The organism is Pseudomonas sp. R5(2019), from assembly GCF_009905435.1.
Classification (GTDB): Bacteria; Pseudomonadota; Gammaproteobacteria; order Pseudomonadales; family Pseudomonadaceae; genus Aquipseudomonas.
Map to the genome: position 1 here is coordinate 1 of NZ_JAAAMT010000030.1, position 57671 is coordinate 57671.

At 60.2% G+C, this 57671-nt stretch carries 44 protein-coding genes and 5 pseudogenes (1 of these 49 running past the window's edge); 15 read left to right on the forward strand and 34 right to left on the reverse strand.

The window, feature by feature from the left end; genetic code table 11:
* Window positions 1-136: 136 nt before the first annotated feature.
* The 3 genes from GUY40_RS18440 to GUY40_RS18450 all read right to left on the reverse strand — a co-directional run bounded on the left by GUY40_RS18440 (window position 137) and on the right by GUY40_RS18450 (window position 2470).
* On the reverse strand, window positions 137-802 hold the full coding sequence (locus GUY40_RS18440; protein WP_166570340.1) for a TetR/AcrR family transcriptional regulator: 666 nt from the start codon (window positions 800-802) through the stop codon (window positions 137-139).
* Between the two features lie 82 nt (window positions 803-884).
* On the reverse strand, window positions 885-1322 hold the full coding sequence (locus tag GUY40_RS18445) for a thioesterase family protein (protein ID WP_166570341.1): 438 nt from the start codon (window positions 1320-1322) through the stop codon (window positions 885-887).
* Entirely contained in the window at window positions 1319-2470 is a 1152-nt protein-coding gene (locus GUY40_RS18450; protein WP_166570342.1) for an iron-containing alcohol dehydrogenase, read from the reverse strand. The genes GUY40_RS18445 and GUY40_RS18450 overlap by 4 nt, the downstream gene beginning before the upstream one ends.
* Window positions 2471-2836: 366 nt before the next feature.
* On the opposite strand from GUY40_RS18450, the gene GUY40_RS18455 reads away from it, so the two are divergent.
* The 4 genes from GUY40_RS18455 (at window position 2837) to GUY40_RS18470 (ending at window position 8158) form a co-directional block, all read left to right on the forward strand.
* A complete protein-coding gene (locus tag GUY40_RS18455) occupies window positions 2837-4276 on the forward strand; it encodes a hypothetical protein (protein WP_166570343.1) in 1440 nt (479 codons plus the stop codon).
* A 4-nt stretch (window positions 4277-4280) separates the two neighbouring features.
* The gene (locus GUY40_RS18460; RefSeq protein ID WP_166570344.1) at window positions 4281-5738 is read left to right on the forward strand and encodes an acyl-CoA reductase; all 1458 of its coding nucleotides are present in this window, start codon (window positions 4281-4283) and stop codon (window positions 5736-5738) included.
* 59 nt (window positions 5739-5797) lie between these two features.
* Complete coding sequence (locus GUY40_RS18465; protein ID WP_166570345.1) at window positions 5798-6856, forward strand: NAD(P)-dependent alcohol dehydrogenase; 1059 nt, start codon at window positions 5798-5800, stop codon at window positions 6854-6856.
* A gap of 288 nt (window positions 6857-7144) precedes the next feature.
* A complete protein-coding gene (locus tag GUY40_RS18470; RefSeq protein ID WP_166570346.1) occupies window positions 7145-8158 on the forward strand; it encodes an NAD(P)-dependent alcohol dehydrogenase in 1014 nt (337 codons plus the stop codon).
* A gap of 134 nt (window positions 8159-8292) precedes the next feature.
* Here GUY40_RS18470 and GUY40_RS18475 read toward each other — a convergent pair whose 3' ends face one another.
* Genes GUY40_RS18475 through GUY40_RS18500 form a run of 6 tightly spaced genes read right to left on the reverse strand, consistent with a single transcriptional unit; the run spans window position 8293 to window position 13290 of the window.
* The gene (locus tag GUY40_RS18475; RefSeq protein WP_166570347.1) at window positions 8293-9123 is read right to left on the reverse strand and encodes an SDR family NAD(P)-dependent oxidoreductase; all 831 of its coding nucleotides are present in this window, start codon (window positions 9121-9123) and stop codon (window positions 8293-8295) included.
* Window positions 9124-9182: 59 nt separating this feature from the next.
* On the reverse strand, window positions 9183-9962 hold the full coding sequence (locus tag GUY40_RS18480) for an SDR family NAD(P)-dependent oxidoreductase (RefSeq protein ID WP_166570348.1): 780 nt from the start codon (window positions 9960-9962) through the stop codon (window positions 9183-9185).
* Window positions 9962-11134, reverse strand: a complete 1173-nt coding sequence (locus tag GUY40_RS18485) for an acyl-CoA dehydrogenase family protein (RefSeq protein WP_166570349.1) — start codon at window positions 11132-11134, stop codon at window positions 9962-9964. Before GUY40_RS18485 ends, GUY40_RS18480 begins: the two co-directional genes overlap by 1 nt.
* A gap of 22 nt (window positions 11135-11156) precedes the next feature.
* A complete protein-coding gene (locus GUY40_RS18490; protein WP_166570350.1) occupies window positions 11157-11873 on the reverse strand; it encodes a histidine phosphatase family protein in 717 nt (238 codons plus the stop codon).
* Window positions 11870-12235, reverse strand: a complete 366-nt coding sequence (locus GUY40_RS18495) for a DUF6285 domain-containing protein (protein WP_166570351.1) — start codon at window positions 12233-12235, stop codon at window positions 11870-11872. The genes GUY40_RS18490 and GUY40_RS18495 overlap by 4 nt, the downstream gene beginning before the upstream one ends.
* On the reverse strand, window positions 12232-13290 hold the full coding sequence (locus GUY40_RS18500) for a phosphotransferase family protein (protein WP_166570352.1): 1059 nt from the start codon (window positions 13288-13290) through the stop codon (window positions 12232-12234). The genes GUY40_RS18495 and GUY40_RS18500 overlap by 4 nt, the downstream gene beginning before the upstream one ends.
* Window positions 13291-13532: 242 nt before the next feature.
* Here GUY40_RS18500 and prpR point away from each other — a divergent pair, with 242 nt between their 5' ends.
* Complete coding sequence (gene prpR, locus GUY40_RS18505; RefSeq protein ID WP_166570353.1) at window positions 13533-15485, forward strand: propionate catabolism operon regulatory protein PrpR; 1953 nt, start codon at window positions 13533-13535, stop codon at window positions 15483-15485.
* Between the two features lie 98 nt (window positions 15486-15583).
* Here the strand turns inward: prpR and GUY40_RS18510 are convergent, their stop codons facing one another.
* From GUY40_RS18510 to GUY40_RS18555, 10 genes are all read right to left on the reverse strand, one after another.
* The gene (locus GUY40_RS18510; protein ID WP_166570354.1) at window positions 15584-16027 is read right to left on the reverse strand and encodes a thioesterase family protein; all 444 of its coding nucleotides are present in this window, start codon (window positions 16025-16027) and stop codon (window positions 15584-15586) included.
* A gap of 59 nt (window positions 16028-16086) precedes the next feature.
* Window positions 16087-17274 (reverse strand): acetyl-CoA C-acyltransferase, encoded by a 1188-nt coding sequence (locus GUY40_RS18515; RefSeq protein ID WP_166570355.1) that lies wholly within the window; start codon window positions 17272-17274, stop codon window positions 16087-16089.
* Between the two features lie 56 nt (window positions 17275-17330).
* Window positions 17331-19442, reverse strand: a complete 2112-nt coding sequence (locus tag GUY40_RS18520; RefSeq protein ID WP_166570356.1) for an enoyl-CoA hydratase/isomerase family protein — start codon at window positions 19440-19442, stop codon at window positions 17331-17333.
* Between the two features lie 55 nt (window positions 19443-19497).
* On the reverse strand, window positions 19498-21141 hold the full coding sequence (locus GUY40_RS18525) for a fatty acid--CoA ligase (RefSeq protein WP_166570357.1): 1644 nt from the start codon (window positions 21139-21141) through the stop codon (window positions 19498-19500).
* A gap of 16 nt (window positions 21142-21157) precedes the next feature.
* Window positions 21158-22936 carry an acyl-CoA dehydrogenase C-terminal domain-containing protein gene (locus GUY40_RS18530; RefSeq protein WP_166570358.1) on the reverse strand — a complete coding sequence of 593 codons (1779 nt, stop codon included), beginning with the start codon at window positions 22934-22936 and terminating at the stop codon, window positions 21158-21160.
* Window positions 22937-22943: 7 nt separating this feature from the next.
* Window positions 22944-25478: an RND family transporter gene (locus tag GUY40_RS18535; protein WP_166570359.1), complete on the reverse strand. Its 2535-nt coding sequence runs from the start codon at window positions 25476-25478 to the stop codon at window positions 22944-22946.
* Window positions 25479-25509: 31 nt separating this feature from the next.
* Window positions 25510-26583, reverse strand: a complete 1074-nt coding sequence (locus tag GUY40_RS18540; protein ID WP_166570360.1) for a YCF48-related protein — start codon at window positions 26581-26583, stop codon at window positions 25510-25512.
* Between the two features lie 156 nt (window positions 26584-26739).
* Window positions 26740-28095 carry a DUF1329 domain-containing protein gene (locus GUY40_RS18545; RefSeq protein WP_166570361.1) on the reverse strand — a complete coding sequence of 452 codons (1356 nt, stop codon included), beginning with the start codon at window positions 28093-28095 and terminating at the stop codon, window positions 26740-26742.
* 39 nt (window positions 28096-28134) lie between these two features.
* On the reverse strand, window positions 28135-30006 hold the full coding sequence (locus GUY40_RS18550) for a DUF1302 domain-containing protein (protein WP_166570362.1): 1872 nt from the start codon (window positions 30004-30006) through the stop codon (window positions 28135-28137).
* A gap of 103 nt (window positions 30007-30109) precedes the next feature.
* Window positions 30110-30670 (reverse strand): alpha/beta hydrolase, encoded by a 561-nt coding sequence (locus GUY40_RS18555; protein WP_166570363.1) that lies wholly within the window; start codon window positions 30668-30670, stop codon window positions 30110-30112.
* A 253-nt stretch (window positions 30671-30923) separates the two neighbouring features.
* Between GUY40_RS18555 and GUY40_RS18560 the strand changes: the two genes are divergently transcribed.
* Window positions 30924-31943 (forward strand): AraC family transcriptional regulator, encoded by a 1020-nt coding sequence (locus tag GUY40_RS18560; protein WP_166570364.1) that lies wholly within the window; start codon window positions 30924-30926, stop codon window positions 31941-31943.
* 223 nt (window positions 31944-32166) lie between these two features.
* Here the strand turns inward: GUY40_RS18560 and GUY40_RS18565 are convergent, their stop codons facing one another.
* The 8 genes and pseudogenes from GUY40_RS18565 to GUY40_RS18600 all read right to left on the reverse strand — a co-directional run.
* A complete protein-coding gene (locus GUY40_RS18565; RefSeq protein ID WP_166570365.1) occupies window positions 32167-33177 on the reverse strand; it encodes a YeiH family protein in 1011 nt (336 codons plus the stop codon).
* Window positions 33174-33500 carry a Rieske 2Fe-2S domain-containing protein gene (locus tag GUY40_RS18570; RefSeq protein WP_166570366.1) on the reverse strand — a complete coding sequence of 109 codons (327 nt, stop codon included), beginning with the start codon at window positions 33498-33500 and terminating at the stop codon, window positions 33174-33176. The genes GUY40_RS18565 and GUY40_RS18570 overlap by 4 nt, the downstream gene beginning before the upstream one ends.
* Window positions 33497-34159 (reverse strand): DsbA family oxidoreductase, encoded by a 663-nt coding sequence (locus GUY40_RS18575; RefSeq protein WP_166570367.1) that lies wholly within the window; start codon window positions 34157-34159, stop codon window positions 33497-33499. The genes GUY40_RS18570 and GUY40_RS18575 overlap by 4 nt, the downstream gene beginning before the upstream one ends.
* Window positions 34156-35487, reverse strand: a complete 1332-nt coding sequence (locus GUY40_RS18580) for an MFS transporter (RefSeq protein WP_166570368.1) — start codon at window positions 35485-35487, stop codon at window positions 34156-34158. The genes GUY40_RS18575 and GUY40_RS18580 overlap by 4 nt, the downstream gene beginning before the upstream one ends.
* Window positions 35488-35617: 130 nt before the next feature.
* Window positions 35618-36670, reverse strand: a complete 1053-nt coding sequence (locus tag GUY40_RS18585; RefSeq protein WP_166570369.1) for a 3-keto-5-aminohexanoate cleavage protein — start codon at window positions 36668-36670, stop codon at window positions 35618-35620.
* 75 nt (window positions 36671-36745) lie between these two features.
* Window positions 36746-37594 carry a TauD/TfdA family dioxygenase gene (locus GUY40_RS18590; RefSeq protein ID WP_166570370.1) on the reverse strand — a complete coding sequence of 283 codons (849 nt, stop codon included), beginning with the start codon at window positions 37592-37594 and terminating at the stop codon, window positions 36746-36748.
* A 14-nt stretch (window positions 37595-37608) separates the two neighbouring features.
* Complete coding sequence (locus GUY40_RS18595) at window positions 37609-38589, reverse strand: quinone oxidoreductase (protein ID WP_166570371.1); 981 nt, start codon at window positions 38587-38589, stop codon at window positions 37609-37611.
* Between the two features lie 304 nt (window positions 38590-38893).
* A pseudogene (locus GUY40_RS18600) lies at window positions 38894-39085 on the reverse strand (hydrolase); the annotation flags it as partial.
* A 457-nt stretch (window positions 39086-39542) separates the two neighbouring features.
* Between GUY40_RS18600 and GUY40_RS18605 the strand changes: the two are divergent.
* Window positions 39543-40430 carry a LysR substrate-binding domain-containing protein gene (locus GUY40_RS18605; protein ID WP_166570372.1) on the forward strand — a complete coding sequence of 296 codons (888 nt, stop codon included), beginning with the start codon at window positions 39543-39545 and terminating at the stop codon, window positions 40428-40430.
* Between the two features lie 108 nt (window positions 40431-40538).
* Here GUY40_RS18605 and GUY40_RS18610 read toward each other — a convergent pair whose 3' ends face one another.
* Both GUY40_RS18610 and GUY40_RS18615 read right to left on the reverse strand, forming a co-directional pair.
* Window positions 40539-41885, reverse strand: coding sequence for an MFS transporter (locus GUY40_RS18610; RefSeq protein WP_166570373.1), 1347 nt, complete (start codon window positions 41883-41885; stop codon window positions 40539-40541).
* Between the two features lie 71 nt (window positions 41886-41956).
* Window positions 41957-43153 (reverse strand): fumarylacetoacetate hydrolase family protein, encoded by a 1197-nt coding sequence (locus tag GUY40_RS18615; RefSeq protein ID WP_166570374.1) that lies wholly within the window; start codon window positions 43151-43153, stop codon window positions 41957-41959.
* Between the two features lie 120 nt (window positions 43154-43273).
* Between GUY40_RS18615 and GUY40_RS18620 the strand changes: the two genes are divergently transcribed.
* The 3 genes from GUY40_RS18620 to GUY40_RS18630 all read left to right on the forward strand — a co-directional run bounded on the left by GUY40_RS18620 (window position 43274) and on the right by GUY40_RS18630 (window position 47605).
* Window positions 43274-44233: a LysR family transcriptional regulator gene (locus GUY40_RS18620; protein WP_166570375.1), complete on the forward strand. Its 960-nt coding sequence runs from the start codon at window positions 43274-43276 to the stop codon at window positions 44231-44233.
* A 168-nt stretch (window positions 44234-44401) separates the two neighbouring features.
* Window positions 44402-45949, forward strand: coding sequence for a UxaA family hydrolase (locus GUY40_RS18625; RefSeq protein ID WP_166570376.1), 1548 nt, complete (start codon window positions 44402-44404; stop codon window positions 45947-45949).
* Between the two features lie 75 nt (window positions 45950-46024).
* On the forward strand, window positions 46025-47605 hold the full coding sequence (locus GUY40_RS18630) for an aldehyde dehydrogenase (NADP(+)) (RefSeq protein WP_166570377.1): 1581 nt from the start codon (window positions 46025-46027) through the stop codon (window positions 47603-47605).
* Window positions 47606-47801: 196 nt separating this feature from the next.
* Here the strand turns inward: GUY40_RS18630 and GUY40_RS18635 are convergent, their stop codons facing one another.
* Both GUY40_RS18635 and GUY40_RS18640 read right to left on the reverse strand, forming a co-directional pair.
* The gene (locus GUY40_RS18635; protein ID WP_166570378.1) at window positions 47802-49271 is read right to left on the reverse strand and encodes an amino acid racemase; all 1470 of its coding nucleotides are present in this window, start codon (window positions 49269-49271) and stop codon (window positions 47802-47804) included.
* Between the two features lie 11 nt (window positions 49272-49282).
* A complete protein-coding gene (locus GUY40_RS18640; protein ID WP_166570379.1) occupies window positions 49283-50584 on the reverse strand; it encodes a dicarboxylate/amino acid:cation symporter in 1302 nt (433 codons plus the stop codon).
* A gap of 229 nt (window positions 50585-50813) precedes the next feature.
* Here GUY40_RS18640 and GUY40_RS18645 point away from each other — a divergent pair, with 229 nt between their 5' ends.
* The 4 genes and pseudogenes from GUY40_RS18645 (at window position 50814) to GUY40_RS18660 (ending at window position 54754) form a co-directional block, all read left to right on the forward strand.
* On the forward strand, window positions 50814-51725 hold the full coding sequence (locus tag GUY40_RS18645) for a LysR substrate-binding domain-containing protein (RefSeq protein WP_166570380.1): 912 nt from the start codon (window positions 50814-50816) through the stop codon (window positions 51723-51725).
* Window positions 51726-51944: 219 nt separating this feature from the next.
* Window positions 51945-52181, forward strand: a pseudogene (locus tag GUY40_RS18650) (hypothetical protein); the annotation flags it as partial.
* Window positions 52178-52342, forward strand: a pseudogene (locus GUY40_RS28395) (formate dehydrogenase subunit delta); the annotation flags it as partial. The pseudogenes GUY40_RS18650 and GUY40_RS28395, both read left to right, overlap by 4 nt.
* A gap of 663 nt (window positions 52343-53005) precedes the next feature.
* The gene (locus tag GUY40_RS18660; RefSeq protein WP_166570382.1) at window positions 53006-54754 is read left to right on the forward strand and encodes a BCCT family transporter; all 1749 of its coding nucleotides are present in this window, start codon (window positions 53006-53008) and stop codon (window positions 54752-54754) included.
* A gap of 48 nt (window positions 54755-54802) precedes the next feature.
* Here the strand turns inward: GUY40_RS18660 and GUY40_RS18665 are convergent.
* A pseudogene (locus GUY40_RS18665) lies at window positions 54803-54898 on the reverse strand (N-6 DNA methylase); the annotation flags it as partial.
* Between the two features lies 1 nt (window position 54899).
* Between GUY40_RS18665 and GUY40_RS18670 the strand changes: the two are divergent.
* Window positions 54900-55288: pseudogene (locus GUY40_RS18670) on the forward strand (FCD domain-containing protein); the annotation flags it as partial.
* A 105-nt stretch (window positions 55289-55393) separates the two neighbouring features.
* Here the strand turns inward: GUY40_RS18670 and GUY40_RS18675 are convergent.
* Together GUY40_RS18675 and GUY40_RS18680 are read right to left on the reverse strand one after the other, a co-directional pair.
* Window positions 55394-56716 carry a DUF1329 domain-containing protein gene (locus tag GUY40_RS18675; protein ID WP_166570383.1) on the reverse strand — a complete coding sequence of 441 codons (1323 nt, stop codon included), beginning with the start codon at window positions 56714-56716 and terminating at the stop codon, window positions 55394-55396.
* A 359-nt stretch (window positions 56717-57075) separates the two neighbouring features.
* Window positions 57076-57671: the 3' end of a fatty acid--CoA ligase gene (locus GUY40_RS18680; protein ID WP_166570384.1), read on the reverse strand. The gene runs 1069 nt beyond the window's last position; only the last 596 of its 1665 coding nucleotides appear in the window; its start codon lies off the right edge, out of view — the gene reads right to left on this strand; it ends in the stop codon at window positions 57076-57078.

Sequence of the window (57671 nt, forward strand, 5' to 3'; positions counted from 1 at the left end):
GCGGATTTATCCGCGAATGAATGCACCGCGGTTTTTCAGGCATTGCGCGGCGCCTTCATTCGCGGATAAATCCGCTCCCACAGGGTTTGTGTCGTTCAATGCCTTAACTGACTGGCATCGCAGGCAAGCCTTGCTCCTACGTCGGGTCAGTCAGCATCGCGTGCAGCATGCGCGCGATCAACTTGGGCGTGTCCTCGTCAGTGAGGTAGCACGGTCTTTCCAGCAGCATGGCTCGAGGCAGCGCCGACCATGTCTGGTAGACCAGAAACTCGGCCTTTTCCCGGTCCTTCACCCGGATTTCGCTGGCGAAGCGCTGCATCAAGGCCGAACTCGCCGTGGCGGTCCAGAGCTGCTTGGCCTTGACCACATCCAATCGCACCAGCTCGTCATAATGAGTGGAGCGCACGCTGAACACCGGATCGAACAGGGTTTTCTTGACGTGGGCGGCCAGAACGGCCCGCAAGGCCAGTAAAATCCCGTCCAGCAGGGTGGCCTCAGGCGGCAGCGCCATGATGTCGGCGTACAGTTCGATGCGGGCTTCAGTCCGGTAATCATCAAAGATTGCAGCGATCAGCGCCTCCATCGTCGGGAAGTACTCGTAGATCGAACTGATCGCCACGCCTGAGTCTTCGGCCAGGCGCATGGCGTTCAAGGCTTCCCGCCCCTCGCTTTCGAGAATCTGCCGACCGGTTTGCTTCACGGCCGTCACCAGCGCGATCGAGCGTGCCTGCCGCGGCTCCTTGCGGGGCTGGGCAGGTATTTCGACCTGCACGCCGGTCTTGTCAGGGGTTGGTTTGACCATAGTGTCCTCTCCAGAATGCTGCCCATTGCCAGGGCGGCAGACCCGCCAAGCAGCAAACTGGAGTATGACCGAGCCGGCTCGCTTAGTCAGCGAGTCTTGCCAGTACAGTACGCACCGATTCCGGGATGGGCACCGAGGTGTTGCTGGCCCGGTCGACATACACATAGACGATATGGGCCGCTGCGGCCGCTTCGTGCTCATCGTTGCAAAACAGTGCCAGCTCGTATCGCGCGCTGCTGTTGCCCAGGTGGGATATTTTCATCCCGACACTGATCTGGTCGGGGAAAACGATGGGCGAAAAGTAGGTGCAACTGGAATTGACGATCAACCCGATCACCGGGCTGCTGGCTATGTCCAGGGTCCCCTGTTCAACCAGGAACGCAGTGATCGCCGACTCACAGTACGAGTAATAGACCACATTGTTCACATGCCCGTAGGAGTCATGGTCACCCCAGCGCGTCGGCATTTGAGTGAAGCGGCGAAACTCATCCCGGCGTGGCCGCGCGATCTTGCCGCTCATAGGATCTCCCTATAGATCGCGCGCACGTCGGCCTCGCCGACTGGCCGAGGATTGTTGCCCAAAAGACGTGTCTGCCTCATGGCATCGACGACCAGCGGCTCGATGTCGGACTCGGCAATGCCCAGATCGCGCAAGCGGGTGGGCAGACTCAGTTCACCCGCCAAGGCGCCGAGGTAGTCGGCCAAGGCACCAGCTTTATCCTTGTCGGTACCGCTGAGGCCGGGCAGGACGATGTCTGCCAACTGCGCATACAAAGGCGCCACCGTCTCGAGGTTGAAGCGCATCACCGGTCCCAGCACCAGGGCATTGGACAGCCCATGTGGCACGTGGAAACGTGCGCCGAGGGGATAAGCCAGGGCATGCACTGCTGCCACCGGGGCGTTGGCGAACGCCATGCCTGCCAGGCAAGCACCGAGCAACATGTTCTCCCGCGCTTCCAGGTTGCTGCCATCCTGGCAGGCCTGGAACAGGCTGCCGGACAACAGACGTAGCGCTTCGCGCGCCAGGCAATCGGAAATCGGGTTCTTCAGATTTTTGCTGGTATAGGCCTCGATGGCATGGACCATGGCATCGATACCGGTCGCCGCCGTGACGTGGGACGGCAGCCCAAGGGTCAGCTCCGCGTCCAGTACGGCCAGGTCGGGCAACAGCATTGGCGAGTAAACCACGTTCTTCTCACCGGCGCCCGTGGTCACGACCGAGACCGAAGTCACCTCCGAACCGGTCCCTGCCGTGGTAGGCACCAGAATCAGCGGCAGGCGCGGGCCCTTGGTCTGGTTGATGCCATAGACTTGACTCAAGGACTCGCCACTGCGCGCCAACAGCGCGGCCAGCTTGGCGGCATCCAGCGAACTGCCGCCGCCCAATCCCAGCACGCAATCGGCGCCACAGGCTTTTGCGGCATCCACCGCAGCCAGTATCACCGACTCCGGCGGGTCGGCCTGAACCTGGGAAAATACGCTAACGGCAATCTCTTCGCCTTCGAAGCCGGCGAGCACCGCATCCAGTAGGCGAGCAGCAATAACCCCCGCATCGGTCACCAACAGAACCGATGTGCAGCCCATGGCTCGAACATTAGCGGCGAGCCGGGTCGAAGCACCGCGTTCGATGATCATTGATGGGGTGGTTTGAAATACCATTTTCAGCATAAAAGCCTCACGAATAGATGTGTTGCGCTGAGTTTTTTGGCGATTGCAAAGCACAGGTGCCAACCGCAAACCCCTCACAACAGTGGCCTGACTGGAACCGCTTCCTCCCCTCCTTATTGAGTGAGGGAAACCGATTATATTCCAGCCAACTCACTGCACCAGCCTCTAATCCGGCCTCCCACCTCGAATCCGGAACGGCGTCCGCAGGCACTCCGATTCTTCTTGTTTTTTTCTTATTTTTCAGTGACTTGAACAAGAAACACGATCACCTTAATCCGGAACAAAATCCAAGACTGCCGCCCCATACTTGACCACACCCACCTCCGGCCCTAGCCGGTTTTCACTAGTCGAGTAGCGAGCCAGAAAATGCCCACTGCACAACTGTCGATAGAACAAAAAACCCAGCAGCTGCTGAACAACCCGGCAGTATTGGTCAACTATTCCCAGCAGGCCTGGAACACTCTGCCCCGCGCCGAAATCGACGCGCTACAGATCAACGCCCTGAAGCAGCGCTTCGAAGCACTTCGCGACCGTATCCCGGTACTCAAGAAGCTCGCCGACGCCCAAGGCGTGGAACACATCGAGCAACTCGACGACGTGGTGCCGCTGCTGTTCGAACACACCGTGTACAAGTCCTACCCGCCCTCGTTGCTGGAGAAACGCAGCTTCGGCCAGATCAACAAATGGCTGGGCAAACTGGTGACGCCAGAGATCGCCGAAGCCATTGCTGCGGTCAACGTCAGCGATTGCCAGGGCCTGGACGACTGGTTCGAGACCATGGACGAGGGCGTGCCGCAACTGCGCATCAGTCACACCTCGGGCACTTCCGGCACCCTGTCGTTCCTGCCCCAAGGCGTACATGAGTGGGACAAATTCGCTCAACTGCGCAAGATGATGGTGTGGAACATGGAGGGGCCGGATACCCCAGAGCCCAACTTGCACACGATTTACCCGTACTACCGCAAGGGCTACCTGAGTCATGTGCGTGTCCACGCCGCCATGATTCCAGCGCTGTTGCCGGATGAGTCGCATTTCCATGCGGCCTACCCGACCACGCTCAGCACCGACGTGCTTCACCTGGGGGCCAAGCTGCGCGCGGCACAGTCCAAGGGCACCCTCGATCGCCTGGTGATCAGCCCGGAACTGCTGGAAAAGAAAAAGGCTTTCGACCAGTTGCAGGCCGAAATGCCGCAGCACCTGGCGACCTTCTTCGATCATATGTCCACCCAGCTCAAGGGCCAGCGCGTATACATCGGCGCGACCTGGAACCTGCTGCACAGCATGGCCAAGGCCGGCCTTGCGCGCGGTCTGGAAGGTGTCTTCCACCCTGACTCGTTCATCCACACCGCCGGCGGCGGCAAGGGTGTCGTACAACCGGAGGGCTGGCGCGAAGACGTGCTGCGCTTCACCGGCGCCAAGACCCTCAACGAATCCTACGCCATGTCGGAAATCGTCGGCGGTGCCCATGCGCGCTGCGAAGAGGGCCATTTCCACTTCGCCCCCACCGTCATCCCCTACTTGCTCGATCCAGAGACCAGCAAGCCACTGCCGCGCAAAGGCCGCGTGACCGGTCGCGCAGCGTTCTTCGACCTCGGCGCGGAATTCCGTTGGGGCGGCTTTATCACCGGCGATGAAATCACCGTCGAATGGGACAAGCCCTGCGCCTGCGGCCGGCCGAGTAGCTACGTGGTCGGGCCGATCCAGCGCTACAGCGAACTCAATGGCGGCGACGACAAGATCACCTGTGCGGCGACAGAAGAGTCCCATCGCCAAGCGATGGATTTCCTGAACACATTAGAGGGCTAACCCCATGAGCAAACCTATTGCGCCAATGATCATCCGCGGCAAAGTCATCACCGACAACCTGATCGACGTAGGCGGCCGTGGCGGCGACCTGGTCTTCCAAACCCCGGATGCGCACAAATACATCGACCAACTGCCGCTGGGTAACCCGGCGAAGCTGGCCGACCTCTACACGCTCACCTTCAAAGACATCCTCGACTACGCCGAAGCCCTCGGTGAACGCCTGGAATTCGACAAAAACCCCTACTTGCAGGAAGCCTGCGAGCTGTCCTACCTGACTGCGCCGGTCACCCCGAGCATGGTCAAGGGCAGCTACATGGGACTGCGCCACATGCTCACTCGTGAATCCGTCACCGAACAGGTGGAGAACTCAGTGGGCGTCAAATACCTGGAAGGCTGGGTCAAGCAGCGCTTGATCGACGGCACCGAACTGGATGTGCGCTGCTTCGGCGCCCGCACACTGCATATCGTCGCTGGTAACGCGACCGGGCTTTCCCTGCTGACCATCCTGCGCAACATGGTGCTGCGCAGTGATGCGATCATCAAGGCGCCGTCCAACGACCCGTTCACGGCCCTGGCCATCGCCCGCACCATGGTCGAGATGGCGCCGGACCATCCTCTGACCAAACACCTCAGCGTCGCCTACTGGAAAGGCGGCGACCAGGCCTTCGAAGAACGCCTGTACCAGCCGCAGAATCTGGAGAAGATCGTGGCCTGGGGCGGCTTCAACTCGATGAAGCATGTCACCCGCTACATCCAGCCGGGTCTGGAGCTGATCTCCCTCGACCCGAAACGCAGCGCCAGCATCATCGGCAAGGGCACCTTCGACAGTGAAGAGACCATGCGCGAGGCCGCCCTGCGCTTGGCCAGCGACATCGGCGCACTGAACCAGAAGGCCTGCGTGTGCGCCCGTGTGGTCTACGTACAGAGCGGCACCGACGAGGCGGGCCTGGCGAATCTGAACACCTTCGGCGGTTATGTCTACGACGCCATGCAGACCCTGCCCAACACCCTCAGCACCGTGCCCAAACGCTACGACCAGGGCCTCAAGGCCGAAGTCGACGCGCTGCGCCTGGATGATGAATGGTACAAGGTGATGGGTGGCAAGGACGGCGAAGGCGCAGTCATCTGCTCGCAGATTCCGGAGTCGGTGTCCTTTGCCACCAGGCTCGACGACCGTACCGCCAACCTGGTGCCGGTCGATGACCTGCACGAGATGATGGATGCAGTCGATGCCTACACCCAGACCGTCGGCGTCTATCCGGAAAGCATCAAGGAAGATCTCAAGGACATCCTGCCCCTGTATGGCGCTCAGCGCATCGTCTCGCTGGGCTACGCGGCGGGGCTGAAATGGGCAGGCCCACAGGATTCCATCGAGCCGCTGCGGCGCATGGGCAAATGGATCGTCAACCAGATCGCCTCGCCGGAAATGACCCCGGCGCCTTGGTTACGCCCGTCGATCTAACCCCTCTGTACCCCCCGGTTATTGCCGGGGGTACGCGTTGATTTTTACAGGACTTGCCCATGACCACTTGCCTGGGATTTGCCGCACACGAGGCCCACTCCGCCCTCACGCCCTTTCGTTTCGAGCGCCGGGCTCTGCGCGCCGATGACGTCGCCATCGATATCGCCTATTGCGGCGTCTGCCATTCCGATGCCCATCAGGTGCACAACGACTGGAACAACACTGTCTATCCCATCGTGCCAGGCCACGAGATCGTCGGCCATGTCACTGCCGTCGGCAGCAACGTCAGCCGCTTCAAGGTCGGCGACCGGGTCGCCGTCGGTTGCCAGGTCGATAGCTGCCTGCACTGCGCGCCCTGCGAGGAGCATCAGGAACAACTGTGCAGCCATGGTCCGACGCCCACCTACAACGGCAAGGATCGCCTTACCGGCGAGATCACCTATGGTGGTTATTCCGAGCATATTGTAGTTCGTGAGCAGTTCGTTCTACGCATGCCCGAAAACCTCGATCCGCGCTACGCAGCCCCTTTGCTGTGCGCCGGCATCACCGTGTGGAACCCGATGCGCCGCTACGGCGTAGGCAAGGGTTCGAAAGTCGCGGTGGTCGGCCTCGGCGGGCTCGGGCATATGGCCGTGAAGCTGGCCGCTGCCCTTGGCGCCGAAGTCACAGTGATTACGACCTCACCAGGCAAAGCCGACGACGCCCGCACCCTCGGCGCCCATCACGTGCTGCTGTCCAACGATGCAGCGGCGATGTCGGCTGCAGCCAATGCGTTCGAATTTATTATCGACACCATTCCCCGCCGGCACGACGTCAACCCCTACTTGATGCTGCTGGGTCGCGAGGGCGTACTGGTGCTGGTCGGTGCCATCGAACCGCTGGAGCCCATTCATGGTGGCTTGCTGATCCGCAATAACCGCACCTTGGCCGGTTCGCTCATCGGTGGCATCCAGGCGATCCAGGAACTGTTGGTTTTCTGCGCCGAACACCTGGTACTGCCCAGCTGCGAAATGATTGATATCAAGGACATCAACACCGCCTTTGACCGCCTGCAAAACAACGACGTGAAGTACCGCTTCGTGATCGACATGACCAGCATGCGTGACGTGACGCTGTAATGAAGCCCCACGCTGCGGTGCCCCGTCACCGCAGCGCCCTCTTATTGATTGAATTTCTGGAGCAGAGCTTGCTCGCGATGGCGATTTCAAGGCCGCCATCGCAGGCAGGCCGCAATGCCGGTCAGCTAAGGCATAAACCCTGTGGGAGCGGATTTATCCGCGAATGAACGATGACGCGCAATGCCTAAAAACCGCGGTGTTTTCATTCGCGGATAAATCCGCTCCCACAGGGATCTCGCCTTGACTGACTGGCATTGCGGCAAGCCGTGCTCCTACAAAGGACACCCCATGAAAGCCATTCAACTCCAGCATCCCGCTGGCCTGGAGCACCTGCGCCTTATCGATATGGCCGCCCCCGGCGCGCCCAAAGCGGGCGAGGTCCAGGTGCGCATCCATGCCAGCTCGCTCAACTACCACGACCTTGGCGTAGTCACCGGTCACGCCCGTGCCGAGGATGGTCGCATCCCCATGACCGACGGCGCCGGAGTCGTCACCGCCGTGGGCGAAGGCGTGACGGAGTTCGCCGTGGGTGATTTCGTTGTGTCGTGCTTCTTCCCCCACTGGCAATCGGGTCGGGTCGGGCCCAGCACCTTCCAGACCGTCCCTGGCGACGGCGTGGATGGCTTTGCCCGTGAATGGGTCAACATGCCCGCCCAGGGGTTCACCCTGGCGCCCAAGGGCTACACCTTTGAAGAGGCCGCCACGCTGACCACGGCCGGCCTTACCGCCTGGCGTGCGCTGGTGGTAGATGCTCGCATCCAGGCGGGCGACAGCGTGCTGGTGCTGGGTACCGGCGGCGTCTCCATCTTCGCGCTGCAAATGGCCAAGTCCATGGGCGCGCGGGTCATTGCCACGACCTCGTCCGATGCCAAGAAAGAGCGTCTGCTGGCACTGGGGGCCGATCAGGTCATCAACTACAAAGACCAGCCCGAATCCGAATGGGGCGACGTGGTACTGGCCGCCACTGGCGGGCGCGGTGTAGACATCGTGGTCGAAGTGGGTGGCCCGGGCACGCTGCCCCAGTCCATCCGCGCCTGCACTCCCGGCGGCCACATTGCGCTGATCGGCGTACTCACGGGCGTTTCCGGCAGCCTGCCCACCGTGGAAATGATGCGCAAGCAGCAAACCCTGCGTGGCCTGATCGTCGGTAGCCGCGAGCAGCAGCAAGACATGGTGCGTGCCCTGGAAAACTTCAGCTGGCGCCCGGTCATCGACAGCCGCTATCCGCTGGAGCAGATTGCCGAGGCCTTTGCCTACCAGAAATCCGCCAAGCACTTTGGCAAGATATGCCTGCACTATTGAGCTGAAGCCCCAAGACGAAATACAAAGCGCCCGATGCGGTGCATCAGGCGCTTTGAATCGTCAATCCTGCTTTGAAACGTGTAAACCTATTTCAGGACTAGACAGTTTTTCTTCAGCACACAAGACGCAATGCTTCAGCGTGAGATATGGGTCGGACTGCGTTCATCGAGGATGTCCCCCATACGCATCTCAATCAGATTCTTGATCTTTTGATGCGGCAGAATGTAGAAGCGGTTTTCCCTCACTGCGTCGAGCGTGATGCGCGCGATGTCGGCCGCACTGAGCTTCCCGGCCTGCGTTGCCTTGCGCGTCTGTTCTTCGTATTTTCCCTTCAGCGGATTGGCATCAGCCAATTCGGCCGGGCGGTTTCGCCCGGCATCGGCGATGCCCGTCGGTACAAAGGCCGGGCACAGTACCGACACGCCGATCGACGCGTTTTCCTCCTGCAATTCAAGCTGCAGGCATTCAGAGATCGTCACCACCGCATGCTTGGTCGCACAGTAGATCCCGTTGCCTGGCACCGACAGCAGGCCGGCGACCGACGCGGTATTGACAATGTGGCATTCATCCTTTTGCGCCAGCATACGCGGCACAAAACTGCGGATGCCATGCGCGACGCCCATCACGTTGATGCCGACCATCCACTCCCAATCCTGCACAGTCGTGGTCCACAGCGGGCCGCCTACGAGTACGCCGGCATTGTTGAACAGCAGGTGCGCGGCGCCGAAGCGCGCGTAGGTCGCAACCGCCAGCTGCTCGATCTGTTCGGCCTGGGCGACATCACATTTCATCGTTAGCACTTGCGTGCCAGACGGCAGCCGTTCAACCGTGACCTGCAGGTTCTTCTCATCGATGTCGGTCAACGCAAGGCACATGCCTTCGTTGGCGCAGGCTATCGCCAGTTCGCGGCCGAAGCCGCTGGCAGCACCGGTAATAACGGCGACTTTGTTACGCAGTGGGTTCATGTTTGTTTTCCAGTCCTATCCGATCAGATAAAGGCTCGCGGTACTTGTTAAAAATCAAGCTATAAAGTGCTGCACAAGTGCCCTGCATCCACAACGATCTCACTGCCCGTCATGGCGCGACTGGCGTCGCAGGCGAGCAGAAGCAAGGCACCGTCCAGATCGGCCGGTGTGCAGAATCGTCGGGTAGGAATACGGGCGCGCAACTTGTCGCCCGCCTCACTGGCCAGGAAATCGCGATTGAGCTCAGTCATCACATAGCCGGGTGCGATGGCATTGACCCTGATCTGGTGACGCGCCAGTTCCAGGGCCAGGGAGCGGGTCAACTGGCTCAGGCCGGCCTTCGCCGCGACATAGGGGGTCACGGCGCCTGCAACGCGGCTGGCCAGAATGGACGTCACATTGATCAAGCTACCGCCGCGCTGCGCCTCGACCATGCGCCGCGCCACTTCTTGCGCGACGATCCAGGCGCCCTTGAGATTGGTGTCGAGGATACGATCCCAATCATCATCGGCGTATTCCAGCACGTTACGACTGTCGCTGATGCCCGCGTTGTTGACCAGAATGTCCAGTGGGCCAAGCGCCTGAGCAATCCGCGCAAGGCATGCGTTGACCGATGCCCGGTCGGTCACGTCCAGGGCGAAGGCACGGGCGCGCCCGCCCTCGCCTTCGATCTCTTCGACCAAGGTCTGCAACTGCTCGACACGTCGCGCCGCAACCGCCACCTCGGCGCCCGCCGCTGCCAGGGTTCGGGCGAAATGGCGGCCGAGCCCGCTGGAGGCGCCAGTGACCAGGGCACGGCGGCCAGAAAGATCAAAAAGCTCAATGATCGCAGGCTTCATCAGGAAAAATCCTTGTGTCCGTCGAGGATCTTTTTCGCCAGGCTCATGCGATGCACCTCGCTTGGGCCGTCGTAGATGCGGAAGGGACGGATGTCGCGGAAAATGCGCTCGACCACCGTTTCCCCCGTCACACCGCGTCCGCCCAGGATCTGTACGCAGCGATCGACCACATGCCACAAGGCTTCGGCACTCAGCACCTTGGTCATACTCGACTCGACATTTCCCCGCCCGCCTTCGTCCAGTACCCAGGCGCAATGCCAGATGGCCAAGCGGGTGCTGTGCAGCGCCATCTGGTTGTCTGCCAGCATGAAGCCGATGCCCTGGTGCTCTCCCAGTGGCTTGCCGAACGAATCCCGGGTTCGCGCGTAGTCGCAGGCGATATCGTGGGCACGGCGGGCAGCGCCCAGCCAACGCATGCAGTGGGTCAGGCGCGCGGGGGCCAGGCGCACTTGCGCGTAGCGGAAGCCCTTGCCGATCTCGCCCAGCACATCGGTGGCCGGAACCCGCAGGTTTTTGAAACGCAAGACTGAATGGCCTCCTGTAAAGCAGCTATCCAGGGTGTTGAGTTGCCGCTCGTGGATAATCCCGGGCGTGTTCATGTCCGCCAGGAACATGGTCGCGGAGCCGTCCTCCATGCGCGCCATGATGATCGCGAACCCGGCACCGTCGGCCCCGGTAATCAGCCATTTACGGCCGTTGATGACATAATGGTCGCCGTCACGCACGGCGACGGTCTTCATCATCGACGGATCGGAGCCTGCGCCAGGCGCAGGTTCGGTCATGGCAAAGCAGGAGCGGATCTGGCCATTGACCAAGGGCCGCAGCCAGCGATCTTTCTGGGCCTCAGTGGCCACCTCGTCCATCAGGTGAATGTTGCCTTCGTCCGGCGCATGGATGTTCAGCGCTATAGGGCCCAGGGGTGAATAGCCGGCCTCCTCGAAGACGATGGCTTTGGCGAAGTGGCTCAGGCCCGCGCCACCCATTTCGCGACTGGCATGCGGGCACAACAGACCGGCCCGACGGGCCTTGTCCAGCAGCTCCTGACGCAAGTCTTCGCTGGGGCCGTGGGAGGTGAGCCGCCCATCGGTTTCCATGGGTATGACCTGGTCGGCGATAAACGCGCGAGTCTTGTCGCGCAGGTCCAGCAATTCTTGGGGGATCGTGAAGTTCATGGCGGCCCTTGGTTCTGTTCGACTAGGTTGTTTGCTGGGAAAGCTGTGCGTGTATGCGTTCCATCACAGTGTGTCGCTGGCAGGTCTTGGGAAGGTCGTAAGGCGTCAGGTTCACGACACGAACGAAGCAACGCTGGATGCGACCTGCCTGCATGTCGATATCGATAATGTTCAGGCAGGCGTTGTCCTGCTCCAGGCCAGCGGCACAACCGCGCGCGCCGCCCAGCGCCCAGCCCAGCAACAGACGATTGACCGCGTCATGACTGACCAGCAGCAAGCTCTGCCAGCTCGGCTCGGCAAGAAGTTCCTCGAAGCGAGCCATGATCCGGCTGTCGAAATCACTCCAGCGCTCCCCGCCCATAAAACTGCCGTCGTGATCGGCGAAGCTGTCATAGGCGTAGCAGACCCGCTGTTCCAATTCGGCAGGCGGGATCTCGCGCAGGCGACCGGCACGGACTTCGCGTAGCTGCGCACAGGCCTGGAGCTCAACGCTGTGATCACCCAGCAACAACTCAGCGGTCTGCCGGGCGCGCGGGTAATCGGAGCACAGCGCACGGTCGAAACTGACTGACGCCAGTACCTCGGCCAGCTGGCGAACCTGATCTTCGCCCTGGACGGAAAGCGGCACATTGCGCGGATCCAGCGGCTGGCCGTCGGGCGAGAAATAATCGACGTGGCCATGTCGCACCAGGTAGCAACGGCGGCGATAGACGGGTTGCTGGGCCGGTTGCGTGCTCATTGGGCCAACACCTTCGGGTTGCTGATAGACAGCCGCGCCTGGGTGATCGCCGAGAGCGCCGAGAACAGACGCTCCTGGTCGCTCCCGGCAACATCGAAACGCCCCTGGCGAATGGCGCAGCACAGTGCCTGACGGGCATCAGGCAGTGGCGACTTTGCATCTCCCAGCAACGACTCAAGCAACTGAGCCTCGACTGCATCCGCACGCTCGCCGTCACGGCACTCGCGCCCGGCAATGGCCATGGCATTGGCGACCATCAGCGCCTGGTAGCGCAGCCTGCCCGGTAGCTGCGCCAGCAATTCGTCGAGCAGGGTCTGACGGGCGATCTCCAGCAGTTCACTCGCATCGGGACGGATGTTCATCGGCGCAGCCCTCCAGTCAAACGCAATATGTCCAGCTCCAATTCGGGGATCAGTCTTCCCGTCAGGGCCAGTTCCAGCGAAGGTTCCTCACCGGACAAGTGCCGCTGGGCTTGCTGCAGGGCGATGACCGCCCAACGCAAAGTGGCCATGACCTGCCAGAAGACCAGCTCATCGCGCTCGATACTTAAAGGGGAAACTTCTGTGTAGCCGCCCATGAAGTGTTCGAAAGTACCGACGCCGCCGGCCTCCAGGTCAGGGCGGGCGAAACGCCAGCAACGGGCGGTGAACCAGCCGATGTCTTCACGCGGATCACCCCAGCCGGTGAACTCCCAGTCCAGTACCGCCTGCAGCTGGCTGAACTCGGCCAGGTAGTTACCGGTGCGGAAATCACCATGGAGCAAACACCGGGTGGCACTTTCCGGCGCGTTTGATTCACACCAGCGCAGCCCCCACTCCAGCACTGGCTGAGCCACCCCAAGGCGGTCGATCACAGTGCGGTGGGCGTCAATCGACGCTTGCACCGATGCCTGCTGCGGGTCGCCAAGGAAATCCAGCCGAGCCTGGGCAGGCAAGATGCGATGGATTCGCGCCAGGTTGGCGCCCAGATCGGCCACCAACTGCGGATCGCCTTCAGCCCCCAGTTGGCTGGTGAGCCTGTGGCCGGCCGTGATGCCGCAAACCCACTCCATGATGAAAAACGCTCGCCCGTGAACCGAGGCGTCTTCGCACAGCCAGAGTGGCCGCGGCACCTTGACCCCGGCACGATGGACCGTGCCCAGTACCGCGAATTCCTGGGCCCGGCTCAGGCTCCCCTGCACCGCCGATTGAGCGTCGCTGCGCAGGACCCAGCGCTGATGGCCCGCATGCGGGCCGTCTTCCACGCGCACATCCAACAACCAGTTCTCCTGGATGGCACCGCCGGATAGACGCTGCTGATGTTCGATAGTGACTCGTTGCGCGCCAGCCTGGGCGCAGAGGAAGGCTTCCAGCCTGGAGTTTTTCAGCTGTTCTTCGGGCTGCGGCACTGTCACCGCTGCTACGTTCGGACCACTCATGAGTCACTGCACCTGACTTGTTGGATTTATCGTAGGAATCAAAGATGGCAGCTACGTTGAGCAATTGCCGAGCCAGTTTTTTATTGCGTGGCGATAAAGTGCTCGACACCCGGCAGCACGGGCTCTCCAGCCATTCAGCCCAGTGCTGGCAGCTCATCGTGTGAACCATTAGCGTTGCAATCTGGAAACAACTCCATTCATATATGAGACCCACTTGAAACGCCAAAAAGAGCTTGCTTGCCATGCAGCCCCGCCAACCCCAGATCATCGTTCTCATCAGCCACCTGGAGCGCCCACTGCAACCAAGCCGTCTGGCTCGGGTGGTGAACAGTGTGATGCCCGAGTACTCGGCCGAAACCAACATCCGAGTGCTGGACACCACCGTCGAGGAGGCATTGCAACTGGCCCGCGAGCTGGAGAAAAACAACGAGGTTGACGTCTTCGTCTGCGCAGGCGCTACCGCTGCCTACCTGCGTAGACACCTGACTCGCCCCGTGCTGTCGATGCGGGTGGGGGGCGCCGATCTTCTTCGAGCCCTGGAACAAGCGCGACTGCGCTCACCGCAAATCGCCGTCCTCAGCTATGCGCGGATCAACGCCGACCTCGACTCGATGGCGGCGCTGTTCACGGTGCAGATCCACCAAGCGTGTTACATCACGCTCGAAGAAGCTCGGCAGGCGGTGGAGCGCGCTCGCAACCTTGGTTGCCAGACAGTGATCGGCTCATCCACTGTGGTTGAACTGGCGGAACGGGCTGGCTTGCACGGGGTGCTTTCATTGAGTCAGGACACCGTGCGCAAAGCGCTGGAAGAGGCACTGGGGATCCTTCACAGCCAGCGCATCGAGATTGCCAAACGCCGGCATCTGAACGGTGTTTTGCAGCACATTCCGACAGGCGTTGCAGCCGTGGACAACCTGGGAATCGTGCAATCGCTGAACCCTGCGCTGGAACAGCTATTGGGCATGCCGGCAAGCCGAATGTTGGGCCGCCCCCTGCAGGAGCTCTGCCCAGAACTGGCGTTGGACGAAGTGCTGCGCAGCGGCGCCTGCGAAGAGAACAAAGTCATCCGCCTGGGCCAGAACATGGTAGTCAGCAATATCCTCCCAATCCTGGAAGACGGCCAACGCACCGGACTGGTACTGACTTGCCAGGATACATCCGCGGTACAACGCGCCGACCAGCGTATTCGTTCGATATACCGTCCTGGCGGATTCTCGGCCAAATACCGCCTTGAGCAAATCAGTGGCAATAGCCAGGCCACCCGACAGTTGCTGAAACTGGCTGAACGCTACGCGGCAACCTCCTCTACCGTGCTGATCACTGGCGAAAGTGGCACCGGCAAGGAGTTGCTGGCGCAAGGCATCCACAATGTCAGCAGCCGCCAGCACGGCCCATTCGTCGCGATCAATTGCGCGGCCTTTCCCGAATCTCTGCTGGAAAGCGAACTGTTCGGTTACCAGGAAGGCGCCTTCAGCGGCTCGCGCAAAGGCGGTAAACCCGGCTTACTCGAGGCCGCCCACCGCGGCACTCTCTTCCTCGACGAAATCGGCGACATGCCGGTTTCGCTGCAGACCCGCCTGTTACGCGTTTTGCAAGAGCGCGAAGTACTGCGCCTCGGCGCAACAGAGCCGATCAGCATCGACATCCGTATCATCGCCGCCACCCATCAGGATCTCTCTGAAGCCATCGAAGCCGGGGGATTTCGCAGCGACCTCTACTATCGCCTGAACATCCTGCGCCTGCAGACGGTGCCTTTACGTGAACGCAGTGAAGACATCGCACAAATTGCCCGCGCCATTTTGCATCGCTTGAATGGAGACAATCGTCCGCTGCAATTACAAGAACGACTGCTGGACGCACTGCTGCCCAACCTCATGACGTATCACTGGCCCGGCAATATCCGCGAACTGGAAAACATCATCGAACGCGCCGCGCTCTCGGCACAAGATCTGTTGCAAGACACAGCGATCGATGACCTGAGCCTCGCCTTGGTGATCCCTGAACTGCTGAAAAGCCAGACCTTGCCCGAAGCTTCAGACCAGGCAGCACCGGCAGTCACTGACTTGAAAAGCGTCGCCAAGGAAAAAGAAAAGCAATACGTACGCCAAATGCTCAAAGCCTGTGACGGCAATTTAGCGCAAACGGCGATCCGACTGGGCATCAGTCGATCCACGCTTTGGAGGCGACTCCAATAGAAACCACATCGCGCCCCCTGTACAGCCGTCATGAACGGTTGTACAGGGGCATACACTGATCCCCTGTTGCACCTGACCCCCCGCTGCGGGGCCTCTGATCAGTCGACGTTGACCAGCAGCGGTACAAGCGCGGCACGCAGCGCATCGCCGATCGCTACCGGGCGACGGGATTCGTGGCCCACGTAGACATGCACGAAGTGCCCCTGCGCCGCCGCCTGGGCCTCACCTTCGCGGAACAGGCCAACCTCATAACGCACACTGGAGCTACCAAGCCGGGTCACCCGCACCCCGGCTTCGATGGCGTCTGGAAAGGCGATAGGTGCGAAATAGTTGCACTGGGTTTCGACCACCAGGCCAATAGTCTCACCGCGCTCGAAATCGAGTACCCCCAGGCTCAGCAAGTAACCGTTCACCACGGTATCGAAGTAGCTGTAGTAGTTGACGTTGTTGACGTGGCCATAGACGTCGTTATCCATCCAGCGAGTCTGGATCGGCCGAAAGTGTGGGTAGGCATCGCGTGAATTGGCGCCGGATCTGGACATGGAGGGATGCACCTGTTGAGGTCAGTAAAAGAAAGGCAGGTCAGCATTGGCCCAGGTGCTCACTGGAACACCTCGAAGAGTCCGGCCGCGCCCATGCCGCCGCCCACGCACATGGTCACCACCACGTACTTCACGCCGCGCCGCCGGCCTTCCAGCAGGGCATGCCCGACCATCCGCGCGCCACTCATGCCGTAAGGGTGGCCGATGGCGATGGCACCGCCATTGACGTTCAGGCGGGCGTCGTCGATGCCCAAGGTGTCACGGCAGTAGAGCACCTGGCAGGCGAACGCCTCGTTGAGCTCCCACAGGCCGATGTCGTCGACCTTCAGGCCGTGTTGTTTGAGCAGCCTGGGGACTGCCAGCACCGGGCCGATACCCATTTCTTCCGGGGCCAGGCCGGCCACGGCGATACCGCGATACAGGCCCAACGGCTTAAGGTTGCGCTGCTCGGCGAGGCGCGCATCCATCAGTACGCAGGCGCTGGCGCCGTCGGACAGTTGGCTGGCGTTGCCGGCGGTGATGCAGCCACCTTCGATCACCGGCTTGAGGTTGCTCAGGTCTTCCAGGCGGGTCTGCGGACGGTTGCCTTCATCGACTTTGAGCGTGACCTTTTCCAGACGCGACTCGCCAGTGGCTTTGTCGATCACCTGCCGGATGGTGGTGACCGGTACGATTTCGCTATCGAACAACCCGGCCTGCTGTGCCGCTGCGGTGCGTAGCTGCGATTGCAGGGCGTAGGCGTCCTGCGCCTCGCGACTGATACCGTAACGCTTGGCCACCCATTCGGCCGTTTTCAGCATGGGCATGTAGGCGTGGATGGCGTTGCGCTCCACCTGCGGATCGCGCTCGGCGAATGCCCATTCCATGTTGCGATGCTGCACCGCGCTGATGTTTTCCTGGCCGGCACCGATGGCGGCCGGCATGCCGTCGACCATGATCTGCTTGGCGGCGGTGGCGATGGCCATCAGGCCCGAGGCGCACTGGCGATCCAGGGTCTGCCCGCTAACCGATAACGGCAGGCCCGAGGCCAGGGCGGCCATGCGCGCCAGGTTCAAACCGGCGGTGCCGCTGGTCAGTGCGGTGCCCATCACCAGGTCTTCGATTTCCCCGGCCTCGATGCCGGCGCGTTCGACCGCCGCACGCACGGCATGATTGGCCATGGTGGGCGACTTGATGGTGTTGAACGCGCCACGGAACGCCTTGGCGATAGGGGTGCGGGCTGTGGAGAGAATGACGGCTTCTTTCATGGATTAAGTCCTTGCGTGATCGGTCGGGGCGGCCACCCTGCAGTGGCCGCCAAAGGTCAGATTCGTTCGATGCGGGCCTTGCCGCAGGCCACCAGGCGCTCCAACAGCGCTGCCGGCTGGAACCACATCGCGCCGTAGTCGCCGAGTGCTTCGCGGTAATGGCCGATACGCTCCAGCACCTGCGCCAGCCCCAGTCCTTCGGCGTAGTGCAGCGGGCCGCCGCGCCAAGCCGGGAAGCCGTAGCCGTTGATCCAGACCAGGTCGATGTCGCTGCTGCGCTGGGCGATGCCTTCGTCGAGCAACTGGATGCCTTCGTTGACCAGCATCAATACGCAGCGGTCGTGGATTTCCTGATCACTGATGGCGCGGCGCGGGATGCCCAATTCGCCAGCGATCTGCTCGGCCAGCGCGACCACTTGCGGGTCATCCTTGCGCTCGCGGCCTTCGTAGAGGTAATAGCCGCGGCTGGTCTTCTGGCCATAACGGCCGAGGGCATAGAGCGCGTCGGCGAGCTTGCAGTAGCCGAGGTCGTGGGCGATGACCTCGCGGCGCGACTCGCGCACCAGGAAGCTGACATCGATGCCGGCCAGGTCGTGCATGGCGATCACCCCCATGGCCAGGCCAAGGCCGGTGAGCACCTTGTCGACCTGCGCAGGCGTAGCGCCTTCCAACAGCAGGCGGTGGGCCTCGCGGGAATAGGGTTCAAGCATGCGGTTGCCGATGAAGCCGAAGCACACCCCGGAGACCACCGGGATCTTGCCGATGCGCTTGGCGATCTTCAGGGTCGTGGCCAGGACATCGGGGGCCGTGGCCGTGCCACGCACCACCTCAAGCAGGCGCATGACGTTGGCCGGGCTGAAGAAGTGCAGGCCGACCACGTCCTGTGGCCGGCGGGTGACGGCGGCAATGGCGTCGACATCCAGGGTGGAGGTATTACTGGCGAGAATCGCCCCGGCCTTGCACACCTCATCAAGGGTGCGGAACACCTGCTGCTTGATCGGCAGGCTCTCGAACACCGCTTCGATCACCAGGTCCGCCTGGGCGATATCGGCGTAGTCGAGGGTGCCGTGGAGCAGCGCCATGCGTTCCTCCAACTGCTCGGCGGTAAGCTTGCCGCGCTGGACACTGGTTTCGTAGTTTTTGCGGATCTGCGCCAGACCGCGCTCCAGGGCCTCGGCCTTGAGCTCCAGCAGCATCACCGCAATGCCCGCATTGGCAAAGTTCATGGCAATCCCGCCGCCCATGGTACCGGCGCCGATCACCGCGACCTGGGTAATCGGACGGATCGGCGTGCCCGTGTCCAGCCCCGGCAGCTTGCCGACTTCACGCTCAGCGAAGAACACATGGCGCAGGGCCTGGGACTCGCTGGACGCTTCGGCCTCTTTGAACAGCTCGCTCTCCCTGGCCAGGCCTTCGGCCAACGGCAGGCTGCAAGCCGCCTCGATCGCCGTCACCACCCGCTGCGGCGCGCTCTGGCCTTTCCAGCGCCCCTGGTTAGCGGCACGGTAGTCGGCAAAATAATTCGCCGGCAGGGCGGCGCCTGGGTTCGCTTGAGGGCAGGCAGGACGCGCCGGCGCCTGCCGGGCAATCAGTTCTTCGGCAAGGCTGCGAGCGGTATCGAGCAGGTTGTCGGCGTCTTGCACCACACGGTCGAGCAGACCCAGCGCCAGTGCGCGAGTCGCGTTGATCGGTTGGCCCGAAGCGATCATTTCCAGTGCCGCCTGGGCACCGATAAGGCGCGGCAGCCGCTGGGTGCCACCCGCGCCGGGCAGCAAGCCAAGCTTGATTTCTGGCAGGCCCAGGCGGGCCCCGGCTTGCGCCACGCGGTAGCCACAGGCCAGGGCCAGTTCCAGCCCGCCGCCCAACGCCAGGCCGCCGATGGCGGCGATCAAGGGTTTGTCCAGTTCGGTCAGGCGAGCCAGCAGGCTCGGCAGGTCCGGCTTGGCGAACGCAGCCGCGCCGCCGAACTCGCAGATGTCCGCGCCAGCGCTGAAAACCAGGCCCTCGCCGTGGAGGACAATCACTTTCACGCTGGCGTCTGCGGCGGCGAGTTCACAGGCCGCCAGCAGTTGCTCGCGCAGTGCCTGGCCGAGGGCGTTGACGGGGGCGCAGGTGAGACCAACCAGGGCCACGGAACCTTCGCAACGGTAATGGATCAGGTTATTCATAAATGATTTCTCGGTCAGATAAAGGGGTAGAAGCCGCGGAATAGGTCTGTCCCCTTCAGCTCAACTCGCTTTCCCGGATTAACTTCTTGTTGATCTTGCCGACACTGGTTTTAGGGATCTCAGCGACGAACTTGAACTGCTTGGGGATCGCCCATTTATTAATCCGGCCAAGCTCCACGAACTGTTGCAGGTGGGCTTCGAGCATCTGTTTATCGACGTACTTTCCAGGCGCGCACACCACCAGGGCCATGGGCCGTTCGCCCCATTGCTCGTCCGCAATGCCAACCACCGCGACAGAAGTGACCGACGCGTGCTCGCTGATCAGGTTCTCCAGGTCCAGCGAGCTGATCCACTCCCCGCCCGTCTTGATCACATCCTTGATTCGATCCTTGATTTCCACCCTGCCCTGGGGGTCGATGGAAGCCAGGTCGCCTGTGTGCAGCCAACCGTTGTGCCACAGCTCGGCGCCCTTTTCAGGCTCCTTCAAATAGCCTTGCGTCAGCCAGGGGGCGCGCACAACGATCTCGCCCAAGGACTCACCATCGTGGGGAACGCTATGGCCACTGGCATCGATGATGTTCAAATCGACCATCGACACGGGCATCCCCGTCTTGATTCGATTGACCAGCTGCGCTTGCATGGGTTGTTCAAGCTCCTCCCCACGCAGGTAACTCAAGCACAGCATCGGGCAGGTCTCGGACATGCCGTACCCGCTGTGCACGCGAATACCTCTGGCACTTGCCTGGCTGGCGATACCCAAGGTCAGGGCACTGCCCCCCAGGAGCATTTTCCAGCCATCGAAGCGAGTCTTCGCCGCTTCGTCGCAACCCAGGATCATTTGCAGAATAGTGGGCACGCAATGGGAAAACGTGACCTTCTCTTCACGGAACAGCCTCACCAGGCTATTGGGCTCGTAACGACCGGGGTACACCTGCTTGATGCCCATCAAGGTCGCGATATAGGGAACGCCCCAGGCATGCACGTGGAACATCGGGGTAATCGGCATGTATACGTCGTCGGAACGTAACAGCGGCAAGCTTTGGTACGCGCCCATAGTGCCGACGCCATTCAAGGTATGCAGCACCAACTGACGATGAGTGAAATACACCCCTTTAGGGTTCCCGGTGGTTCCGGTGGTGTAAAAAATCGTCGCCACCGAGTTTTCATCAAAATCAGGGAAGTCGTAATGGGAAGCCGCCTGGGCCAGCAGGCTTTCATACTCCCCCAGCACCGGCAGTTCGGTGCCGGGCGCGGCGCCGTCAGTGAGCTGGATGTAGCCCTTGACGGTGCTCAGCCCATCATGAATCTGCTCGATCAAGGGCAGGAAATCATCATGCACCAGCACCAGGTCGTCCTCGGCGTGGTTCATGGTGTAGAGCACCTGATCCGGAGACAGTCGAATATTCACCGTATGCAGCACCGCGCCGATCATGGGCACGGCAAAGAAACACTCCAGGTAGCGGTGGCTGTCCCAATCGAGCATTGCCACCGTATCCCCGGCCTTGACGCCGGCCGCGGTCAGCGCATTGGCCAACCTGTGGATCCGCTCGTTGAGCGTGCGATAGTCATAGCGCAGCTTGTCGGCATAGACGATCTCCCGGCCGGGTTCGTAGCGCACTCCCGACAGCAGCAGGCTCTTGATCAACAGTGGGTAGCTGTATGCGCCTTGTGCTGGCGGAATTATTTTTGTCTTCAGCATGGTTGTACTTCCTTGGTCAGAACTGCGCCGCATCCAGCAAGTAGAGGCTTTCGCTGCCGGCCTTGACCGACGCGCTCAGTGAGTGGATACGCGGCAGCAGGCGGGCGAAGTAGAAACGTGCCGTGCCCAGTTTGCTGGCGTAGAAGTCATCCTCGGTCTGTTTGCCCAAGGCCGCTCTGGCCATCAGTGCCCACATGTAGGCGTAGGCGGTGTAGCCGAATACCTGCAGGTACTCGACCGAGGCGGCGCCGATTTCGTTCGGGTTGTTGCTAGCCCGATCCAGTAGCCAGGCGGTCAGTTCGTCGAGTGTCTCCACGGCCGCGTTCAAAGGCATGCAGAACTCGCTCAGGTCAGCGCTGGCGGTCGCGGTGAACTGGCGAATCTCGTCGGCGAACAGCCGGTAGAGTGCCCCGCCGCTGCCCACGATCTTGCGTCCGGCCAGGTCCAGCGCCTGGATGCCATTGGTGCCTTCGTAGATCTGGGTGATCCGCACGTCGCGCACCAGCTGCTCCTGGCCCCACTCACGGATATAGCCATGGCCGCCGAAAATCATCTGCCCGTGCAGAGTGGTTTCCAGCGCCATGTCAGTGAGAAACGCCTTGGCGATCGGGGTCAGCAGGGACACCAACTCTTGCGCGCGCTGGCGGGCCGGCGCGTCTTCGCTGTATTTCGCGGTGTCCAGTTGCAGGGCCACGTAGCTGGAAAAGGCTCGCCCGCCCTCGTTCAACGCTTTCATGGTCAACAGCATGCGGCGCACGTCCGGGTGCACGATGATCGGATCGGCGGCCTTGTCCCGGTTCTGCGCGCCGGTCGGCGCGCGGCTCTGCAGGCGATCACGGGCATACAGGGCGGCGCTCTGGTAGGAGCGTTCGCCCTGCGCCAGACCCTGGATGCCCACGCCCAGGCGCTCGTAGTTCATCATGGTGAACATCGCGGCCAGGCCCTTGCCCGGCGCATCGACGATCCAGCCGGTAGCTTGATCGAAGTTCATCACGCAGGTGGCGGATGCCTTGATGCCCATCTTGTGCTCGATGGAACCGCACGACAGCGAGTTGTGCTCGCCCAACGAGCCGTTGTCATTGACCATCACCTTGGGCACCAGAAACAGCGAAATGCCTTTTGGCCCGGCGGGTGCATCCGGCAGTCTGGCCAATACCAGATGGATGATGTTCTCGGTCAGGTCGTGCTCGCCGCCGGTGATGAAAATCTTGCTGCCGCTGATCTTGTAGCTGCCGTCGGGCTGGGGCTCGGCCTTGGTGCGGATGAGGCCCAGGTCGGTGCCTGAATGGGCCTCGGTCAGGCACATGGAACCGCTCCAGACGCCGGCATACATATTCGGCAGGTAGGCAGCCTTGAGCTCGTCACTGGCGTGGGCACTGAGCGACAGGCAGGCACCGGCGGTCAGCATCGGGTACGTGCCGAACGACAGGTTGGCCGAGGTCACCATTTCCTCGACCTGGGCGGAGATTGCCTTGGGCATGCCCATGCCACCGAACTGCGGGTCGCCACCGACACCGACCCAACCGCCTTCGGCAAAGGCCTGGTAGGCCGCGAGAAAACCATCCGGAACTTTCACCGCACCGTTGTCCCAGGTGCAGCCTTGCTCGTCGCCACTGCGGCGCAGCGGCGCGATGATGCCTGCGCTGATCTTGCCGGCCTCTTCCAGAATCGCGGCAGCCGTCTCTTCGTCGACCACGTCGGCCAGGCCCGGCAGTTGAGCCCAAAGCCTGGACACCTCGAAGACTTCATTGAGAACGAAGCGCATATCGCGCAGGGGGGCTTTGTAATCAGTCATGATGGGCTTACTCGGAGATTGTGAGGGCATGACGACTGCCCGGTTGTTTGGAGTTGACGGTCTCACTGACGTGCACCACCGGCTCATCCGGGGCAGCACCACGGACCCGCGAGGGCCCGCGCAACAGGAAGTACGACAGAGCAGGAATCAGGATCAGCGCCCCCAGCATGTTCCACAGGAACATGAAGGTCAGCAGGATGCCCATGTCCGCCTGGAACTTGATCGGCGACCAGATCCAGCACACCACACCCGCCGCCAGGGTAATGCCCACCAGGCCCACCACCCGACCGGTGAAGGACACCGCTTTGCGGTAGGCATCCGCCAGCGACAGGCCCTGGCGCTGGTGATGCAGTTGCACGCTGAGCAAGTACAGCGCGTAGTCCACGCCGATACCGACGCCCAGGGCGATCACCGGCAGGGTCGCGACCTTCACGCCGATGCCCATGGCCACCATCAACGCCTCGCAGAGGATCGAGGTCAGCACCAGCGGCAGCAAGGCCACCAGCGTGGCGCGCCAACTGCGGAAGGTGATCAGGCAGAACAGCGTCACTGCGGCATAGACGTAAAACAGCATGGTGCGGTTGGCCTCGCGCACCACGATGTTGGTCGCCGCCTCGATGCCGGCACTACCGGCTGCCAACAGGAACTGGCGATCCGCGGTGCTGTTGTCCTTGGCGAACTGGTCGGCAATGGCCACCACGGCGTCCAGGGTCTCGGCCTTGTGGTCCTTGAGGAAGGCGATCACCGGCATCAGCGAGCAGTCGTTGTTGAACAACTCCGGGGAGTTGACCGAGGCCTGCTGTGCTGCGTAGTTCAGCACGTCCTGGTTGCGCTGGATGCTGTTGAGCTTGGGATTACCCTCGTAGGTGCCCGCGGTAATCTGACGCACCGCGTTAACCAGCGAAGACGTCGCCTGAACCCCGGGGGACTGTTGCAGCTCCCAGGCCAGACGGTCAGCGAGGACCAGCGTCTGGTAGCTCAGGCAACCTTCTGGCGCGGTCTTGATCATCACCGCGAACATATCGCTGGACAGCGCGTAGTGGCTGGTGATGTAAGCGTTGTCGCGGTTATAGCGCGAGTCGGCACGCAGCTCCGGAGCCCCGCTGTCGAGGTCGCCGATTTTCAGTTGCAGGCTGACCATAAACCCGCCAATCCCCATCAGCGCCGCCACCAGTACTGCAGCCGTGGCCCACTTGCGGGCAGTGAAGCGATCGAGCAGGTCCCACAGTTTGCCGAAGCCGTTATGCCCGGCTGCCCGCGTGTCTATCTTCAGGGCCCGCTCGGCCGCCTTGCGCCCGACGCCAATGTAGGACAGCGCCACCGGCATCAGCAGCAAAGAGGTAAAGATCAACACCGCGACGCCGATGCTGGCGGTGATGGCCAGGTCCTGGATCACCGGGATATCGATCAGCATCAGCACGGCGAAGCCCACCGCGTCGGCCAGCAGCGCGGTGACGCCGGCGATGAACAGGCGGCGGAAGGTGTAGCGCGCGGCGATCAGCTTGTGGGTGCCACGGGCGATGTCCTGCATGATGCCGTTCATCTTTTGCGCCGCATGGGACACACCAATGGCGAAGATCAGGAAAGGCACCAGGACCGAATAGGGATCGATGGCGTAGCCCAGCCAGGCGACGATGCCCAGTTGCCAGATCACCGCGATCAGCGAGCAGCCAACCACCAGCAGGGTGCTGCGCACACAGCGGGTGTAGCCATAAATGATGACCAGTGAGGTGACCACGGCCAGGCCGAAGAACATCATCACCTCGATCAAACCATCGATCAGGTCGCCCATCAGTTTGGCGAAACCGATCACCCGCACCTTGTACGGGCCCTTGCCCTCTTCCCCGGCCTTGCGCGCGGCGCTGTCACCGGCGAACTCGATCTTGTCGCGCAGCTGCTCTTCGAGCAACCGCGAGAACTGGTGGTAGTTGATGCTTTGGCCTGTGGCCGTGGCCTTGTCCAGCAGTGGCACGATCAGCATGGTGGATTTGAAGTCGCTGGCCACCAGGCTGCCGACAATGCCGGCACGGCTGATGTTCTGGCGCAAACGCTCGATGTCCTCGGGCGAGCCCCGGTAGGTATCAGGCATCACCGGGCCGCCCTGGAAGCCTTCCTCGGTGATTTCAGTCCAGCGCACCCCAGGGCTCCACAGCGACTTCATCCAGGCCCGGTCGACGCCTTCGGTGAGGAACAGCTGGTCGTTGACCTGCTTGAGTACCTCCAGGTAGCCAGGGTCGAAAATATCGCCCTGGGTGTTCTCGACCACCACCCGCACCGAGTTCCCCAGGCCACGCAGCGACTGGCGATTCTCCAGGAAATTCTGGATGTACGGCTGGCTCTGGGGAATCATCTTCTCGAAGCTGGGGCGCAGTTCCAGACGGGACACCGCCATATAGCCCAGCACCAGGGTGACCAGCGTCATGAGTACCATGAACAGCGGGCGGTAGTTGAATACCAGCCGCTCCAGCCGGTTACCGGAGCACCGATCGAAGTCACGCAGGTCGCGGATCACCGGCATGCTGTCTTGCTTGATATTGCCCATGTCTGGGTACTCGCTCTAAATTTTCGAGGTCTTATTCGACGGACAGTGCCTGTGCACCGCGGCTACCCACCACCACCAGCGAACCATCGGCGGCCAGGGTGGCACCGGCCACGGGGGGCAGATCCTGGCGCGGCAGCAACTGCAGCCGCGTGCCGTCCGCCTGGCTAACCAGCGTGTGACCGGCCTGGGTGAACAGCTCGTACTGACCCTGGGCATTGACGAGGGAGGCCGTGATGCTGACCTGCACGCCGCTGGTCACTGGACTCCAGTGCTCGCCGCCATCGACGCTGCGCAACACATTGCCGCCCAAGCCGTAGGCGAGCACTTCACCGGGCTTGCCGACGACGCCGAAGTAGCTGCCCTGCCAGGGCGTCTGCAAGGCGTTGAAACGCTGCCGCCCGGCATCCCACTTGAGCAGCAGGCCCTGTTCGCCGGCGATGAACAGTGCATCACCGGTCGAGGCGATGGCGTTGAGGTGAAAGCCTTGCGGGTTGTCGGTGCGATCCTGAAATGGCGTCCAGCTCTGACCACCATCCTCGGTACGCAGGATCAGGTTGAACACGCCGACGACATAACCCAGCTTGTCGTTGGCGAACCACACATCGAGGAACGGCTTGTCGGCGCCCTGCTCGACCAGCCGCTGACCTTCAGCGACCAGCAGCGGCCATTGCTCGTTGGCGGGTTCCGCATTGGCCAGCGCCCCATAATGCTTGACCAGCAAGGCGCCGATCTGGCGACCGTCGAGCTGCTTGCGCCAGGTGGCGCCGGCATCGCTGCTGTGCAGCACCACGCCATCGTTGCCGACAGCCCAACCCTGCCTGGCAGAAGGAAAATGCACCGCAGTCAGATCGCTGCTGAGCGGGACGCTGGCCTGCAGCCAGTGCTTGCCAGCATCATCGGAATAAAGAATATGGCCACGCTGGCCAACGGTGACCAGGCGCTCACCGGCGCGCGCGATGCCGACCAAGGGGCTATGCACGGCCAAAGGACTCGGCTTGGCCGGCAGCTCCAGCACATCCACATAACTGGTCGCCTGAGCGACACCCTGCAACAGCGCCAGCATCGAGCACAGCAGCGCCAGCACGAACTTTTTCAAGGAATCCATACCGCACCTTCTAGGAAAACGACGCCGCAAAGCACACGAGGTACAGCCCGGCGTCGGAGTCGGTAACCCAAGACGAACGACGCTCAGGCCGTCCCTCTTCCAGTCACTCTGCCGGGGGACGACAAGCGCTCGCCCCGGACTTTTATCGCCTGCCGCTTAGCGGATACCGGACCCTGCCAGGGCGTCCGGCGCCCACTGCGCCTTCGACAGTGGCTCGATGTACTTGATGCCGCCGTACGCGCCCGTGATGCCGTTGATGTTGTAGGAGCCACCCATCAGGTCGTAGATCATGAAAGGTGTGGCATCGGGGATTTTTTTGTCGTAACTCTGGCTGAGGAAAGCGAAGGAGCCACGGTAGAGCTTGCCGCTCGAGTCATACTGGTCAGAGGCCAAGGCGATCCAGCTGTCTTCATCCAGGTAGATGCGGCGCTTCTGGTAGATGTGCCGCGCACCGGATTTCAGAGTGCCCTCCACCACCCAGACACGGTGCTTCTCCCAGCGCACATAGTCGGAAGCGATGTGGTTGGGGGTCGTCAGCTGCCTGGCGTCCACAGCGTAGGTCAGCTTGTAGGTGTTGTAGGGCACTACCATGTCCTGCTTGCCCACCAGTTTCCAGTCGAAGCGGTCCAGCGCGCCATTGAAGACGAATACATCGTCGTAGGTACCGGCACCGCCCGTACCGGGGTTAGGCGTGTCATAGGCCAGGTCCGGCGCCAGTTTCACTCGACGCTGGCCAGGCAGGTACTGCCAGCTGCGGCGTGGCTGCTCCAATGGGTTGGCAGTGTCCTTGAGCATGATCGCCTCTCCCGCACGGCGTGCGGGACCGGTGTAATACAGCTTCATCTGAAAGAACACGTCAGTGCTCTTGAACGGCTTTGACATGTCGTCGTAGATCGGATAGTTCGAGAACGACAGAGCCGTGGTGGACAGTGTCGGCACACCCGCCGCATCGACGTTCCAGGAGTCATACTTGGCGTTGCGATTGCCCCCTACGCGCAGCAGGTGGTTCCACATGGCCTCAGCGCCCGAGGTCGGGATCGGGAACGGTACGCCGGGCAGCAAGTTATCAATGGCCAGGCCGCCATTGAGGGACTGGGTACCGCTGGCATTTTTCACGCTGTTATCCAGCACCGCCTGAGGCAGGGCTACTGTGCGGTGGGTCGGATACACATTGATCTGGTAACTGGGGTAGCGCTTGGCCAGCTCTGCCGTGGTGGCCGTCAACAGGCCCTTGTACTTGTCGACGTTCTTGCCATCGATGACCAACAGCGGCTTCTCGTCGGCAAAGGGGTCCGGACGCATGCTGTCGCCCACCTTGAAGCTGGCTGGCGGGGTGGTCAGCCCGCCTGTGTAGGCTGGAATCGAACCATCGGCGTTAGCCGCCATCTCGGCGCCCACATGGGTAAGATTGACGCCCAACTTGGCTGCTTCCTGAGCCGATACGGCCGCCTGGGCCTGACCGGCAATGACGGCCGTCAGGGAGGCTGCGAGCACGCTATTTAGGAATCTCATCTGAATTCTCTCCACTTGTTGTTGTAATCCGAGCGTCAATCAGAAGGTGGTTTTGAACGAGGCCGTGACCATCCCGCGATCCTTCAGCAGAGCCGACAGGCCTGCCTGCGAACTGATCTGGCCGGGGATGCAGCGGTACTGCCCACTACTGCCGGGGGTGTTGTTATCAAACCCGGTTTCACAGGTATCGAATGGACCAAAGCTATCTACGTACTTCAGGTCGATTTTGTATTTCGAATAGATGTCCGCGGCGACGCCTACGGAGTAGCTACCGGCGTTCTCGCTGCCACCCAACTGGACAGCCGAGTTGCCTTTGAGGCCGACGTTGTAGGACATCGGCATGGACATATCGACACCCGGGAATACCTGGAACCAGGTCGGGGTGAAGTTGGTCGCGAGGGTGTAGGCATTGGTGTCGACCTTGTCGACCCCCCGGTAGCTGGAGTCGCCCTTGAAGGACTGCTGGCTCTTGTCGACGCTGACCAGATGGGTCATGGCAGCTTCCACGGCCAGGGAGGAGGAATCCCACAACGGGGTGTTGCCAAAGTTCACCAGACCATTGAGCACCACGTGGAAAGTCTTGCCACGGGCCGTTCCGGTTTCACCTTTGCCCGGCACGTCACTGATCAGGTTGGCGCCGTCGATCAACCCCTGGTCAGCCCGCGCCCGCAATATCGGGTTGATGGTGGTGAAATTGCTCAGCAGCGGCATGTTCTCGCGATAGTTCACATCGAGACCAACGCTGACCGGCCCCACACTCTTGGACAGACTGATGCCATAGATGTCGATGTCATCGGCGTAAGCGGCGAAGTATTCAGTGCCCGGCAGGCCCGCCAGACCTGGCTGGTGCAAGTTGGGCGCATTGATCAGCACGGTAGGCATGGGATCGGAGGTGTTGCGGTAGTAGAAGCCCAGGGTGCCGTCCAGCCATTGCGGGCTCCACTTGACCATCAGCCCGAAGTCGCCGGAGTTGTGCGGTTTGACATCATGCCCGCGCGGCGCGCCGTAAAAAGCCCCGGCCCCGCCCAGCGCCGTCGGCACCGGCAGCCAGAATATGTCCCCACCCTCGCCGAACATGTCATAGCCGCCCATATAGGTCCCACCCTCGGGCAGACGGGAATTACGGAACTCCAGGAAGTACTGCGCGCCCAGGGTCAGTTGCGGGTTGACCGTGTACGACAGGGAAAGCTGGTTGCGCGGCAGGAACAGCTCTTTGGTTTCGGTGCCCGGCACGTTGTACAGCTTGGCCAGGTCCAGGGCCGACTGGCCGTAGTTGATGCCGTTGGCTGCGTTGAACAGGGTCTCGCCCCAGAACATGTTGTGCCTGCCGAGCTTGGCGCTGAACATCGACTCCTCTCCGACCTCGGTGCTGTAGAACACAAAGGCATCAAGGAGCTCACCGGAGGGGCCATTGTAATAACGATCGCTGTAACGGCTCAGCCCGTGCTTGTGTGCAACCTGGCCGTTCAGCGAGTCACCAGGCTGAATCAAACCGGACTGACGAGCCGCCACCAGGTTACCCGCATTGCCCGCCTGCCCTGGAAAAGGGTTGGAGTTGGAACCGACATCGTCATAGGCATGGTCGTACCAACTCGCGGCACTGACTCGAAAGCCCATTTTCCGTTGGTAGACCACATCAAACTCGGTCAGCAGATCGATCCGCTGGGTCACTGCACTGCCGACACTGAAGTTTTTGTCGCCGTCGTTGAAGTTGGAGGTGTTGGCGATCTTCGAGTTCTGACCTTCCACCCGTTGGCCATAACTGGCCTTGAGGGTGTTATCGAAGCGCACGGCCCAGTCTTCACTGCCAGTGCGCAGTTCAAAGGCATGGGCAGCCGGCATGGAGGCGAGCACAATCGCGGTGGCCAGCAGACTGCGACGCAGGGGGCTGTGTCCTGTCGTGGGATGCATTACGTTGTCTCCGTTTTTTGTTGTTTTTGTTTTAGGTACAAACAACGACTCACATCCGGTCCTGGCGATGATGCGAGTTTTTTCAGGCCGTTTTATTCAGGTGTTACGCCTGGCGATCCAGGGTGCGGATAAAAGCTTGGGCCTGCGGCCATTCGCCGTAACCGGCGGCCGGGTTGAGATGGCCTACAGCACCGAGATTGACCAATGCACTGCCCCAGTCGCTGGCCATTTGGCTCACGGCCTCCAGGCTCGCAAGGTGGTCGTTGGTACTGGCCGCGACGATCGCCGGGAACGGCAGAGCCCCTTTGGGCAGCGGATCCCAGCCATTGGCCCGCAGGCTCTCCGGGGTCGGGTAACCTGCTGGCCAACTGGCCTCAAGGTCCGGCGGTGCGGCCAGCAAGGCGCCCTTGATCGGGCGGTCATAACGGGCGGCCCAATGCACCACCATCAGCACACCGGCACTGTGCGCCACCAGGATCACCGGACCGGAAATCTTCCCCAGCTCGCGCTGGATCGCTTCCACACGTGCCGCCAGGCTGAGCTTGTTCTCTTCCAGTGGGGGCACTGAGCGGACATTGTCCAACTTGGCCTCCAGCAGCGTTTGCCAATGCTCTGGCACGTGATCACGCAAGCCTGGAACAATCAGAATCGTGGTTTCACTCATCGCCCTATTCACCCTTGAACAGCCCATCGAGCGGTCCGCCAACACGTCGAACCCCGTGAACAGCACAGTAGAATTCGCCTTGTCGAAGCGCTTTACATTTAGCGTCAGTTACTTCTCTTTTGATGACAGCGCTTCGGGATCGTCCTGTGGATTTACCGCCAGGCGCTTTTCATTTCACGACCAAGCCTCTATAAATGGCAGGCAGCTGCGACAGCGAGACCTCATTTGTCACCGAATGGAAGAGATGCACGCCATGACCGCTCAAGCCCGATCCGCCGTACTGACCAATTACCTGGTAGTGGCTCGCCATCTGCGGCTGAACGCGAACACTCTGTTGGCCGAGGCGGGTTTGAGCCCTGCGATCCTGAGCGATCCCAATCACCGCATCCCGGCCAGCGCCGGCATCAACCTGCTGGAGAAGTCAGCGCTGCTCAGTGGTTGTGAAACCTTCGGCCTGCGCATGGCCGAACTGCGGCACATATCAGATTTTGGTGAAGTGAGTCTGCTGCTCAGCCACCAGAACAATCTGCGCGACGCCCTGCAAGTGATCGTGCAGTACCGTCACCTGATCAACGATTCACTGGCGATTTTCATTGAGGAAACCGGCAATACGGTGATCATTCGCGAGGAGCTGGTCACCGAGATGGCCACGAACAATCGCCAATCCATCGAACTGGCCATCGCCGTGATGCACCGCTTTTGCGCAGCCCTGCTCGGCGCGCACTGGCACCCGATCAATGTCTGTTTCACCCATGAAGCGCCGGCGGACCTCTCCGTGCATCGACGGATCTTCGGCTGCAAGGTGGAATTCGGCTGCGAGTTCAACGGCATCGTTTGTCCCGCCGCCAACCTCGACACCGCCAACCCTCTGGCCAATGCGGCCATGGCCCGACACGCGCGGCGCTACATGGATTCACTGCTGGGCAAAAACAACCGCTCCCTGGCGCTCGACGTGCGCAAATCCATTTACCTGCTGCTGCCCATGGGCCGTGCCACCATTGAGCAGATTGCCCAGAGCCAGGGCGTGAACGTGCGCACCCTGCAACGCCGCCTGGGAGAGGACGGGGCCAGTTTCAGTGACCTGATCAATAGCGTGCGCCGCGACCTGGCGATTCGCTACCTGGAGAACCCCGGTTACTCGCTGGGACGGATCACCGACATGCTCGGCTACTCCATGCCCAGCTCATTCACCCGCTGGTTCATTTCCCAGTTCGGCATGCCGCCCGCCGCCTGGCGCAGTGAACACAACATCGTGCCGCGCAAGGACAGCTAAAGGCCCCGCAGCCACCTTGGCGTGGCTCGACAACCTCCTCTGTTTCGCCAGAAGACAACTGAGCACTGCAGGTTGGAATGCTGCGTGTTCAGGACGCTCCTTTGCGCAAAAAAACGGCCGCCTGCTGTAACAGACGACCGCAAAAGGAGCACGTTCGAGGTACGACGCGTGACTCAGGATCGAGCTGCCCGCAACGTCGTGCAGCCCTCAATCAATCGCCGGCTTACAACCCCCAGTGCATCAGCAATAGCACCAGAACGACGAGGAAGACCGTCTCCCCCACCATCAGCAGGATGGGCTTGATGCCCACCGCGGCAAGCTCCTTGAGCTGGGTCTTCATGCCCAGGGCGCTGATGGCGACCACCAGACACCAGCGCGACAGTTCGTTGGTGAACCCCTGCACGGCCGGGACGACCCAGCCGGTACTGTTGACGCACGCGAGAATCAGGAAGCCCACGGCAAACCAGGGCAGCAACGGCGGTCGTTTACCCGTCGGGTCGGCGCCCTGCATGCGGGTAATCATCGCCGCGCAAACGATCACCGGCAGGAGCATGGCCACACGCATTAATTTGACCACGGTGGCGGTATCGCCAGTCTCGGTAGACATGCTGTAGCCAGCCCCCACCACCTGGGCGACGTCATGGATGGTGGCGCCAAGGAACACCCCGGCTTGCTGGGGATTGAGCTCGAGCCAGTTGGCGATCATCGGGTAGACGATCATGGCCATGGTCGACAGTGCCGAGACGCCAATCACCGTGAACAAAGTGGCCCGTTCCTTCTGCGGATGGCTGGGCAAAGCCGCCGCCAGCGCCAAGGCTGCCGAGGCACCGCAGATCGCCGTAGCGCCACCGGTGAGCATGCCGAACACACGCTGGAACCCCATGGCCCTGGCCGCTACCATCGAGACGATGACAGTCACCACGACCAGGCTCACCACCAGCGCTACCGGTTTCCAGCCCAGCGCGGCGATCTGCTCCAGGGTGATGCGCATCCCCAGCAGCGCCACACCGATGCGCAACACAGTGCGCGCGGTGAACTCGATACCGACCTTGCACTTGCTGTCGCCAGCAAGAAAATTCAGCGCCATGCCGAGCAGCAGCGCGAACAGCATCACCGGCGCACCATAGTGCTCGGAAAGGAAACTCGCCGCCGCCGCGACAATCAGGCTGACGATAAAACCGGGGGCCAAATCACGCGCACGGCTGTGAACATAGGCCAGAGCAATGGCACTCATACTGCGGATTCCTTGGCAGCGATGACAATGAACACCTGGCCGTTGACCACCTCGACCGGGTAGTTGGCAACCTTCACACTGTTCGAATTGAGCAGGTAGCCGCTGGCCAGGTCGAAGCGCAGGCCGTGGGCACAGCACTGAATCACCTTGCCCTCAAGGCGGCCACCACAGAGTGAGGCCCCCTGATGCGGACAGCTGTCGTCAATGGCGTAGAGCTGCCCGGCGACATTGAACAGCGCCAGGCTGCTGCCCGCCGGCTCGAACAGCGTGCGCTTGCCGAGTGCCGGAACTTTCTCGGCCGGCACCGCAATGCGCCGGCTCATGCCGATTGACTCCCGGCCGCATCCTGCGCAAGGGCTTGGTGCATGGCCTGCAACAGCACCTCTGCCGGCTGCGCACCGGACACCGCCTGGCGACGGTTGATGATGAAACAGGGCACGCCTCTGGCCCCCATCCCGCCATCGTCGTAGGGGCTGCGGGCTCCCTCCAGGCAGTCGGCCAAGGCCTCGCGCGAGTAGCCACAGGACTCGGCAATCGCCAACAGAATGGCACTGTCTCCCAGGTCCTTGCCCTCATGAAAATAGGCGGCGAACAGCCGTTCCAGCAAAGCGTCGCGCTGCGCCACGCTCCCCAGCGCAGTGGCGTTCTCCAACAGGCGATGGGCATCGGCGGTATTGGGCATCGTGCTGATGCCTCTGAAGTCGATGCTCAGGCCGACGCTGGCCGCGGCCTGCCGGACTTGCGCCTGGCGCAGGCGCACCGCCTCGGCACTGCCCAGGCGCTTTTGGTAGAACTCGGTAAAAGGCACGCCCTGCGCCGGCAGGTGCGGCAACAACTGCACTCCATGCCAGCCCAACTCCAACTCCACCTCCGGGTGGCTGGCGCGCAACTCGGCGAGCGCGCGCTCCAGCTGACGCTTGCCAATCAGGCACCAGGGGCAAATGAAATCGAAGAACACATCAATCCGCAACGGCCCCATCACGGCGACACCTCCATCGCGGCTTTAGGGTGCGTTTGATCGACCTCCCTGCCCTTCGGACGGGCGAGATCGTTGAGATAGTGCCGCCTGATGTAGAAGTACACCGCCGCCGCCGCGATGCTCATCAGCGGCACCAGCTGCAAGGCCCCGTGCAGGCCGACAAGATCAGACACCTTGCCTGTGACAAAGGGCCCCGGGGCCAGGCCGAGCAGGTTATTGACCAGGGTCAGGGTGGCGAAAGCGGTGCCATGCACCTTGTAGTGGCTCAGGTTCGCCACCATGGCAACGGTAGTACCGTTGACGCCAGTCGTCATCAGCATGGCCAGGCCGAACAGCACCAACTGGACAGGGCCGACCGGCTGAACCAAGGCCAGCGACATCAGCAGGCAACTGCCCAGGCAGAAACCAATGGAAGCGTCAATCTTGCGCACCAGAGACTGACGGCACAGGCGATCGCTGAGCATACCGCAGAGAACCGCCCCGACGCCGCAGCACAGCACCATGACGCCCGCCATAACGCCCGCCTTGCCCTCGCCCACCCCGTAATAGCGATTGAAATAGCTCGGCATCCACACGATCATGCTACCGACAACGAATGTCTGCAGGCCGCTGCCAATATAAGCGCCGATGATCGAACGAGTGCTGTACAAGGTGCGCAGCGGACGCGTGACCGCCTCTTCAGCCTTGCTCCTGACCGTGGCGAGGCGCTGCGGGGCAATACGGGCTTCCCTGACGATGATCGGGTAAAGCGCCGCCAGCAGCAGACCAAACAGCGCCATACTGGCGAACGACCAACGCCAGCCCAGCTTGATGGCAATCGCCCCGCCCAGGGAGATGCCCAACACCGAGCCAAGCATGGCGCCCGCCATGAAGGCACTGGCGAGGGTCGCACGCATGCTCCTGGGAAACACCGACACCACCACGGCGACGCCGACGCTACCGTAGGCAGCCTCGCCGACGCCCACCATGAAGCGCGCAATCAACATTTCCTGGTAGTTATTTGCCAGGGCGCAGGCCAAGGTGGCCAGGCTCCACAGCAAGGCCATCAGCGCCAGACTCTTGACCCGGCCAAAGCGGTCGGCCAGCATCGACAGAGGGATCGTCAGGAGGCCAACCATCATGGCGACGATGCCGCTAAGCAGGCCAAGCTGGCCGTCGCTCAGTACCCACTCGCTCTTGAGAATCGGGAACACGGCATTGAGTACCTGCCGTGACATGTAATCGGAAATCAATAAGCCAAAGGTCAGCGCAAACACAATCCACGCGTACCGACGCGGAATTCCAACCGAAGTATCCTCTTCATCAGCCACTGTACTGTGGTGATAGGCCATGCTGCCTCCTCGGTGTCTTGCACCCGTTTTGTTATTGTTTTTGGTCTTGCTCAACGCGTTTCAGGTTGACCGGGGCAGGACACCATTGGCTTCCAGCCCCGCTAACCGGGTGGCCTGTCAGGCCACTGGATCACCCACGCTGTGGTACGCCCTTCTGACCCGGCTTGCGGTTCGGGGCCATGCCGTTGGCCAACAGGGTTTCTTCAATCGTTTCGTACTGCACACCGATGCGGTAGATTTCCCGCGCCTCTTTGCCGGTAGCGATTTCGCGCCCCAGTTCGTGGGCAATGCGCACGGTCTGCTTGATCTGTTCCACGGAAGAGAAGCGCTTGCCGTGTTGATCGATAATGGTGTCTTCATTACCCAGGCGTGGGTGCAAGCCCATGGCCAGGGCGATGGTGTTCAGTGGCAGCACGTTCTTGAGCAACGACTCGGAGGTCAAGGTGCAACGATCCGGTACGCGATTGATGAAGTTCATCAAGTTCATCGGGTTCGGGCCGTCGAAACCGCCACCAATGCCGATCCAGGTCAGGTTCAACGGACCCTTGTAGACGCCCTTGCGCACCAGCCGCTCGAGGGTTTCGTAGGCATGGATGCCGGTCAGCTGGAAGTGCGGCTGGATATTGCTGGCCTGCAGGCGCTTGAGGTGCTCGGCAACCCAGGCTGGACCTGCCGGTACGGTCATTTCGCTATAGGCGGCATGGGTGACCGGGTCAAGCAGGGAGGTGCCTTCAATGCCTTCCGGAAACAGGAGTTCGGTGATGCTCATTTGAATGGTGTTGATGGCGATGGTGACCTGATCCGGCTTGGGCGACAACTCCGCGAGCATGTGCCGGGTATCATCGGAGAGCCACAGGGCTTCCGCGCCATCGCCTTCAGGAGCAAACGAAATCGAGCCGCCGACCTGGATGATCATGTCCGGTACGGCTTCACGCACACCGGCGATCAGCTCGTTGAACTTGGACAGACGCTTGGACCCTTTACCGTCCAGTTCACGCACATGCAAGTGCAGCACGGTGGCGCCTGCTTCATAGCAGTCGACAGCCGCCTGCACGTGCTCGTCCATGGTCAGCGGAATGTCTTGCGGGAAGTCATCCGGCATCCACTGTGGCGCGTAAGGGGCGACGGTAATCACCACCTTTTCCATGGTATCCGGGTGCAGGGAATCGTCGAAAAACTGCATGTTCATCTCCTATTTTTGTTGTTGCCCGCCCGACGAGCTCGCAGCGGACGCTTGCACGGGTGCAGGTGAGGTTGCTCAGTAGGTCTTGTCGCCAATGATCCCGGCACGTTCCATCTTGCGATGGCAGGCTGGGTAATCCATCACGGCGTAGTGCTGTGTGCTGCGGTTGTCCCAGATGGCGATGCTGTTGGGCTTCCAGCGCCAGCGCACCTGATACTCCGGAATGCTGGCCTGGCTGATCAGGTAGCGCAGCAACTCGGACGAGCCGACCGTGAAATCCTGGCCGACACGCACCCGCTCGGCGGTGTGGTAGTTGGTGAAGTGCGTCGTGAAAGAGTTGACGAACAGCACCTTCTCGCCAGTCTCTGGGTGGGTGCGCACCACCGGGTGCTCAGGGTCCGGATACTGAGCCTTGAGCGCCAGGCGCTTTTCGATCGGCATTGCCGCACCGAAGGTCGCCTCGATGCTATGGCGGGCCCGAAGGCCTTCGATGTTGGCTTTCACGTCATCCGGCAAGCGCTCGTAGGCCACCACCATATTGGCCCACATGGTGTCGCCACCCACTGGCGGGCACTCCACGCAACGCAGCACTCCCCCCAGCGGCGGCGCCTCGCGCCAGGTAGCATCGGTGTGCCAGGCATTCTCGTAATAGTCGACCGGGCTGTCCGGGTTCTTATAGACCTGCACCAGGCCGGGGTAATCCGGGTGACTGCCGACGACCGGGTGGTCCTCCAGCTCGCCGAAGCGTCGGGCAAAGGCCACGTGATCCTCGCGGCTGATCTGCTGGTCACGCAGGAACAGCACGCGATGCTTGAGCAATTGGGCGCGGATCTCGGCGAACAGGCCGGCGTCATGGACGGCATCGGCAAGCTTGACGCCAATCAGCTCTGCGCCAATGTTGCAGGTAAGTTGTTCGACTTGCATGACGGCAGACCTCCTTAGATGACGAAGATCGACGAGCCGGTGGTCTTGCGCGACTCCAGGTCACGGTGAGCCTGCACGGCGTCCTGCAAGCTGTAATGCTGGTTGATCTCGATCTTGATCCGGCCGCTCCCGACCAGGTCGAACAGCTCACCGGCCAGGTCGGCCTTCTCTGCCGGGTCGGCGATGTAATCGGCCAGTGCCGGGCGGGTCACGAACAGCGAGCCTTTCATCGCCAGTTGCGCCGGGTTGAAATCCGGGATCGGGCCGGAGGCGGTACCGACGCAGACCAACAGGCCACGACGCTTGAGTGAGTCCAGCGAGCCCGCGAAGGTGCTCTTGCCAACACTGTCGAACACCACGTTGACGCCGACGCCGTCGGTCAACTCACGCACGCGCTTGGGAAAGTCTTCGTGGCTGTAATTGATCACATGGTCGCAACCATGAGCGCGGGCAACCTCGGCCTTGGCATCGCTGGACACGGTGCCGATCACGTTCAGGCCCAACAGTTTGGCCCACTGCGAGACAATCAGGCCGACACCACCGGCGGCAGCGTGCAGCAGGATGGTGTCACCGGCCTTGAAGTCATAGATTCGCCGCATCAGGTACGAAGAAGTCAGCCCGCGCATGGTCATGGCCGCCGCGGTCTCGAAGGACATGCTTTCCGGCAACTTGATCAAGGGCGCCGCCTGGATCAGACGTTCGGTGCTGTAGGCACCCAAGGTATTGAGAAAGCCGGTGTAGGTGACACGATCCCCGACCGCCACATGAGTCACGCCCTCGCCCACCGCCTCCACTACACCGGCGGCTTCCACGCCCATGCCATTGGGCATCGGGACTGGGTAAGTGCCGTTGCGAAAATAGGTGTCGGCATAGTTCAGGCCGACAGCCACATGACGCAGCCGAACCTCGCCCGGGCCGGGATCGCCGACTTCTACCTCTTCATAGCGAAGAACCTCGGGACCACCGGTTTCATAAAAACGTACGACTTGGGCCATGCTTTTTCTCCAATCAGCGTTCTGGGCGCACTACGGCGATTACGTTGAGTGGAATGTAAGCTGCAGGCTGCCTGAGCGCTTCTCATCAGACGACAAGGCCTTTTCATTTCATGACAAGCGGCTGCTGATCTCGATAGGCCCCAAACCTTATGAATTGGACAGGCGTTCGCCACTTCCAGTAGGCGTAGCCACTGGGCTTGCTCCAGAGCACCTCGCCACTCGGACAGAAACAGGCCCCGACAGATCAGGGCCTGTTCACACACGTATAAAAGGCCACTGATGCTGACGTGGCCCCAGGTCGGCCTTACTTGTCGGCAGTGAGTTTGGTGTAGCTGGTGATCAGGTTGCGATAGTCCGGAATGTGGTTGGAGAACAGCGTTCCCAGCCCTTCGATGTCGTTGCGCCAGTCGCGGTGCAGCTCGCAGGCCAGGCCGAACCAGGTCATCAATTGTGCGCCGGCAGACGACATGCGGTTCCATGCTGACAGGTCTCTGGTTGTTAAAGTTCGCAGGGGTACTCATGACGTGCTCCTATAAGAAAGACGGCTTTGCCGCCGCAGATTGATGACAACCCCCTGTAGGAGCAAGGCTTGCCTGCGATGAAGACACCGCGTTGTATCAGGAACACAGCGGCGCCTTCATCGCGGGCAAGCCCGGCTCCTACAGTCAAATCCAGCAGGTAGACTTGGGTTTGTCAGCAGTCTGAGACGGCTTTGCCGCCGACAGGTTTCGCAATGTCAGCCAATGACACTTCGAAAATGATCACGGAGTAATCTGTCCAAAGTGGCCGCTGTTGAAGTCTGTGATGGCCGGATCTTGGGGTTCGGTAGTCATTGGAATGGACTTCACTGTCTCGAATTTGGAACGACAACAGATAATCCCGCGGGATCTGAATGGAGTGCCGCCCGCTGGATTAGACTTCAACGTATTGATATTGGAACAGCGAAGCAGAGCGTGATTAATCTCAATGAACTCTTTCTGTTCGCCAAAGTGGTCGAACACGGTGGCTTCGCACCGGCTGGCCGCGCTTTGGACATGCCCAAGTCGACGTTGAGTCGTCGGGTGAATCAATTGGAAACCCGGCTGGGTGTCCGACTGATCCAGCGCTCGACGCGCCAGTTTCAGGTCACGGAGATTGGCTACGCCTATTACCGGCATTGCGTCGCAATGATGGTGCAAGCAGAGTCGGCGCAAGACGTGATAGACCAAAATCGCTCGGAGCCACGAGGTGTGGTCCGCTTGAGCTGCACTACCCCTTTGCTGAATTACTGGGTTGCACCGCTACTGGGTAGCTTCCTGGCGCAGTGCCCAGCGGTCGAACTTTATGTGAAAAGCCACAACCGCCGGGTCGACGTCATCAGTGAGGGGTACGACCTGGCCCTGAGCCTATGTTTTCCACCGCTGGACGACAGCGAGCTGGTGATGAAAGTCTTGGCGAAAAGCCCGCAGGTATTGGTGGGCAGTGTTGCCTTTATGAATCGTTTCCCAGTCCTGGAACTGCCCGCAGATCTCAGCGATCTTCCGAGCGTTGCCTGGGACACGGCTTACTCACACTACAGTTGGCAATTGAACGGTCCAAATGGTGAAAACGCGCAAGTCAATCACGTTCCCCGACTGATCAGCGATGATATGGGGGTCCTTAAAAGCGCAGTACTCGCAGGCGTAGGCATAGCCGTTCTCCCAGAAGCAACAGTCAAGCAAGAACTGGCTGATGGTCGCTTGCTCAAGCTACTTGAACAATGGCAGCCCGTTGAAGGGGTGATCACGGCAGTATTCCCTTCCCGCCGAGGACTCCTACCCTCGGTACGGGCGTTGATTGACTTTCTGGTGAAGTCATTTTAGGAAATATCCGCTCCCATCCCCAGTAAAAAAACAGCCGAACCCCCTGAAGGCTTCGGCCATTTTCAAACGCCTGGTTTCGCGAGGCTCCTATCAAGGATTTGAGAGCACCTAGGTGTTACTCGCAACTTCAGCTGTCTGCCCCTGAGGCACCCGTTGTTGATCCTTCGATGCGCGCAACGTCCAGAGCAGGTAGACCCCCACCAGCCCCGCAGCGGACAGCGACAACATTCCGGCGCGTGGGTCGACGAACCATACCTCCATATTGGCCTTGAGCATGGGTGCAACGAAGCCACCGATATTGCCGAGGGAGCCAATGAGTGCAATACCGCCCGCTGCGGCGACACCTCCCAGATAACTGGTCGGCAGTGTCCAGAACAACGGTTGTACCGTCACGAAACCAATGGCAGCAAAACAGAAAGCCAACAACACCGGGGCAAAACTGTCGAGTAATGCCGAGGCGGCAATGCCCAGCGCCGCCATGCCCAGCATGCACATCGCCACCTTCAGGTGTGCCCCACGCCGGTCCGCATAGCGCGTCACAAAATACATGGCGACAGCAGCGCACAACCATGGCAACGAAATGAACATACCCACCTTGAAGCCGACGGTGGTACCCAGCAGCTCGGCGATTCGCGTCGGCAGGTAAAAAATGACCCCGTACACACTGACCTGGACACTGAAGTAGACCAGGATGAACTTCAGCACTCGCTTGTTGCGAACCAGACCCAGCAGGCTGCTCGGCCCATGGGCCAGCTTGAGTTTATCTTCAGCCTTGAGCTCCTGGCTCAGGGCCTCCTTCTCTTCACGGGTAAGCCAGGCGGCGTCCTCTGGCTTACTCTTGAGGTAGAACACCGCAATGATCCCCACGATGACAGCGGCCAGACCTTCAACCAGGAACATCCATTGCCAGTTGGTCAGGTTGAACATGCCATGCATTTCCAACAACCAACCCGACAACGGACTGCCTACCATCAAGGCCAATGGCAGGCCGAAATAGTAGATCCCGATGGCCTGACCGCGACGTTGAGCCGGGAACCAGTAGGTCAGATACAGGATGACGCCTGGAGAAAAACCCGCTTCGGCCACGCCGAGCAGAAAACGCAGCAGGTAAAACGTTGTTTCATCCCGCGTGAACATCATGGCTGCAGACACCAACCCCCAGGTGATCATGATCCGACTCAGCCAGACTCTTGCGCCGACCCGGTGCAACATGAGGTTGCTGGGAACTTCGAAAATCGCATAACCAATGAAGAAAATGCCTGCTCCCAGAGCGAAAGCTGCATTGCTCAAGCCAACATCGGTTTGCAGCGCCGCCTTGGCGAAGCCGACGTTGGAGCGATCGATCATTGCCAGGGCGAACATTAATGCGAGGAACGGCAACAGCTTCCATCGGCACTTGGCGATGGCGCTCTCGATTGCTGCCGCGTGATCCGGTCTTGTTGTGTTTTTGGTCATCGTGTGTGCCTTGTTATTAGATGTCCAGCGACCACTGTTTTCTATCTGCCAAGAAGCTCTGGCAGGACAAATCAGTGGGAAGATTTGCCTGCCACCAAACCGCGAGCGGCCAGGTTGCCAATCAATGCACGCAGGCCGAACGTCCATGGCGTAGCTTCATTGCTATAGGTGACGCGGTTGTGCAAAGTACCCAGCAGCGGGCTGCCGATGCTGACGCTATCGCCCTGCTTGTGGGTGAAGCCACTGCCCGGCTCTTCACGATCTTGCGTCGGGGCGAACAGCGTACCAAGGAACAGCATGAAGCCGTCCGGGTACTGGTGATCGCGGCTCACTGTCTGGGCCACCAACTCCAGCGGGTCGCGACTGATCTGCTCCATCGAACTACTGCCGTGCATGATGAAACCATCATCACCTTCGACATCCAGATCGACCACGCAGTGGCGTACATCATCCAGAGAGAAGCCTTCGTCGAACAGACGGATAAACGGGCCGATCGCGCAAGATGCATTGTTGTCCTTGGCCTTGCTCAGCAGTAATGCGCTACGACCTTCGAAGTCACGCAGATTGACGTCGTTGCCCAAGGTTGCACCCTGTATCTGGCCACGGCTGTTCACCGCCAGGACGATTTCTGGCTCAGGGTTGTTCCATTTGGATTGAGGATGAACACCCACCTCGCTGCCACTGCCGACTGAAGCGAGGACCGGAGCCTTGGTGAATATCTCGGCATCGGGACCGATGCCCACTTCCAGATATTGCGACCACAGGCCCTGCTCGATTAACACGGCCTTCAGGCGGGCCGCATCGGTCGAACCAGGTTTGATCGAACGCAGGTTATCGCCGATAGCCGCCTTGACGATGTTGCGTACGCTTTCTGCCTTGGCCGCATCCCCACCGGCCTGCTCTTCAATCACCCGCTCGATCATGCTGGCGGCGAATGTCACACCAGCGGCCTTGATAACCTGCAAGTCAACCGGTGGTAGCAGAAACGCTTTGGCCGGATCGGCGCCCGACCCCGTATTAGCCAACAGCGCTTCAATACTACCCATGTATCGACCGCGGGTACTGCGAACGGACTCAAGCGGTGAGGCGCTCTCCAGCAAATCGCTTAAAGTCGGGTAGTCCTGCGACAAATCAAACACGCCATCGGCTCGCAATACGACCGGCGACGGGCCTGAAACGTCACCAGGCACCCAGGCACGACCGATCAGGGTGCCTTGCAGTCCGTCGAGCGGGAGCGTGTTTTCACGGGTTAATTGCAGATTGGGCATAACGGGATCCAAGTCAATTCGCTGGCGATTGGGCAAAACTAGTGGACTTGGCTGATAAATCCCAATGACATATTTTCAGCATTTGATATCGTTTCGTTATCGAGCAGAATGAGCACCTTCATGGAAAACGACGAGATTTCATACGCCAGCATCAGCAAATGGCTCAAGATCAAGCACCTCATGCTGGTCGATACGCTGGCCAAGACCCGTAACATGCACACCACCGCCGAGCTGATGAATCTGACCCAGCCAGCCATCAGCAAGATGCTGCGCGACATCGAGCTGTTACTCGGTTTTGCTTTGTTTGAACGGCAAACCCGCAGCATGGCGCTGACCGAACTTGGCGAGGTGGTCGTCCGCTATGCCCGGATGACGCTGGATGACACACAATCCTTCGTTGATCAGCTCAATAAGCTGCGTAAAGGTGGACATGGTCATTTGAAAGTCGGCGCGATTTTCGCGGCGACCTCCGTCGTGCTGCCCGAGGCTATCACCAGGATCAAGCTGGATCGCCCCATGCTGTCCATCGAAGTGATAGAGCAAACCAGCAATCAACTGCTGGAAATGCTCGAGCATAAAAAACTCGACTTGATCATTGCCCGATTCACGGATGAACGTTATCAACAACCGTTCGAGTTTCGTGCGCTAGGGCCTGAACCCTTTTGCCTGGTGGTCAATAACCACCATCCCCTCGCGCAGTTCGACGAAGTGGCGACCGAGCAACTCAGCGATTGGCCTTGGGTCATGTATCCCTCCAATGCCCCCATACGTCGCCGAATGGAAAGTGCCTTCAGCGAGTTCAATATGCGCACCCCCACCAACACCGTCGAGACCATCTCGATGCCCACCTTCCTACAACTGCTGCAATCGGGACCGATGCTCGCCCTGTTGCCCGAGTCCATGGTCCAGTCGCAGGTTCAGAGCGGCTTGCTCAAAGTACTCAACACACCGTTCAAGGTAGAACCTCAGGACTACGGCATCATCACGCGCAAGGACGAACCGCTGACCGAGGCCACCCGCGAATTTGCCGATATCTTGCTGGAATTTGCCAGGCTGCGACGCGAAGCTGGCGACCGTTGAAGATAGCGTTTTCATAAAGCAGCGGCCAAACCAATGAGAAAAAGTTATCAACCAATCCAAAGGTCTCATTAGGCAGCAAGGTCCGGGAGCTCTTATAGTGCGGCGACAAAGGTATGGCGCGGCCCATTCGCCAGCGACCTCCCACGCTTTATAGCCAGAGAGTTTCCGATGGAATTGATCTTGAAAACCGGTGCAGCCGCCGTCCTGCGCCTCAATCCTCTGGACGATGTAGTGATCGCCCGTCGGCCGTTGATGCTGGGTGAAATCCTCGAACAGGAAGGCCTGACCGTGCGCCAACCTGTACCCGCTGGCCACAAAATCGCCGCGCGCCGTGTCGAAGCAGGTCAACCGTTACGTCGCTATGGGCAAATCATCGGTTTTTCGACCGAGGTTATCGAGGCGGGTGATCACGTGCATGTGCACAACCTGGCCATGGGCGACTTCGCCCGCGACTACGCCTTCAGCCTCGATCTGAAACCCGCCGCCCCCCTGAATCACGAGCCTGTATTCATGGGCCTCGTGCGCCCGGATGGTCGTGTCGCGACGCGCAACTACATCGGCATCCTGACCTCTGTGAATTGCTCGGCCACCGTGGCCCGTGCCATTGCCGACCACTTCCGACGCGACATTAACCCAGGCGCATTGCTGGCGTACCCGGCAGTCGATGGCGTGGTCGCCCTGACGCATTCCGCTGGTTGCGCCGTAGACCCCGCCGGCGAAGGCCTGGCCCTGTTGCGCCGAACCTTGGCAGGCTACGCGACCCATGCCAACTTCGCCGCCGTGTTGGTGATCGGACTGGGCTGTGAAACCAACCAGATCGAAGGCTTGCTCGACACCCAAGGGCTGAACAGGAGCCATGCACTGCGCACCTTCAGCATTCAGGACAGCGGGGGTACCGCCAAAGCGGTCGCCAGCGGCATCGCCCAGATCAAGGAGTTGCTTGAGGAGGCCAACCGGGTCAAGCGCGTACCCGTCAGTGCCAGGCACCTGATCGTGGGGTTGCAATGTGGTGGCTCGGACGGTTATTCCGGGATCACGGCCAACCCTGCGCTGGGCAATGCGGTGGACCGTCTGGTCGCCTGTGGCGGTACGGCAATCCTTTCCGAAACCCCGGAAATCTATGGTGCCGAACACCTGCTGACCCGCCGGGCAGTGAACCGCGCAGTGGGCGATAAACTCATCGCACGGATCCATTGGTGGGAGACGTATTGCGAACGCATGGGCGCAGAACTGAACAACAACCCTTCGGCCGGCAATAAAGTCGGCGGCTTGACCACTATCCTGGAAAAGTCTCTGGGCGCTGTGGCCAAGGCAGGCTCCAGCAACCTGGTCGATGTTTATGAGTATGCTCAGCCAGTCAGCGCCAAAGGTCTGGTATTCATGGACACCCCGGGCTATGACCCGGTGTCGGCCACCGGCCAGGTGGCCGGTGGCGCCAACCTGATTGCCTTCACCACTGGACGTGGCTCCGCCTATGGCTGCGCGCCCTCCCCGTCGATCAAACTGGCGACCAATACCGCGCTGTGGCGCCGCCAACGTGAAGACATGGACCTCAACTGCGGCGAAATCGCTGAAGACACGATGACCATCGAAGCGTGCGGAGAGGCCATCTTCAAACTCATGCTGCGCATCGCTTCAGGTGAACGCAGCATGAGCGAGCAGCACGGTTATGGTCAGAACGAGTTCGTGCCATGGCAGATCGGCGCGGTCACCTGAATCAACGGTCCCGCCCCTTTTACAGCCTTTGAATCCCCGCAACGGGGATTCCCTCTTCCTTTTCTGGAGCCTGAAATGTCCACGATTATCGGCCACAACTACATTGGCGGTCAGCGCAGCGCTGCCGGTAAAGTCATCGTCAGAAGCATTGATGCCAATACCGGCGAAAATCTGCCCTACAGCTTCTATCAGGCCACCCTTGAAGAAGTCGACAGCGCCGCCCTGGCGGCCGCTTCTGCCTTCCCGACCTACCGCAACCTGAGCGCTGCCAGGCGTGCTGAGTTCCTCGACGCCATCGCCGATGAACTGGACACCCTTGGCGATGACTTCGTCGCGCTGGTCTGCCGCGAAACCGCATTGCCGGCTGTCCGCATCCAGGGTGAACGCGGCCGTACCAGTGGCCAGATGCGCTTGTTCGCCAAGGTGCTGCGCCGGGGCGATTTCTACGGGGCCCGCATCGATCTGGCACTGCCTGAGCGCAAGCCATTGCCACGACCAGATTTGCGCCAGTACCGCATCGGTCTTGGCCCTGTCGCGGTGTTCGGGGCCAGTAACTTTCCGTTGGCCTTCTCCACCGCAGGTGGCGATAGCGCAGCGGCACTGGCCGCGGGGTGTCCGGTGGTGTTCAAGGCCCATAGCGGGCACATGGCAACGGCTGAGTACGTCGCTAATGCAATCATCACGGCCGCTGAACGCACCGGCATGCCAGCCGGTGTCTTCAACATGATCTACGGCGCAGGCGTAGGTGAGGCCCTGGTCAAACACCCGGCCATCCAAGCGGTCGGTTTCACCGGATCGCTCAAGGGCGGACGTGCGCTGTGCGATATGGCGGCAGCCCGGCCTCAACCGATTCCGGTATTCGCCGAGATGTCGAGCGTCAATCCGGTCGTTGTCCTGCCCCAGGCGTTGAATGTTCGTGCTGACAGCATCGCCAATGAGCTGTGCGCTTCGGTGGTCCAGGGTTGTGGTCAATTCTGTACCAATCCAGGTCTGGTGCTGGGTATTCGTTCGACGAACTTCAGCGCCTTTCAGCAGCGCCTGGCCGCGCTAATCAACGATCAACCGGCACAGACCATGCTCAACCCTGGCACTCTGGGCAGCTACGGCAAAGGCCTGCAAAAACTCCACAGCCACCCGGCTATTGAACATCTGGCTGGCGGCACCCAACAAGGTAGTCAGGCGCAACCGCAACTGTTCAAGGCCGACGTCAACCTATTGCTCAAGGGCGATGAGGTATTGCAGGAGGAAGTGTTCGGCCCGACCACAGTGATCGTCGAGGTGGCCGACCAGACGCAACTCCATGCAGCACTCAATGGCCTGCAGGGACAATTGACCGCGACCTTGATCGGTGAGCCAGGTGACTTTGCTCAATTCAGTGAACTGACTGCACTGCTGGAGCAAAAGGTTGGGCGGATCCTGCTCAACGGCTACCCGACCGGCGTGGAAGTCTGTGACTCAATGGTCCACGGCGGGCCATACCCGGCAACTTCCGATGCCCGCGGCACCTCAGTGGGGACCCTGGCGATTGACCGGTTCCTGCGCCCTGTATGCTTCCAGAACTTCCCGGACTCATTGCTACCCGATGCACTAAAAGATGCCAACCCGCTGGGTATCTCTCGCCTGGTTGACGGGCAAGCCGTTCGCGACAGTCTGTAAGGATTTCGGTTTCACACGCGAAGAGCCAGTCATGGGCTCTTCGCTCACCTGCGACGCTGGACTAAGGCTCATGGGAGCTAGCCCGATACTTCGCTTATTGAAGTGAGCCCCCACCACTCGCAACGAAAAAGCGGTTCATGAAGGCGGAGCTCAGTAAGTCCTCTGATCTCAGCTCAACGGCCGTGAGGCGCGGAACCTAGTTTTCTCGCGACAACTCGATGCATTTCAGTGCAAGGATGGTCGTGGGATCTACCAGTGGCACAACGTGGTCATTGATTTGGAACACTTCGCAATGATCCAGCACCAATGGCAACTCCGTACATCCCAGGATCAGAACCCCTGCCCCTAGCTCGCACAAGTGCTCCGCAGCCAGCAGCAATTGCTCTTTACAGATGCCATCTGTAAACCCCGCTTTGATACCGCGCTCACCGTAGATAGCCTCCATGACCATCTCTTGGTAATCGATACCCGGCGTGATTATTTGCAGCCCAGCCCACCGTGCCGCTTCGTGGTAGACCTGACTCTGGATCGTCCCTGATGTAGCCAACAGTCCGATTGCTTTGCCCGAGCCGTATTTCTGCACAATTGACTCCACCGTCTCAGTCAGCATGTTGACGATGGGAATTCGAAGATGGGTTTGAATACGCTCAACAAAGGCATGCGCGGTATTGCATGGAATTGCAATGGCATTAGCGCCTGCGCTCTCAAGGCGCTTGCAGGTAGCGTACATGGCCATGGTCGGATCAGTTTCGTCTCGGAGCAAATTGGCCGTACGATCCGGAATCTGGGGGTTTTGCTCAACCACCATTTTGATGTGTTCCTGGTCCTTGCCCGCAGGCGTGTTCGCGACCACTTTACCCATAAAGTCTACGGTCGCTGCAGGCCCCACACCGCCCACAATGCCGAGCTTGAAAGGTGGACGGCCAGGCTGGCCTTTCTCCAGCGTCGCAAAGTTCGCATAGACCTCATTGATGTCCAAAGCGGTTATGCCACGTCGCTGGAGGTCGGAACAGACCAGAGAAAGTTCCGTCATACCTGGGACGATGATCGCAGCTCCCTGCGCCTGCAACGATAGGCATGCCTGATAAACAGACTCAAGCGGTACACCTTCAAGGTGGCCGTCCTTGATGCCGTTGACACCGTACATTGCTTCCATCAACGCAGCTTGTGCTTGAGTATCCGGATACACAATTTTGAAGTCGCTTCCCAGATAGCGCTCAAACAAACCCGAGTGTCGAACAAAGTCCGAGGCAATGACCCCTAACGTCGTCCCCCCTTCCACCACATGACCGATGTGCTGTTTCAAAGCATCCATCATGTCCAGAACGGGGATACCGAACTCTTCCTGAATTTCAGCGCGAAACGTATGACTGGCGAAACACGGAAGCATGACGGCATCGACGCCACTTTCTTCAAAGGATTTGCACACCTGGAAAACGTAAAACTTCCTGGAGGTCATGTTCGCCTGCTTGTCCAAGGGCAGCAATAAGTCCTTGAACGGGTGTTGTTCGAACAGGAAGTGATAACGGCCTTGATCCTCTAGTACCGCCCTGGACTTGACCAGCTTGTAGAAGAGATCGCCACCCGCCAGGGAGCCAAGCCCTCCTACGATTCCAAGCTTGCGAACAACGTGAGTCTCACTGGAAGGCTTTGATTTACTCTTCATGACCTTAACCCTCAAGCAACTGATACCGGACGTTGGGACTGAGCACCTTGGGGATGCTGTGCGCTATCAGCTTCCTCCGCTGACTCTTCGTGGGGTTCGGACTTCGCAACAACGGCTGTGGCGATACTATTGCCCACGACGTTGGTGGCTGTGCGGGCCATATCCAGAAACTGATCGATGCCGATGATCAACAGCAGGCCAGCTTCGGGAAGGTTGAACATCGGCAACGTGGCGGCGACGACGACCACCGAGGCACGCGCCACACCGGCCATGCCTTTGCTCGTGATCATCAACGTCAGCAGGATTAACAGCTGCTGGGTGAAACTCAGGTCGATGTTGTACGCCTGAGCAATGAACATGATGGCGAATGCCTGGTACATCATCGAACCATCGAGGTTGAACGAATACCCCAGCGGCAAGACGAAACTTGACACCCGCTTGGGCGTGCCGAATTTCTCGAGTGCCTCCATGGTTTTTGGGTACGCGGACTCGCTGCTGGCAGTGGAAAATGCAAGAAGGATGGGTTCGCGGATGAGCTTGCCCAAGGTGAAGACGGAGCGTCCAAGAAAAACGTACCCGGCCCCAAACAGCACCGCCCAGAGGATCAGAATCCCGATGTAGAACTCTGCAATCAACTTGCCGTAATCGGCCAACAGGCCAACGCCCTGGGTAGTGATAGCCGACGCAATAGCGGCAAAAACCCCAATGGGTGCAAAGGCCATGACGTAATCGGTGATCTTGAACATCACCTTGGCCAGCTCTTCAATGCTATCGGTGATCTTCGTGTAACCGGCGCGCTTGACGCCTGCCAGCGCAAAGCCGAAAAACAAGGAGAACACCACGATTTGCAGGATCTCGTTATTGGCCATCGCCTCGGCAATGCTGCGAGGAAACACGTGGCTGATGAAAACCTTGAGGCTGAAGTCGCCGGTGTTAACGACTACCGGAGCGGCCGCATTCTGGACAACCTCCATATTCAATCCAGCGCCAGGCTGAAACAGATTCACCAGGCCCATGCCGATAGCTAGCGAGACCACCGAAGCTGTGACGAACCATGCCATGGCTCTGAAGCCGATACGCCCTACCGAGCTAGAGTTGCCCATACTGGCGATCCCACCAACCAAGGTAGCGAACACCAGAGGCGCGATGATCATTTTGATCATGCGTAAAAAAATATCGGTGACCATTGAGAAGTAAGCTGCGATCTCTTTGGCCTGCTGCTCGCTCCCTGCGAATTGATGACACGCCCAGCCCACCAGCACGCCCAAGGCAATGCCAATTGCAATTCGGCGCGGAAGTTTATTTTTCTTCACGGAGCTTTCCTCAAGTGATTTTTGTGCTTTTTCTACTTGGCAGGAGACAAGTGTGTTGGGGCCGACGCTCTCTGGCGGCGACGTTATGTTCGAGATTCTAGGGATTGGTGCCAGAGGTCGTGATGAGTAATCACGATGGGCCTATGCGCTTTTGGAATAGTTTCTGAAAGGGCTGCTTGGACACTGCCGGGGCGCTATACACTGGCTGTTCGCAGCATGAGGTGCCGGTATGCAAATCAAATGGTTGGATGATCTTCTGGCGGTCGCCGAATGGAAGAATTTTTCTCGGGCGGCGGAGGTTCGCTGTGTGACCCAATCGGCTTTGTCGCGGCGTATAAAGTCACTTGAAGAATGGGTAGGTGCAGAGCTGGTGGATCGTGGCACCTATCCTGTCCAACTGACCCCTGCTGGCCGCACATTTTGTGAAGAAAGCCGCGAGGCATTGGCAGGGCTGATGAGGCTGCGCTCAAGCCTTCGCGAGGTGGAGCGGATGCCCGGGCGATCCATTCAGGTCACTGCCGGCCACAGCCTGTCGATGACATTCCTGCCGAAATGGCTGAAGCAATTTCAGCAGCACAACGAGCAATTCAATGCGCGGGTCGTTGCCGCCAACATCCACGATGCGGTCATAGCCCTGGAGGAAGGTAGTTGCGATCTGATGATCGTCTATCACCACCCCTTGGCGCCCATCCTTCTCGACTCGGAAAAGTTCGGGAGCTTGACCCTGGGTCATGACGCGTTTATTCCTGTGTGCGCACCTGTCAGCGATGGGACTGCGCTGTATCCCTTACCAGGCACCTCCAGCAAAACAGTTCCTCATCTCGCCTATACGGCTACGACTTTTCTAGGTCGTGTTGCCGACATCGTCATAAAGAATGGCCCGACTGCATGCATGTTGGAGCGGTGCTACGAGGCGGATATGACAATGCTGCTGATGCGAATGGCAGTCGAGGGATACGGAGTAGCGTGGCTACCCCAAAGCGCGGTCATCGACGAACTGCAGCGCGGGCAGTTGGTGAGAGCGGGTGGTGATGAATGGAGCACACGACTCGAAATTCGTTCCTACTGCTCAATTACCAATGAGAACCCTACAATGCGCAATCTGTGGAAGACTCTTGAAGGCGCTTCCCGCAATCTCTAGAGCCACTCCGCCATCTGATCAATTGCTCCCTGGCCTGAAAAACATCAGGCCAAGCGCATTAATGAAATCGCCGCATCGACTCATTCTGAAACGTCATCAACCGCTATTTTTTGCGTGGTAGTCTCGCCGCACTTTTGAGTTGGCACTGATCGTCGCACCGTCAATCAGTGGCTGAAGGACGTTAGGGTCTGAGTTTCAAGGCGGTGTAGTTCGGACGGTTACGCCCCAGGCGTGGTGTACACCACCTTCCACTTCCCTGACTCGGGGGCCAACGTCATCACCACCGACAACTCCGACTGGGCCACCAACTGCCCGGAGTACAAGGTCACCGCCGTGGAAGTCAGCCGCGTCTTCCACCCTTGCGAGTGGCAAAAACGCTATCAGACGTTCAGTGACAAGCAGAGACATCTGCTCAAGGAACGCCGCCAGGCGGAAAAAACTGAGGTACGTAAATGAGCACCGATAATCTGATCAAGATGGCCAACCAGATTGCCCAGTACTTCGCGAGCGAGCCGGAAAGCGAGCAAGCTGTGCTGGGTGTCCGGCAACACCTGCAGAGCTTTTGGACACCTGCCATGCGCAGCGAGCTGATGGCCTGGCAGATGGAGCAGTCAGGCCGGTCTGCCATCTGGCCTTACACTCGCCAGAAACCAGGGACTTACCCTGATTTTTGCGCTTTCATACCCTGTCGTTACTTCGCGCTAAAACGGGCTCAAGCAAGCAAGGCCCCTTGCTCAAATGACACCCATCCATCTTGACGGCAGAGCGCCTTTGTGCTGGATTGGCACGCAGCTGCCCTGCATTCGGCAACCACTACTGGATGACAAAAGCCCTTCAATTCTTGCTCTAACGGCCAATGATGAGTCGTTCCAAGGATGTGCCAGGTCGGTGCTGGATAGGTAAGGTGCTTTATGAGGGCAGGATAATCGCGCCTTGTAAACTATTCCCCCTGAGCGTCAGCCGAGCGACTGTTTTCAAGGCGTAAAAGAAGAGCAATATGCCGGTTTCATTTCAGCCAGATGGACTTGACGAACGCCGGGAAGGTCGCTGGTAAACCCAGCAGCCCTGCAATAACCAGACATCACCAGTCACGCCGCTCATGGCCCAATCGCGCATGAGGTGGACGGTACAAGGCAACACCTTCTGTAGTACGGCCCCATGTCCTGCCATTCGCCTCCAGGCTCGGTGTGACCTCGGTTATTCACAGTCAATAAGCACGGCAGGCACAAAAAACCACAAGCCAGCAGCATATAAGAAACCCACAAAGGGGCTTTAAAGTCATGGCAACGGAAGACAATGTTGAAACGCTGGCACTCGGCGTGACAGATCCATCGAAAACTGAAGAGGCAAAGCGGGATCGTCATCTTGAAGGCACGATTGATTGGATCGTTTTTGGTGTCACCAGCGTCATTGCAATCGCATTCGTCATTTGGGGATTCGTCAGTCAGGCAAGCCTCGCCGCCAGTGCCTCCACGGCGCAATCCTGGGTCATCACCCACTTCGGCTGGTTTTTCGTTTTGACCTCAACCTTGTTCGTCATTTTCGTACTTTGGCTGGCGGCGAGCAGGTACGGCAGGATCCCGCTGGGACGTGACGGAGAAGAACCCGAGTTCCGCACGGTTTCCTGGGTTGCCATGATGTTCAGCGCTGGCATGGGCATCGGTCTGATGTTCTTCGGCGTTGCCGAGCCTCTGTCGCACTACGTCACCCCTCCGCCCGGCTCTGCCACCGGGCAGTCGAATGAAGCAATGCAGGTGGCGATGGCGACCACGCTCTTCCACTGGACGCTTCATCCCTGGGCAATGTACGCCATCGTCGGGCTGGCCATCGCTTACGGTACGTTCCGGCGCGGGCGTTCGCAGCTTATTTCCGCGGCGTTTCGGCCGTTAATCGGCAAGCACGCCAACGGCCCCATTGGCCGCACGATCGACATGATGGCCATCTTCGCCACACTGTTTGGTTCCGCCGCCTCACTCGGCCTCGGCGCACTACAGATTGCGGGCGGTCTCGAATACAATGGCTGGGTCGAAAACCCGGGCAAGATCTTCTACATCTCGATCATCACCGTGCTGACCATCGCCTTTATCGCCTCGGCGGTTTCCGGTATCGACAAGGGTATCCAGTGGCTCTCCAACACCAACATGGTGCTGGCGCTGACATTGGCGATCTTTGTCTTTCTGGTAGGCCCGACGCTGCTGATGTTGAATCTGTTACCGACCTCGATCGGCGTCTACATCGACTTGTTGCCAGAAATGATGGCCCGTACCAGTGCCAGTGGTGGTGACCAGATGGACAACTGGCTGGCCGGCTGGACAGTGTTCTACTGGGCCTGGTGGATCTCCTGGACGCCCTTCGTCGGCATGTTCATCGCACGCATTAGCCGCGGGCGCACCATTCGCCAATTCGTCACCGGTGTGCTGCTGGTACCTAGCCTGGTAAGTCTCATCTGGTTCACCGTATTCGGCGGAGCGGGCATTGACGCCCTGCGTGAAGGCACCTACTCGCTGATCGAGGGGGCCGTGAACAGCAACTTTGCGCTTTATGAGTTGCTGGAAAGCTACCCGCTGGCCTCCGTGACCTCCGTATTGGTCATTATTCTAGTGGCAATCTTCTTCGTCTCCGGTGCCGATGCCGCCTCCTTGGTCATGGGTACGCTATCCGAGCACGGCACGACGGAACCATCACGTCCCACCGTGATTTTCTGGGGTGCACTGACCGGAACGGTTGCAGCGATCATGCTGGCGATAGGCGATCCACGAAACCCGGGTGCCGCCCTGACAGGCCTGCAGAATTTGACCATTGTTGTGTCACTGCCGTTCGTCATTGTAATGGCCCTGCTCTGCCTGGCGCTGTACCGCGACCTGCGCAAGGATCCGATGATGTTGCGTCATCTGCGAGGCACCGAGCTGATCGAGAAGGCCGTACTTTACGGCGCGGTAAAGCATGGCGAAGAGTTCTACATCGTCGTCAAAGAGAAAAAATCTTCCGTCAAGGACGCCCGTCCAGAACTAGAGGAGTCCAAATCCTGAATCCAGCCAGCCTGAGGGACTCGGGCAACGCACAATCAGTGCCTGTCGAAGCAGGTTGGTCTTGATGCTGGTGTAGGGGTTGAACACGCCATTGGGCAGGCGAACGATGGTGTGCAGGTTACACTCGGTCAGCAGCTTTTCCTTGGTGTCATTGCCCAGCGATGAGGAGATTCGCTCCCTGTTCGAAACCCGGCGGCTGATCGAGATTGGCATCGTCAGCGAACTGTGCCGCCGCCGCGACAACGCCGCCACGCAGGATTTGCGCGACCATCTGCTACTGGAAGATGAAGCGGCGCGGGAAGGCGATCATGAGCGGCTGATTCACCTGCTGGGCGAATTCCAATCAAGTTGGCGGCCACGCTGAACAACCCGGTGCTGCTGGACTGGTTCCGCAAACTGATCTCCCGCGCCTCGCTGTACGCCGCCGCGCTCGACGACGACAGCCACGACGCCTGCCGCGACAACGAGCATTTGCGCCTGATCGAATTTATCGAGTCGGGCAATCAAAGCGCGGCCATTGAACTGACCTGCATTCCAACTCCACCCATACGGGTACCGTCGGCCATCAGCTCGCAAGCAGGGGATGATCAACCTGCCGTTGTCCACATCATCCTTGATCATCGAATACTACCTATCAACTTAGCGAATGCCGACGCCCGCCATGGACTCCGGCGCCCACTGAGCCGTCGACAGCGGTTCGATGTACTTGATACCGCCGTGTGGGCCTACCACACCATTGATGTTGTAAGTGCCGCGCGCCAGATCGTAAGTCATGAAAGGTGTGGCATCCGGAACCTGCTTGTCATAGCTCTGGCTGAGGAAGGCGAAGGAACCACGGTAGAGCTGGCCGCGCGCGTCGTATTGGTCGGAGGCCAGAGCGGCCCAGCTGTCTTCATCCAGGTAGAAGCGGCGTTTCTGGTAGATGTGCTGTGCGCCGGCCTTGAGGTTGCCCTCCACGACCCAGACGCGGTGTTTTTCCCAGCGCACGAAATCCGGTGCAAGGTGGTTGGGGGTGGTCAGCGACTTGGGATCCTGGGCGTAGGTCAGCTTGTAGGTGTTGTAGGGCACGATCATTTCTTGCTTGCCCAAGAGCTTCCAGTCGTAACGATCCAGTGCGCGGGCGGTATGGGGGTTAGGCGTATCGTAGGCCAGGATTGATACCGATTTGATGCGGCGCTGGCCAGGAAGGTACTGCCAGCCTCGACCCGGCTGCTGCGTCGGGTTGACGGCGTTCTTAAGCATGATCGACTCGCCGGCCCGGCGCGCAGGGCCGGTGTAGGACAACTTCATCTGATGGTAAATTTCAGCGTTATCGATGGGCTTCGACAAGTTTTCGTACATCGGGAAGGAAATGAACGCCTCGCCGGTGACAACCAGGCTCGGCACGCCGGCCGCGTCGACACTCCAGGAGTCGTACTTGGAGTTGATGTTGACCCCCTGGTAGCGCAGCAGGAAGTTCCACATCGCCTCGGCGCCCGATTGCGGGATCGGGAACAGCACGCCGGGCAGTGCGTTGTCGATGGCCAACCCGCCTTTGAGGGATTTGGCGGCGGTGGCATTTTTCCGGCTGTTGTTCAGTACTGCCTGCGGTAGTGCTGCGGTGCGGTGGGTCGGATACACGTCGATGCGGTAGCTGGGGTAGCGCTTGGCCAGCTCCACCGTGGTGGCAGTGAGCATGCCCTTGTACTGGTCGACGTTCTTGCCATTGATCACCAGCAGCGGTTTTTCGCCGGCAAAAGGGTCCGGGCGCATGCTATCGCCGGTCTTGAAGCTGGCCGGAGCGGTCGTCAGGCCTCCTTCATAGGCTGGAATGGAACCATCGGCATTCCCAGCCTTTTCCGCTCCCACCAGGGTCAGGCTGGCGCCCAGCTTGGCGGCTTCCTGGCTCGACACGGATGCCTGAGCACCCATGGCCAGCGCCATGACCAACGAAGCAGCCACTCGACTTTTCACGAATTTCATTTTGTTATTCTCCTGCTTAGTGGACTAAGCATTCGACTGGCTCAATCGCCAGACGCTTTTATAGTGATGACATTAAGGACTCCTCATCCGCTGCGCTTTTCATTTGACGTCAGTTACTTTGCTATTGATGACAGTTTTGAAGCGATTCGAGTGCAACGATTTCTCGTATGCTGCCAACTCGTTACGGGTTTGTGCCTTGAGCTGGTCGAGCTCGGCCGCATTCTGCCCAAGCGTCTGCGGGGATCTCCGGTACTGCGGGATACTATTCAATGCGCAGCGCGGCTCTCCCCCCCCAAATAGAGGTCACCGGACCCTGCGCCGTACGGTTTGGCAATGCCGTACGGCGCAGGCTGTTTGCGTCAGCAGATATCCAGTGCCTGTTGGCTCAGTTCGTGTTCGCGGATCAGCCGCTTGTTGATTTTCCCGACACTGGTTTTGGGAATGTCGGCAACAATCCTGATCTGCCGGGGGATCGCCCACTTGTTGATGCGGCCGCTTTGAACATACTGGTCCAGATGGGCCTCCAGGATTTTCGCGTCAATACCTTCTCCAGGCGCGCAAACGACCAGGGCAATTGGCCGCTCCCCCCACCGCGGGTCAGGAATGCCCACCACCGCAACCGAAGCGACGGCCGGGTGTTCGCTGATCAGGCTCTCCAATTCCAGCGAGCTGATCCACTCCCCGCCCGTCTTGATGACGTCTTTGATCCGGTCCTTGATCTCCACCACACCCAGGGCATCGATCGAGGCGATGTCTCCGGTATGCATCCAACCGTTTTCCCAAAGCTGCGCGCCCTGCTCCGGCTCCTTCAGGTAGCCTTGGGTCAACCAGGGCGCACGCACCACGATCTCGCCCTGCGCCACGCCATCGTGAGGCGCGGCGATTCCGTTGGCATCGATGATCCGCAAATCGACCATCGGCACTGCAACCCCGGTCTTGGTGCGAGCAGCCAGTT

Excerpts from the sequence above, each read along its gene's own strand:
- GUY40_RS18440 (WP_166570340.1), bottom strand. The coding sequence starts at position 802 with ATGGTCAAACCAACCCCTGACAAGACCGGCGTGCAGGTCGAAATACCT.
- GUY40_RS18445 (WP_166570341.1), bottom strand. The coding sequence starts at position 1,322 with ATGAGCGGCAAGATCGCGCGGCCACGCCGGGATGAGTTTCGCCGCTTC.
- GUY40_RS18450 (WP_166570342.1), bottom strand. The coding sequence starts at position 2,470 with ATGCTGAAAATGGTATTTCAAACCACCCCATCAATGATCATCGAACGC.
- GUY40_RS18455 (WP_166570343.1), top strand. The coding sequence starts at position 2,837 with ATGCCCACTGCACAACTGTCGATAGAACAAAAAACCCAGCAGCTGCTG.
- GUY40_RS18460 (WP_166570344.1), top strand. The coding sequence starts at position 4,281 with ATGAGCAAACCTATTGCGCCAATGATCATCCGCGGCAAAGTCATCACC.
- GUY40_RS18465 (WP_166570345.1), top strand. The coding sequence starts at position 5,798 with ATGACCACTTGCCTGGGATTTGCCGCACACGAGGCCCACTCCGCCCTC.
- GUY40_RS18470 (WP_166570346.1), top strand. The coding sequence starts at position 7,145 with ATGAAAGCCATTCAACTCCAGCATCCCGCTGGCCTGGAGCACCTGCGC.
- GUY40_RS18475 (WP_166570347.1), bottom strand. The coding sequence starts at position 9,123 with ATGAACCCACTGCGTAACAAAGTCGCCGTTATTACCGGTGCTGCCAGC.
- GUY40_RS18480 (WP_166570348.1), bottom strand. The coding sequence starts at position 9,962 with ATGAAGCCTGCGATCATTGAGCTTTTTGATCTTTCTGGCCGCCGTGCC.
- GUY40_RS18485 (WP_166570349.1), bottom strand. The coding sequence starts at position 11,134 with ATGAACTTCACGATCCCCCAAGAATTGCTGGACCTGCGCGACAAGACT.
- GUY40_RS18490 (WP_166570350.1), bottom strand. The coding sequence starts at position 11,873 with ATGAGCACGCAACCGGCCCAGCAACCCGTCTATCGCCGCCGTTGCTAC.
- GUY40_RS18495 (WP_166570351.1), bottom strand. The coding sequence starts at position 12,235 with ATGAACATCCGTCCCGATGCGAGTGAACTGCTGGAGATCGCCCGTCAG.
- GUY40_RS18500 (WP_166570352.1), bottom strand. The coding sequence starts at position 13,290 with ATGAGTGGTCCGAACGTAGCAGCGGTGACAGTGCCGCAGCCCGAAGAA.
- prpR (WP_166570353.1), top strand. The coding sequence starts at position 13,533 with ATGCAGCCCCGCCAACCCCAGATCATCGTTCTCATCAGCCACCTGGAG.
- GUY40_RS18510 (WP_166570354.1), bottom strand. The coding sequence starts at position 16,027 with ATGTCCAGATCCGGCGCCAATTCACGCGATGCCTACCCACACTTTCGG.
- GUY40_RS18515 (WP_166570355.1), bottom strand. The coding sequence starts at position 17,274 with ATGAAAGAAGCCGTCATTCTCTCCACAGCCCGCACCCCTATCGCCAAG.
- GUY40_RS18520 (WP_166570356.1), bottom strand. The coding sequence starts at position 19,442 with ATGAATAACCTGATCCATTACCGTTGCGAAGGTTCCGTGGCCCTGGTT.
- GUY40_RS18525 (WP_166570357.1), bottom strand. The coding sequence starts at position 21,141 with ATGCTGAAGACAAAAATAATTCCGCCAGCACAAGGCGCATACAGCTAC.
- GUY40_RS18530 (WP_166570358.1), bottom strand. The coding sequence starts at position 22,936 with ATGACTGATTACAAAGCCCCCCTGCGCGATATGCGCTTCGTTCTCAAT.
- GUY40_RS18535 (WP_166570359.1), bottom strand. The coding sequence starts at position 25,478 with ATGGGCAATATCAAGCAAGACAGCATGCCGGTGATCCGCGACCTGCGT.
- GUY40_RS18540 (WP_166570360.1), bottom strand. The coding sequence starts at position 26,583 with ATGGATTCCTTGAAAAAGTTCGTGCTGGCGCTGCTGTGCTCGATGCTG.
- GUY40_RS18545 (WP_166570361.1), bottom strand. The coding sequence starts at position 28,095 with ATGAGATTCCTAAATAGCGTGCTCGCAGCCTCCCTGACGGCCGTCATT.
- GUY40_RS18550 (WP_166570362.1), bottom strand. The coding sequence starts at position 30,006 with ATGCATCCCACGACAGGACACAGCCCCCTGCGTCGCAGTCTGCTGGCC.
- GUY40_RS18555 (WP_166570363.1), bottom strand. The coding sequence starts at position 30,670 with ATGAGTGAAACCACGATTCTGATTGTTCCAGGCTTGCGTGATCACGTG.
- GUY40_RS18560 (WP_166570364.1), top strand. The coding sequence starts at position 30,924 with ATGACCGCTCAAGCCCGATCCGCCGTACTGACCAATTACCTGGTAGTG.
- GUY40_RS18565 (WP_166570365.1), bottom strand. The coding sequence starts at position 33,177 with ATGAGTGCCATTGCTCTGGCCTATGTTCACAGCCGTGCGCGTGATTTG.
- GUY40_RS18570 (WP_166570366.1), bottom strand. The coding sequence starts at position 33,500 with ATGAGCCGGCGCATTGCGGTGCCGGCCGAGAAAGTTCCGGCACTCGGC.
- GUY40_RS18580 (WP_166570368.1), bottom strand. The coding sequence starts at position 35,487 with ATGGCCTATCACCACAGTACAGTGGCTGATGAAGAGGATACTTCGGTT.
- GUY40_RS18585 (WP_166570369.1), bottom strand. The coding sequence starts at position 36,670 with ATGCAGTTTTTCGACGATTCCCTGCACCCGGATACCATGGAAAAGGTG.
- GUY40_RS18590 (WP_166570370.1), bottom strand. The coding sequence starts at position 37,594 with ATGCAAGTCGAACAACTTACCTGCAACATTGGCGCAGAGCTGATTGGC.
- GUY40_RS18595 (WP_166570371.1), bottom strand. The coding sequence starts at position 38,589 with ATGGCCCAAGTCGTACGTTTTTATGAAACCGGTGGTCCCGAGGTTCTT.
- GUY40_RS18610 (WP_166570373.1), bottom strand. The coding sequence starts at position 41,885 with ATGACCAAAAACACAACAAGACCGGATCACGCGGCAGCAATCGAGAGC.
- GUY40_RS18615 (WP_166570374.1), bottom strand. The coding sequence starts at position 43,153 with ATGCCCAATCTGCAATTAACCCGTGAAAACACGCTCCCGCTCGACGGA.
- GUY40_RS18620 (WP_166570375.1), top strand. The coding sequence starts at position 43,274 with ATGGAAAACGACGAGATTTCATACGCCAGCATCAGCAAATGGCTCAAG.
- GUY40_RS18625 (WP_166570376.1), top strand. The coding sequence starts at position 44,402 with ATGGAATTGATCTTGAAAACCGGTGCAGCCGCCGTCCTGCGCCTCAAT.
- GUY40_RS18630 (WP_166570377.1), top strand. The coding sequence starts at position 46,025 with ATGTCCACGATTATCGGCCACAACTACATTGGCGGTCAGCGCAGCGCT.
- GUY40_RS18635 (WP_166570378.1), bottom strand. The coding sequence starts at position 49,271 with ATGAAGAGTAAATCAAAGCCTTCCAGTGAGACTCACGTTGTTCGCAAG.
- GUY40_RS18645 (WP_166570380.1), top strand. The coding sequence starts at position 50,814 with ATGCAAATCAAATGGTTGGATGATCTTCTGGCGGTCGCCGAATGGAAG.
- GUY40_RS18660 (WP_166570382.1), top strand. The coding sequence starts at position 53,006 with ATGGCAACGGAAGACAATGTTGAAACGCTGGCACTCGGCGTGACAGAT.
- GUY40_RS18675 (WP_166570383.1), bottom strand. The coding sequence starts at position 56,716 with ATGAAATTCGTGAAAAGTCGAGTGGCTGCTTCGTTGGTCATGGCGCTG.